This is a genomic window from Butyrivibrio sp. VCB2006, assembly GCF_000420945.1.
Classification (GTDB): domain Bacteria; phylum Bacillota; class Clostridia; order Lachnospirales; family Lachnospiraceae; genus Butyrivibrio.
In genome coordinates this window covers 57,672-115,342 of the sequence record NZ_ATVX01000011.1, presented here as the reverse complement: position 1 = coordinate 115,342, position 57,671 = coordinate 57,672, and the positions used below count along the sequence as shown (strand labels likewise).

The following is a 57,671-nucleotide window of genomic DNA, read 5'->3' as shown; positions in this document are numbered from 1 at the left end:
CATGAGAGATATGATGAACTCTTCTATAGAAGTAACTCTCAAGGATGGTTCCAAGAAGAGCCTCTCTCTTGCAGCTTTCGGAATTTCCACAGGAAGCTACTTCACTACAGACGAAGATGAGAGAGATGTGCTTCACATCGATGGTGACAAGGATGATACAACATCCAGTGGTAATACAGATCTTCTTAGCGGCTTTATTTCTTCAGATCCACAGATGGTACAGGAATTTTTCTCAACACTTGCCAAGAATGTTTACAGCAAGTTGTCAGATCTTATGAAAGGTACTCAGTACAGTAGCTCTTTTACCATCTATGAAGACAAGCTTATGGCTTCTCAGTACAGTGCCTATAACACCAAGATTTCCAAGGCCCAGGAAGCATATGAAGCTGCTCAGGATAAGTATTATAAACAGTTCTCCAAGATGGAGACAGCCCTTTCCAAAGTTAACAGCACAAGCGGATCATTATCCAGCTTCTTTGGAGGAGGCAGCTGATAACGGCAAGCATGCAGTAATTGCATAATCCTATAACGGAATTACAAGAAAAAAGATAACACGAAGGAGCGTAAATTATGCCAGTAATGACTGCACAACAGAATGCTTATGCACAGTACAAGAACAACAAGGTTATGTCAGCTTCAGGTCCGGAGCTCACATTGATGCTCTATGACGGAGCTATTAAATTCCTCAATATTGCTGACTTTGCAATTGAGAAAAAAGATGTTCAGAAAGCTCACGAGAATATAATTAAGGTCGAGAGAATAATTGAATATCTTCGCAATACCCTCGATATGAAGTACGCTGTTGCACAGGATTTCGAAAACATGTATTCTTATATTGCGAGAAGACTTGTTGAGGCCAACATTGGTAAGGATAGAGAAATCATTGCCGAGGTCAACAAGCACATGCACGCAATCAGAGATAACTGGATCGAAGTTATGAAAGCCAATCACGTATACGTTAAGGATGCATGAACAGTGGCTTAGCAGAATGCATTGCATATAGCATTGGAAAGTATGAGGGGAAAAATGTTAACATCCAGCCTGGACATGTTAGAAGACAGTCTGATAAAAAAGATCGATATCATGACTAAGATTGAAGAGGAAAATGAGAAGCAAAGAGAGGTGCTCTCAAGTATGGATGAAGCGAGAGAACCTGAATTTGAGCAAACCGTCGACAGAAAAATGGAGCTCATTGATCAGTTAGAACTCTTGGACGACGGATTTCAATCTCTTTTTGACAGGGTAAAAGAGGAAGTTAATGGAAACCGGGAACTGTATAAAGATAACATAAAAAGAATGCAGGACCTGATAAAAGAAATAACTGGCAAAAGCGCTTCCATAGAAGCAAGCGAACATAGAAACAAACGTCTTGCGGAGGAATTTTTCTCAGCAGCAAGACAGAAGATGAACGAGAGCAAGAGATCTTCGGCGGCGGCCTTTAATTACTACCAGACAATGAACAACTTTAAGGATGTTCCGCCACAGTTTCTTGACAACAAACACTAAGAATAATTACAGAAGACACTTCCAAAAAAGAATTGGAAGTGTCTTTTTTGTGTAAACAATTAGTTCCATATATTTTTCTTCCCCAGGCCAGTAAAATTCGCCTATCGGCTAGTTAGTCCAAAAACTTAATAGCAAAAGGCAAAATTTTTAAAAAAAATTTCAAATTGTAGAAAAAATATAAAAAAAAGTTTCAAAAAGGGTTAAGTTATCAGATTAAGTGCCGATACTATTAGTGAAAAGAAAAACAAAGCAGCCATGGAAGGGACTCCGCATAAGGTCTGCACAATAAAAATAAGATGGAAAGGCAGCAGGGAAGCGGGCCCCGGTCATGGAGGAATTGAATATGGTAGTACAACACAACATTACTGCGATGAACTCTAACAGACAGCTCGGTATCACAACTGATGTCCAGGCTAAATCTTCAGAGAAACTTTCTTCTGGTTATAGAATCAATAGAGCGGCTGATGACGCTGCTGGTCTTGCTATTTCCGAAAAAATGAGAAGACAGGTAAGAGGTCTTACACAGGCTTCTGCAAACGCTCAGGATGGTATCTCAGTAGTACAGACTGCTGAAGGTGCGCTCAACGAAGTTCATGACATGTTACAGCGTATGAACGAGCTTGCTGTTAAGGCTGCCAATGATACACTTACAACACAGGATCGTTCTTATATCCAGCAGGAAATCACACAGCTTTCCGATGAGATCACAAGAACAGCCGGATCAACAGAATTCAACAACCAGCATCTTCTTGACGGAACATTCACAGCAAAAGAGCTTCAGGTAGGTTCAGAAACAGATAGCAGAAACCAGATTGAAATCTGTATCGTAAAACTTTCTGCAACAAGTATCGGCGTTGGTGCAGTATTTAAGAGTAGTGATAATGGTGTCGGTGTTGATGGCGACAAAGACCAGATCAGTGTAATGTCTCACTCACAGGCTAAGCACTCCATCGAGAACATCAAGCAGGCTCTTATCTCTATTTCAAAACAGAGATCTGACCTCGGTGCTATTCAGAACAGACTTGAGCACACAATCAAGAACCTCGACAACGTAGTTGAGAATACTCAGGCAGCTGAATCCCAGATCCGTGATACAGATATGGCAGAGGAGATGGTTAGATATTCTAACAACAACATCCTTGCTCAGGCAGGTCAGTCAATGCTGGCACAGGCCAACCAGACTAACCAGGGTGTTCTTTCACTCCTCCAGTAATATAAACTCAGTAGATAAAGCAGATAAAGCGATAAAAATCCATAAGCACAAGGGCGGTGGCTATAAAGCCGCCGCCTTTTTAACATTTCGTATTTGTTATGGAGACAAATAGTCATGGGTAATGATGAACTAAATAACCTGGATATGGAAATCTTTTTAAACCCTTATAATGTCACGAGGCCGATAAGTGCCATGGTAGACAGGATAATTGGAAGTGCTGACGGACTTGATGACAATGGGAGAAAAGAACTGGCAAAAACTGTAGCTGATCTGGCTGAAAAAGCCAAGGGTGAGCTATGTATTTTTTTATACTCGGTTGCAATTTATCTTGATAAAAATCGGGATTATCTTGTTTCCATGTTAAAAAGCGCCTACACATACAGAGATTATATCGGGGCAGATAATATATTTTTTGTTTTTCAGCAGGCTATAAGCCTTTCCTTCCGCTTTCATCAGATGGATGGGGAAGAGGTGCTGATACTAAAGAATCGTCTATATAAGTGGTGCCTGGAAAAATATGCAGAGCTTTTAAAAGATGATCTTATAAAAATCCCACTTTGTGAGCGAGACAGGAAAATGGTTCTGGTTATTTCCAGTCAGGTGATTGAGCCATTGCATGGGCCTACAAAAGCTACGCTCGATAGATGTAAGATGCTTATGGATGCAGGCTACAAGGTGCTTTTGATTAACACGGCTGACTTACTGGGCAATGCCTCTACAATGCAGTATTGTGAGAGGGTAATGGCCAGCTATGTTGATGAATACTTGGAAAAAGAGTATCTGGAGTGGAAAGGGACTAAGATCCCATTCTTCCAGTGTGAAAACAACATGCCAAATATCGGTACCATAACACAACTTATAAATGCAGTGAAAGGAATGAAACCGTATTTTGTCATATCTATTGCAGAGGGAACCATATTTGAAGGACTTCTTTCCAAAATGATACCTGTTTTCTCTGTTCCAATGACGATATCGGAGCTTGTTGTCAGTGGAGCAGGGTACCAGGCCTGTTCTCCAAATAAAGATGAAGTCTTTTATCGGCAGCTTGAAATACTTGGGCTTGAAGAGCACCAAACAATAGAAACAGTATTTGGATTTTCTTTGATGGAGCAAAAGAGTACAAGAACAAGACAGGAATTTGGAATTCCAAAGGATTGTTTTTTACTGACAACAGTTGGAGCAAGGCTTGATACAGAACTTGATAACTCTTTTTGGGAGATGTTTAGAAAAGTAGTAGCCCAGATACCAAGTGCCAAGATTATGCTGATTGGAGACTATGAGATAAAAGATGAAATTCAGAATCTCAAGGACCACATTCTGCCTATGGGATATATTGAGGACTTACTAAGTATCTATGATTTATGTAATCTGTATGTTAATCCCCACAGAAAGGGAGGCGGAACAAGCGCAGTAGAAGCAATGGCAAAGGGAATTCCGGTAGTTACCGATTCCTTTGGAGATGTGGCTGGAAATGTGGGAAAAGACTTCTGGGCCGCCGATTATGATGATTATGTAACAGTAATTAAAAGATATTATGAAGATAGACCATATTACGAGGAACAAAGAAGGCTTGCCAAAGTTAGAGCAGATGAACTCCTAAGCGCCGGAGATGAATTTATGAAGTCTGTGGAGGAATTTGAAAGAAGGTTTAGAGAAGAAGAATAGGAAAAATATTTTTTTATATTTAATTTATAATTTTAGGGCTAAAGTTTTTAGAATTATAGTCGATAATAAAGGTGTAAAACAAATGAAATGTTTTTTGGCCAGCACTGAAAACATTTCCTAACAAAGCAAACGAGCTGCATGGAAGCAGCCGTATTTATCAAGGAGGATAAAATTATGGTAGTACAACACAACATTACAGCGATGAATTCAAACAGACAGCTTGGTATCACAACTGGTATCCAGGCTAAATCCAGTGAGAAACTGTCATCTGGTTACAAGATCAACAGAGCAGCAGATGATGCAGCAGGTCTTGCAATTTCAGAAAAAATGAGACGTCAGGTTAAGGGTCTTACACAGGCTTCTGCTAACGCTCAGGACGGTATCTCTGTAGTACAGACAGCTGAAGGTGCATTAAACGAAGTACATGATATGCTTCAGAGAATGAACGAGCTGGCTACAAAGGCAGCTAACGACACTCTTACAACATCTGATCGTAGCTACATCGCATCAGAGTTGAACGCTCTTTCAACTGAGATCACACGTACTGCAACTGCTACAGAATTCAACAACCAGCAGCTCCTTAACGGTTCCTTCACAGGAAAAGAGCTTCAGGTTGGATCTGAGACAGATTCTCAGAACCAGATTCAGGTTTGCATTAAGAGCATGAGCGCAACTAAGATCGGTGTTCAGCAGAGCAACATCAAGGTTAGCTCACACGACAAGGCTAAATCTGCAATCACAAATATCAAGGCAGCTCTTGAGTCAGTATCTCAGCAGAGATCTGATCTTGGTGCTATCCAGAACAGACTTGAGCATACAATCAAGAACCTTGATAACGTTGTTGAGAATACTCAGAGTGCTGAATCACTTATCCGTGATACAGATATGGCTACCGAGATGGTTAAGTATTCAAACAACAACATCCTTGCACAGGCAGGTCAGTCTATGCTGGCACAGGCTAATCAGTCTAACCAGGGTGTTCTTTCACTTCTCGGCTAATAATATCTGCAATAAATGTTTAAAACATCTGTTTGAAACATTGCAACTACCTAAAAGGGTCCCGGTTTTCCGGGGCCCTTTTTCTGAGTAAAAATATGTTTTTTAATTGGCAATTATCTTTATGATTTCGATTACGCGGTTAAGAGTAGAATTAGAAGCTTTTACTGTCTGGTAACCTTTAGCTGCTATCTCAAGCCGCTTATCTTCATGGCTAAGATAATAATCTATCTTTTCTATTAACTCATCGTGGGAATTGTATACTTCTATATCTTCACCAATCTTGAAATAGTCAGAAAGCTCATCCTGATAATTCGTAAGGAGAAAACCTCCGTTTCCAAGAACATCCCAAACTCTCTGCGGAATACCGGTCTTTATGGATCTGGTACTGATATTAAGATTAATTTTACTCTGGCTGAAAACCAGAGGCATCTCAGTAATGGTGTTAACCGGGCCGTGGCATGATATGCCTCTGGTGGCTGAAACATCCGAGTTTGTAAAAAGATTTATCTTTTCACCATAGCTTTCCCCAAGCCTGTTCATGATCAGGACTCTCTCAAGATAAGTCATGTGGGGGCTTAAATAATTATTGATGGCTACGAATCTATCCAGATTAAAGACACTCAGATCAGAAGGGTAAAAGTCGTCTGCAGCAAGCTTTATCTGAACCACGTCTTCATCGCCTATTTCTTCTTCCAGGAGATTTTGACCGCAAATAGTGCTTTCCATCTGATTTCGCATAAGCTCTTCATAGCGAATCTTCTCTTCATCAGAAATTTTCAGGTTAATAAAAGGGTCTTTTTCGTTATACAAAGATCCAACAAAAGAAACATCATATTTAAAGTCGACCGCATTCTGAGTGGCAGCATCAAGCCTTTCCACAGCTGCTCCAAGAGCCAGATGAAAGATTCCTTCCGGGTTCTCATCCCTAACGGAAAGGAACTGCTCCTGGTCAAAAAGAAATACTCTGTTACAGGAATTACGAATGGTTTTGTTGTAGATTTCAAGCATGGGACATGTAACACTGACGCTTACATACTTGACCTTAAGATGCTCACAAACAATTGAGATATACGGGAAAAAGTTAATGGTGAATACGAACATGGGAGTGGCAGAACGAATCTGTGAGTCTACGGCCGCAATCTGAGATTCCAGATCAGTGGCACCCAGAGAATCAAGAAATACCTCAACTACATTAATTCCAAGCTTTTTAAATGCTTCAATGTAATCAGGCTCACATATGTTTTTGTATCTGAAAAAAACAATGTTCAAACCAGTGTCCTCCCCACTTCATCATTACAATAATTATACGATAAAACGTTAATTTTTGATATAATATACATAGGGATTCTATGTGGAGATGCCATGAAAATAACAGCGATTATTATAGACAAAAATACACCTGAACATATTGAAAGAACTAAGAAAAGCCTTGAAGCACAGGAAAACTTCTCCGGTGAAGTTGAAATATTGGTCCAAAAGGATGCAAACCAGGCTATATCAGAAAGCACAGGTGACTATATTTTATTCATAAATTCCGGAGATGAGATAAACTCCCATCTTTTTGGAGCAATAGACAATCTATGTCAGCAATTATCAGATACTCCGGACATGTTTTCTTTTAATCTTACAAATGCCCTTAATGATTTTGAACTTTTCATAGATGAACCTTTTGATACCAAGGATGCCAGTATCTATTATTTTGCAGATTCTGACAGTAGAAGGAACTTTTTAGGGAAACTGCTTATCGATGAGAGAATCTTTTGCCATGCCTTCAAAAGAGAATTTCTCATAGATTATGGGCAGGAACTGTCAGAAGAGGCACTTTCTGACGAGTCTGTTTTTGTATATCCTCTTTTACTCATGGCATATTCTGTGTGTTTTATCCCGGAGAATGGCTATTGCAGATTTGAAGATAATATGCCATCTCTAGAAGCTAACAAGAGAATCGCGGATAACATGCAGCTTCAGACAGCTCTTTTTCAGATGTTAAGCGAAGTTCCGGAGATCATGAGTGAGTATGGAGAAATAATCATTGCTCACTTTATAGAAAAATACTACTTAAATACCCTAAGGCTTGCCAAAGCTCTGGATATTAACAATGAATTCTCACTTTCGGTATTTCAGGCGCTTCAGTTTGTATGCCTGAAAATTGCGCCAAAGTGGATTGAGAACCAGTATATTTTTGCCTTTAGTCAGCATGACAGGGAACTTTTAACCTATCTTAACTGTCAGTTTTCATCTGATGCTGAGCTCCACGATACTCTTTATCAGAAGGGACTGGTCACAGTAATAATAGACACCTATAACAGGGCAAAAGACCTGCCAAGGGCAATAAAAAACATCATCGCCGAGACCTATCAGAGATTTGAGATTGTGGTAGTTGATGACGGATCTTCAGATAATACGGAAGAAGCGGTAAAGAGGTTCACAGATGAGAGAGTTAAGTATATTAAGAATCCTCAAAATATGGGCTTAGCCGCCTCAAGAAATGTTGGTGTAAGAAATGCCAAAGGCTATTACATCACTTTCCAGGATGACGATGACCTCTGCAGACTTGAGAAAATAGAAGATCAGGTTAGGTTTCTTCAGGATAGAGATGGGGAAATCGGCATGACCTTTCATGAGACCATAAACCACATCAACAGGATGGAAAACAGAGGAAGCGATGTGATTATAATGCCTTCCAGAAGTATTCCTGATGTCAAAAAAGACGGCTACATTTTCCCGGCTCTTTTACCCTGGAATTTCATTACCGGTCCGTCAATGATGATAAAAAAAGAATGCTTTGACAGGTCGGGACTTTTTGATGAAAGTCTATTTTCTTTTGAGGATTGGGAAATGACTCTTAGAATAGTCAGGGATTTCAAGGTTGGCTTTATGAAAAAACCGCTTTACGACTATTATCAGACATCCCACGGGCTTCTTTTTAACGACAATCCCGAACACAGAAAGAAGGTCGTTGCCGCTCTTGTTGTAATTGATAAAGAGTTTGAGGAAGACAGGAAGAAGTACAATATCGATTCTATTAAGAAATGAGGGCTGATATCTAATGAATGTGGCAGCATCTTTTAACAAAAAATACGTCAACTACGCCATAGTTATGCTTACGTCATTTTGCGAAAGTAACCCTGGGCATAATGATATTTTTATTATGCACAGCGAATTGGAAAAAGAAGATATAGATAAGCTTTCTGCTGCTTTGCAAAAATATGGCGCTGACATTTTTCCGATAGATGTTTCCAAGGAAATTAGTAACCTTAATCTTCCTGTTTCAGAGGATTGGAGTCCGGAGATATACTACAGGCTTCTTCTTCCGGATAAGCTTCCTGGTCATGTGGACAGGATTTTTTATCTTGATGTGGACGTTATTGTTCATGGGTCGCTTCAAGATCTGTATGAAGAAGACTTTGAGGGTGCTGACCTAAGAGCTTGCCACGATTCAAATAATACCAGTACCCTTGATGATTTTAGCGATAAGACCAAAGAGATGCTGCTCCCATTGTATGGAGAGGAGTTTCCTTACTTTAATTCCGGCGTGCTACTTATAAATATTGCTCAGATGCGCGGAAAATACACCTTCCAGACCTATCTTGATGCTATGGAAAAGTGGGATTATAAGATGGATGCTCCGGATCAGGATATTTTGAATTACATTCATCATGACAAAGTTAAATACATGAACTGGGAGGAATATGATCTTTTTGCCAGGATGGCTTATAGCGCAGGTTGGAGATACGAAGAGGTAAAAGAGAAAAACAAGATAATTCATTTTGCCGGGGCAAAGCCCTGGAATTTTGACAATACACATTATGAGATAGAACGCTTTTGGTGGGAATATGCCGCACTTACGCCTGTATACAGAGATCTGATGGAAAACTTTATCGAGTATGCTTTGACAAATACTTATCTTGAAGATGAGGCAATAAGATTATGCAATGAGAATAAGGAATTTGCGAAGGCAATAACTGATTTATATGATGCGTTGTCTAAACTTCAAGCATCCACAAAAGGGAACTGATATGAATATAATTACCGCTCTTAACAGGAAATATATACCCTATACTTTTACAATGCTGCTTTCGTTATGCATTAACGAAAAGGAGCATATAGATGCATATCTGCTAAACAGCGAACTTACCAGTGAGGATGTAGGAGAAATCAGAAAGGCTCTTTCCGAATATGATATAGAAGTTCATTCTTTGACTGTGGATAGGCAGAAATTCAGCGACAGGCTGCCTCACAATTCACAGTGGAGTATTGAGACCTATTACAGGCTAATGATGCTGGAGCTCCTTCCGCAAACTGTTGACAGGGCCCTTTATCTTGATGGAGATATGGTTATAAATAAGTCACTTTCTGAATTGTATCACGTGGAGTTTGAAGGGGCAGAGATTATAGCCTGTGATGATAAAAGCGGTCTGAACATCCCGGATAGCTATGGGCCCAAGCACAATGAGATGTTTAGGGAGGCCTACGCACAGGAATATAGGTATTTCAATGCCGGAGTAATGCTGCTCAATATTGAAGAGATGAGGAAAAAGTACTCCTTCCAGACGTATCTTGATGCATTTGAAGCCTGGAATTATCAAATGGAGGCTCCGGATCAGGATATCCTGAACTGGGTGCATTGGAAGAAGGTGGCATATGTGGATTGCATGGTGTATGACCTTTTTGCCAGAGTCGCCCACAACGCCGAGATAACCTATGAGGAGGTAAAAGAGGGAACTGCCATAGTCCATTTTGCAGGAGCAAAGCCCTGGGAAAATGGAAACTTCCACTTTGATATAGAAAGGCTTTGGTGGGATTATGCCAAATTAACGCCCTATTATGATGAGCTTTTAAAGGGATTTGTCGAAAGTGCCATGACAGATACGACTGTTGCGGATTATTTACGTGGTCTTGTAGATTCATGCAGACAGCAGAAGGCCACAATAGATAAGCTAATGGATGGAATAAAAAAGATAGCAGGTGCTAGGAGCGGCGGATGACACAGGAACAACTTGAATTATCCAGAATGTTTTTAAATCACATGAATCCAAAACGTGATATTTCATGCGTGGTGGATAGAGTTATTAAAAGGGATAAATACGATGTTGCTGTTGTTATTCCATGCTACAACGTTGAGAACTACGTTGAGAAGGCCATTAGATCAGTTCTTGAGCAAGAAACCACAAGAAACATTCAGATAATAGCTGTTGACGATGGCTCCACTGATTCTACAGGGAGTATCCTTGATTGCTATGGTGACAATGAGAATGTAATCATAGTGCATCAGGAGAACAGAGGGTTTTCCGGAGCCAGGAACACAGGACTTATGTACGTGGATGCAAAGTACATTTTTTTCCTTGATTCGGATGATTACATACTTCCTGATTGTTTAGAAAGACTCATTGAAATTGCGGAAGAAAAGCAAGCTGACATTGTAGGTGGAGGAATTCTTAGATTTGATTTAGATGATGATGAGCCGGATTACAGCGGATTTACAGGGAAGATACAGGAGCTGTCTTCAGAAACGGCAGAAGGTTTCATGTGTGGAAAGATATTTAGATCAGAACTATTTGATAATGTTGCTTTCCCTGAAAGCTATTGGTTTGAGGACGGCATATATGCATATTTGATAGCTCCAAGATTTAAGAAGTCCTGCATACTGGACTACCCAGTGTATATGTACAGAAGAAATTACAATGGAATATCTGCAATGTCACAGGGAAAACCTAAAGCAATTGATGCCTACTGGCTTAGGGAAATCTTTTTACAGGACATGGAAAAACTTGGGATTGAATGCGACCAGCATATGTACGAAATGCACCTTTCCGAGATGGCTTTAACCTATGTCAGAACTAATGACCTCGATATTAACGTAAAGACCGCTATATTCTATCTGACAATGGAGTGGATAAAGCCTCTTCATGAAAGATTTACTTCGATCAATAAGTTTCATTCTGTATTAGAGAAGAGCATAGAGCTTGAAAACTTTCAGACCTATTGTGATGGTTGCGCAATAATCTGGAACAATAAGCTAAATGGTGGTGAGTAATATGGATAAATTAAAACTGGTATTTGTTGATACTTATAAAAATGGACCGGATCATCTGGATTATGTTTTTAAGGCAGATGCAGTTGAATTATGTGAGCTGTTTACCCTTGATGGACAGGACGGTGTAGACCTTACATCCATTGGTGATTATAGCGGCTATGATTATGCTGTTGTCACTATTGTTGAGCGTGACTTTGAGAAAATTAGAAATGTTCTGACCCGTTTGGGATTAACATCTGATAAGCTGATTTTTCTGTCACTGGATGAAATCATATGTGATGACTTCGAAAAAGTCAGAGATTATTTCCTGAATGAATATCTTGAAATGATGAAATACCAGAAAGTAAAAATGCAATACGAGTCCAATATAATGGGGGATTATGCACTTGTTACAGTAGAAGGTCTCTCTTATGTAAACACTGCAAGTGATGACACTATCATGGTTAAAATGTACTACAAGAAAGAGAATTTCTCAAAAGATAGCATAGATGCCTTTTATGAGCTTGGAAATAAGTACTTTTCCTTTTCCGATAAGCAGGATTTGTTCTGTGATATAGGTGCCAATATTGGAACAACTTCTATTTATTTTAAAAAGAAACTGGATAATTCCTTGAAGATACTAGCCTTTGAACCTGCGAGAATGAATCATAAGCTATATAGAGTTAATGCCATTTTGAACGACATAAATGACGATGAATTAACTCTTGCTAAATATGCAGTTTCAGATGAGCGGGCTATCTGTAAATTTGAATATAGTGCAAAGAATCCCGGAGCTAGCGGCTTAATCTCCGGATGGGAACCGGATGTATCTATTGAGGAAGTTGAAACTATCCCATTTGATGAATATGTGGAAGAAAACGGAATCGATATAAACAGGATTAAATGGGTATGGATTGATGTGGAAGGCTTTGAACCTGCATTTTTCAAGGGCGCCAGGAAGACTTTAAGCAGTATAAATGTTCCGATTATCTTTGAGTATTCTCCCAAACTTTACAGGGAAACCGGAAGATGGGACGAATTCAAAGAGCTATTATTTGAAATGTATACTTACTTTTTAGTTATGCAGGAAGGTGGTGACAAGATACACCCTATGCAAGACATTACGTATTATGAAAACTTTGATTTCCAGTTGGACATAATGCTTTTTAAAGCTTGAAAAAAGTGAAAGGAATGGATGATGGAAGGTAAAGGGGATATATCGGTTGTACTGACTTTATACAAGAGACCGGAGATGCTTCTTAGGCAATTGGAAGCAGTCGAAAACCAGACAATAAAGCCTAAAGAGATATTTCTTTTCCAGGATCATATTTCCAATGGGATTTATACCATAGAGCTCGAGGAAGAGATAAAAAAGAGATTCACAGCCATTCGCATTTGCAATGAAAACGTGGGTGTATGGGGAAGATTTGTCTACGCCAATGAGGTGGCGACCTGCCCGTATGTTGCCGTTTTCGATGATGATACGATTCCGGGGAAGCGGTGGTTTGAAAACTGCATGTCCCACATGGAGAAAAAGGAAGCCATTTACGCCACCATAGGTGTTGGACTTCAGCAAAATGCGGACTATCCCAATAAGGGATTTTTCAGAGTCGGATGGGGCGAACCCTGTGACGAGGCAGTAGAAGTGGATTTTGGATGTCATGCCTGGTTTGTCAAAAAAGAGTATCTGGAGCCAATGGCAGAAGAGGACTGCGCGTTCAGGAAAAAGTATACCCATGTTGGCGAAGATGCCTATTTGTCTTTTAGCAATTGGAAACGAAACGGAGTCAGCACTATTGTTCCGCCTCATGTCATAGGTCAGGAGGAGTTCTGGGGAAGTGATGTTAAAACAGGACTCATTGTGGGACAAAGTAGTGTTGCTGTCTCTCTTAATCCCAATAATCTCCGGAGTATGACAGAGATGATCAGGGACTATAAGGCAGACGGATGGGAAACACTGGCTTTTAGGAAAAAGGAGTATTTTGATGAGCTTGTGGAAAAGATGAGAAATGTTGGAAACAATTCCCAAATTCTTACGTGATGATGAGGTTTGTGTATAGGAGATAAAAAGTGGCAGAGATATCAATTCCAAAGATTACAGCAGTACTTACGCTTCGGGATAAGCCGGAAAATCTGATTCCTCAGTTGGAGGCTATGGAAAATCAGACCCTTCCTGTTTCAGAGATTATTCTTTATCAGGACAGGCTTGATAATGGCGTATATACCATCAAACTCTCTGATGAGATCAAAGATAGATTCCATCAGATTTTCATTAGTGATAAGGCTTCTGGCGCGGGGCAGGAACTTGAATTCATCAGAGAAAATGCGCAAGGAGACTATGTCTGCATTTTGGATGACAGAGCCATGGTTGGAAACAGATGGATGGAAATGTGTTTTTTCCATATGCTGTTAAAAGAAGGGGTATACAGCACCTATAATGGTGAGACTTCGGAAAGTGGACTGGCACTTATAAATGACTGGCCAACGCTTAACCTTGATGAAAAAGAAAGAGATGAGGTTATTCTAAAAAATACCTGGTTTATGAAAAAGTCCAGTGTCTGATTAGAATACACTTAATATTCTATCTATAATAAAGTCAAAGCGGCTATTCCAAGTGTCATAGGAAATAGCAGTATTATACCCATTTAGGGCAATCTTTTCAGCGGCTTTTGGGTTATCCAGAAGCCATTTTATATCCGCTGCCATTTGCTTTGGGTTGTTAAGATCGAAAAAGATGATATTATACCCGTCGCGGTAGTTAAATCCAAGATAATCACTATAGTCTGTAACACACAAAGAGCCATTTAGCATGGCGTCAAATACCTTCTCGCTGCTACCCTTTTTAAACCAGGGCATAAAACATAGAGTGATTTTTGAATCACTTATTTTGGGCAATAACTCATGAATATCAATTCGGTCATGGACGGATATATTACTTGAGAATGGATAATCATCGCAAATCCATGAACCTCCGAATATTTCCACATGAACTCCGGCTTCATCCAAAGCCTTCATTCCTTCAAGTTTGGTTTTTCTTCTGGCTACAGTTTCAATAAATGCTCCCGTTTCTGCCTTTAAATAGTAGCTCTTTTCGTTATCCGTATTCATTCCGCTGAGACTAATATATTGGTCTATTATCTCGTCTACAGACAGACTGGGATTGGCAAGGATAGACCTGATAGTGTATTGATAGTATTCCTCGCCTCCATCCACCATGAAATCTATTTTGGGAAAAGAAAGAATGGGCTCGTGACAGTTTCCTGTATATAGCACGTCAATAGACCTTTCTGCAAAGGGGGTGTTAGTTCCGCAGCTTGTACCACCATTTGGAGAAAAGTATATTCCGGCAAGCTTTGGATAATATTTTCTCATATAAGAAACATGGTCGTAATCGAGTGCAAAAGCATAAATGTCACAGGGAGGATTTTTGAGGGTGTCCTCAAAACTTCTTGGGTGGTCTACAAGGCAGTCAAATACAGGAATGCCGCGCTCTTTCCATAGATTAACTCCTTCATTGGAACTTAAGCTGGCACCTATGTTGTTAAACATGAATACTGCTACGTTTTCTTTGGATACATATTCCTGAAAAGCTGGTGAATTATAGGTTTCAGGATGCTCTGCATCTGCCAGGTAATAGTCAACACCATGAGTATCAAGGTATTTTATCAATTGTTCTACAAAGAAAGACAATACAGGGTGAAGCCCTGTAAATACTATGATATGTAAGTCCTTTTCCGTAATCATAGTAGCCTCCTGGTTTAGTCTTATTATGATTTGCAGCCCTTTATGTAGGCACCGTATTTGGATTTGTTATAAAACGACACCTGGGGATTTTGGGCGATTATAGCTTCCATTTCGTGTCTGTAGGATTCAAATAGGGCGGTAGTATTTACCATTTGCCCATCTACAGATTTGGTCAAAATATAATTCGAATTGTCGGCGGCTTTATTGTCCATGGTTCCGGATGCATGAGTCTGACCGCCCGGATAAGCCAAATCAAGGCCAACCAGATCGATTTTTTCTGCTCCGAGGAAGGCGGCAACTTCTGCGGCAACGGCTGTAACTGTTCCTCGTATTTCCCGGCACTTAATGTTTCCGGTTTTGTAGGTAAGGGAAGAAAAATAGTTACCGTTTGTAGGAATCATGTATACATTTCCTTTGTGAAATTTCTTGAATTTCCAGTTGGCGCAGTCTGAGATAATCAGTGTAAGGAGGCTGGTATCTACACCTTCCAGATGGGAATAAGTGCGTTCCTGCATATCTATAGCTATGGTGAGGTCCGGGACAATATCCTCTTTCAGTAGTCTTTTTACAGCTGTTGTAGCAGCAATTATGGTAGATGAGCCCTTTTTACTTTTTATGTAGTCAATGTTGTAGTCAAGGGATGGGCCGGCACCAACAACTATCCATTCATGTGGAAGGACAGATTTATCGATAGCATCGATAAGGGGCGGAGTATTTTCATAATTGGAGTAGAAATTTCTTTCAACGTTCTTTAAAAAGTTGGCAGTAGTGGCGTTTTTCTCTCCTATTGCAGCAGCTAATGTAGAATTAGCCGACTCTATCGCGTCAAGCATTTCATGTTCGATATAGAACGTTGTAAAAAGCTCCTGGCCCTCCGAAAGATGTGTATTTATCACGGCGTTAATAAGTTGACTTATGTCGGAACCTGTTATTACGTGGATTTTATCCTTGGGAATCCAATCTAAAACACCATATTCCCTCGCATAGGCAACTCGTTTTGCATCTGTTTCATAGATATAGATATCAGCCATATGATCAGAAACTTCATATATTTGCCATGCCATATATCCAAGACCGCATCCAAATGTGCAGAAAACCTCGGTCATTGGAGTACATAGGGTATTTGCTTTCTCATAGGCTTCATAAGCGGGATCCAGATTGCTGCAAAATTGCAGACCTGAGCGGGTATCCTGCAGACATAGAAATCCACTTTGGGAACTAAATAGCCTGTAGGGATCATCGGTGACATCAATTGGCCCTCTAAGTGACATGGCTTGGTAGAGGTTAGGAATAAGCGCTTCAATCTCATCTGCTGCTTTTGACAGATTTAAATGTTTTATGTAATCAGATGTGCTCAGGATTACTTCCCAGATAGTATTTCCAAGTTCGTTGTCCCATTCTGCGGTTCGCCTGCAAAAGGATGCCATTGTAGGGGTCTGCTTGTCCCATGTGCTCAGAACTGCATCTGTTTTGCCACCCCGGCAATAACTGATCATCTTTTTAAAATTAAAGATCAGATTGGCCTCGTTATATATTTCTTCCAAGAAATCCACTGCCATATAGAGAACTCACCTTTCAATGCACAGTAAGTAACTGGCTCTTCTAGTAATATTATATTACATATTGTGATAAAATATACTTAAAAACGAACACTTCTATTTTGAAAGAGGCGCTTAATGAATGGCATAAGCTTTCGAACTCTAATAGTAATAACTCCAAAGGATGCAGAAAGACTTCTGGGTCTGTACCCAAGACTTGTTGAGAATATCAAGTATGGACCGGTCTGCTTTGTCAGCGGCGAAGGAGTCGGACAGGTTCTTGACCGTGTTCCTGAATTACAAGGAAAAGTTGAATGGATAAATGAAAGTGACATTATTCCATTTGATGATGTTCATGCACTGATTAAAAAACGCATGGAACATATTCTGGCCGGGCGCGAGCTTCCAAGAGGAGTTACAGGCTGGTATTATCAGCAGTTTCTCAAAATGCAGTATGCCTTTATGTGCGAAGATGAGTACTACATGGTTTGGGATGGGGATACGATTCCCTGCAAGGTGGTCAATATGTTTCAGGAAGAGTCAGGGAAACCCTATCTTGATATGAAGCATGAGTACCACGCAGAGTACTTTGAAACTATGGGCAGGATTCTCCCCGGATTTGGCAAAGTTATTGAGAGATCCTTTGTCTCTGAGCATATGCTTTTCCGTACAGACATTATGCGTAGTCTTATTCAGGATATAGAGAAAAATGAAGCAATCCCCGGAACAAAGTTTTGGGAAAAGATTATAAATGCTATTCCGGAAGAAAAGATTCAGGACTCATCCTTTAGCGAATTTGAGACTTACGGAACCTATGTGGCACTTAGATTTCAGAGTGTATATAAGCTCAGGGAATGGCATTCTTTCAGGCAGGGAGGAAATTTCTTTTCCATAGATACCATAAGTGACAGGGATTTTACATGGCTTTCTAAGGATTTTGATGCTATCTCTTTTGAAAAGGGCCATGAAGTCAGAGAGGATAACGCTAATCTTTTTGACAATCCCTATTATCAGGAAAAGCTTACTCCTAAGCAGATGTTACAGGCCGCTCAGATGGAATATAAGGAAGGCTATAAGGAGGTTTGGGCAGATGATCCAAATGCTGCCAAAGCAAATACCACCAGCGGCGGCTTTTCTATGTCTGCTGATGTAGTTCCTGAGGACAGGCTTAAATACCTTGATAAGAACACCTATATGATTTACGAGAAACTTGGGGATGACCTGAAGGATAAGAATATCAATCAGGCTTTCTTGTGTTATGAAAATGCTGAGTATTTATGTGATGATACAGCTGAGAAAGAGCGCATTACCAGGAAAAAGGATGGCTTGAAAGAATCAGGGAATGTTGCGGTAAATAAAGCTGCAATAATTATTCTGTCTTACAATAACACATATTACCTACAACGATGTATAGAGAGTATTTATACAAATTGTAATCCTGAGACCTATATGCTGGTGGTATTTGAGAACGGCTCCAAGGACGGAACGAGAGAATGGCTTGCTCAGTGGGGAAATGACCATGATGAGGCACTTGTTATTCTTAATGAAGAGAATCTTGGCTTTTCAGTTGGAAACAATGTGGCTTGTGATTATCTTCCGGAAGGTTATGATGTCTTTTACCTTAATAACGATACAAGAGTTCCTGCAAATGCACTGTTCTGGATGAGGATGGCGCTATACTCATCGGAGGAAATCGGCGCTGTTGGAGCAGTTCAGAATTATTCAGAAGGTGATCAGCTTCTGAATGTGAGATTTGATGCCCCTGAGCAGTATGTGGAATTTGGCGCTTCCAACAATGTTCCTATGGACAATCCTATGGAGGAGCAGAGCAAATTATGCGGATTTGCCATGCTTGTGAGACGGGAAGCCTATGAAAAGTCCGGCGGTTTTGACCCAAGATTTACTCCGGGATACCTTGAGGATGATGACCTTAGCCTCAAGATAAGAGACGATGGATATAAGCTTGTGGTCTGCCATAACAGCTATATTTATCATGTGGGAAGCCAAAGCTTTATAAAAAGACATGATGTAAGGCAGCTCTTTGAAGAGCACAGAAAGATACTGATCAGTAAATGGGGATTTGATGCCACAAGATATGCGGTACTAAGCGAGAACGAGCTTAAGTATATCAACGAACTTGAGGAAAAAGGATACAAGAAGGATGATCATTTCAGCATAGTTCATATTGGCTGTGGCTGTGGAAATATGCTGGGAAGAATACATTTTATGTATCCCAATGCTGACGTGTATGGAGTAGAAGAAAATGATGATGTCAGGAGATTTGCCATCTCTTGTATAAAAGTAGTTAAGAGCGTAGAGCAGCTGCCTATGGAGTTGGGTAAATTTGACCTGGTGGCTCAAAATCTGGGATGATTTCTCAGAAAGGATGGTTTATGTACAATCCTGAACTTGTTTCGCAAATATCAGAGCTCATTCAGCATATGAATTCAATGGGGTTTGCTAATGAGGATTTGCTGATAAATATTTATAATGCGATTTATTATGCTCTGTTCGATGAGCAGAGTAATAGTGATGTTGACGCATTACAAGAATACATTCGGGAAGAAAACACCGACACAGCGTTGTTTTCATATTTGGCACAGAAGTGCCTTACAAGGTATTGCGGCGATAAGCTGTATGAGTACAAAGAAAGCCCTGTCTCAGAGCAGATAGAAGAGAAGAATAAGCAGATAAGGGCGTTGAACGAGCATCTGAAGTACATTAGTTTTGTCAGAAATGCTTATCAGCGCAAGTATTCAATGCATTCCAATCGTTTTCAGGGGAGAGGAGTAGTTTATTCTGTAATAACAGGAGGCTATGACTTTGTAAATGAGCCTATAGTTAAGGATTCAGACCTTGACTATATCCTTGTTACTGATAAGATGCCTGATGATTACAAGGGATTATGGAATATTAAAGTTGCTGATAATGAGGAAGAACTATCTCCAAGGCTTTTATCCAGATGGCTCAAGATGCACCCACATATTCTTTTTCCGGAGTATGATTATTCAATTTATGTGGATGGAAGCATTCGTATTAAAGATAATATGGAGACATTTTTGGATATATATTCAAAAACAAGCGGGATGCTTTGTTTTCCGCATCATTCATCAGGGACACTGGAGGATGAGGTTCAAATTATCCTTGATAATGGTAAAGCAGATAAGAATGAGATTATGGATCAGCTTGAGAAATACAAAAACGAAGGCTACGTAGGAAAAGGCTATCTTATTGAAGCCGGCTGCATAGTACGGGATCATCATGACCAGAAGTTGCAACGAGTAATGGAAACCTGGTGGGATGAATACAGGAAATATAGCCACGGCCGTGATCAGATGAGCTTTGACTATGCGTGTTGGAAAAATGGTTATGACTATGATATTTGCGATATGTTAGTGTCACTTAATCCCTGGCTTGAGGCAACTGTAGTGCATTGAGCATGGCATTCATGCTTGTTTCGTAGGAATGACTCTTTTTTATTTTAAGCTGACCATTTTGGGCGATTTGTCTTCTAAGGTCGTCATGGTCAAGGTAGTATTGTATCTTTTCTTCTAACTCGTCTATATTGCGGAACACATCCAGATCTTTTCCTATGACAAAAAGATCATCGATTTCAGGCTGATAATTAGTCAGCATAAAACCGCCGGAGCCCATAATATCAAAAACTCGTAGTGGGATTCCGGAGGTGATAGTGTGCAGAGTGATATTGAGATTAATCTTGCTAAGGGCGTAGGCCTTTGGAAGCTCTGAAGCGTAGTCAAGTGCGGGGAGAGGAGTGACATTTTCTATGGAAACATTGCTCTCTCTGGTGTAAAAGTGCAGATCATGTTTGGAAATGCGCCTTAGTATCTCTGTTCGCTCGAAATTTGTAAGGTATCTTGAGATAAAAATGGCATTTATATAGGTATCAGGATTGGCTTTGGCAAGTGGATTAGGGCTGCTGCACAGAAGAGACAATAGTTCTTCTCTGGATGAGTCCGATAATTTGCCGCTGATATGATCATGACCATCCCAAATTCCCATAGAGCCTTCGATAATCCTATCAAGTTCTTTATGAGTGTTACTACAAACTCTATCAAATACATTTCGGTATAAATCATCAGAATATAGGGATCCTATAAAGGAAACCTCACAGAAAAACCTGGCTACATCGTCAGCTTCAGTTTTGAGCATAGCCATCCTTGTGGTGTTGGCTGCAAGAGGCTGATAGAAAACGTTGGGACATCCAAATTCAGAAGTTTCTTTTACCTGGTTTTTGTCAAAAGAAAAGACATAGTTACAGGAGTTTAGAACCTGCTCGTCAAAAAGAGCCTCCTGGGGGGCGTCATATATCCAGGATGCGTACTTGACGCTGCATTTTTCACAGGCAGCAGATATAGCGGGACAGAAATCGAAACTGAAAACAATATCTATGTGGTGATTAGTGATGAAATGATAGATTTTATCTACATCCTCGGGAGTGTTTCTATAGATTGAAATGCCAAGGCTCATGATCTCAACATCATGTCTGGTCTGCAAAAGAGCCCATAGCATGTCATTGGCGGACATCTCTTCCAAAAAAGCAACACCGATTCTTTTTGCTGTTTGGTCTATTCCAAAGATTTGGGCATATTTTTCCAATGCTATTTTTCTATATTTTTCAAAATCATTGTCATAAGCAGGACTAGATGATTTATTTATCCACGGAAGTGACTGGTTTGCTACAACTATTTTTCTGCCATTTCTCAGGGCATTTGCGCATAGGTCAACGTTATAGAAACTATTGCCGTCAAAAAGCTTACTATTGAAGCAATAATTCCCTTTTACTACGAAAAGATCTTCTGATATGCACAGAACTTCCTGATAATCCCCTGATACAGCATAGGTGTTATCTGATTCTTCTCCATACATTATTCCGTGTTGCATTACCATATCCACTGGCATCTTATCAGTTCCGCAAACGCCTATAATATCGATACCGGGGTCTGATCCGTATATGCTAAGAATTCTAAAAAGAATGTCAGGACAGGTAATATCAATGTTTTCATCAAAAAAGATCTTTATAAGCGCATCAGTAGAATCAATTGCCTCGTTATAACCGGAAACAATTGAGGTAGCCTGTCGGACTCCAAGATATTCAATTTCGTATCCTTCCGGCACTTGAAGCTGACTTAAGGTATCAATCACCTTCTGATCATGCTCATCGTCCGATATGCAGGATATAAAGCAAAACTTCTTTTCGTTCATAGGGACCTTTCACGGCACTTTGATAGCATAATGCTCAATATTATTATATTACATATTGTGATAAAATATACTTAAATACGTTAATTGTTTCCACGGCTTTTACCCTTTGGAGAGAAAATATGAAGAAGGTTAGCATAATTGTAGGCGCATACAATGCTCATAACACATTGGCTAAATGCCTCACCAGCCTGGTTCACCAGACTCTTGATGATATTGAGATAATTGTTGTAAATGATGCTTCCAAGGATGACACCTGGGAGATTATGCAAAGGTGCCGTGAACAGTTTCCTGATAAAGTTATTATTCTAAATAATGAGCAGAATCTTGGTTGCGGCGGAGCCAAGAATACAGGCCTTGAGGTTGCACAGGGTGAATATATAGGCTTTTGCGATAGCGATGACTATTGTGCTTCCAATATGTTTGAACTTCTCTATCAGAAGGCTAAAGAAAAAGATGCAGACATCGTAGATTGCGGATTCTATGTGGAAGCAGCCGATGCCACTACTATATCAACTCCCAATGAAGCCGAAGGTATTCTTGATGATGAAAAGAGACGTATATTGATTCTTCAGGGAGGATATCTTTGGAGTAAGTTGATCAGAAGAGAATTGTTTTATGATCCGCCCATCAAAATGCGTAATTATGTAAGGATTTTGTCTGATAATGACGTTTTAAAGTATCTGTATCTCAAGGCGAAAGACATTTGGACCGTAAAAGAGGTCCTCTATTACTATAGTGATGCTCCCGGCTCAGATACTAAGATTATCGATCAGGACAAGTATTTTGAAAGTATTTATGGCGTTATTGAGGGAACTTACAGGCTCTGCCATGACCTTCCCAATTATGAAGCAGCGAAGCAGACAATAGAGTATGCTCAGACAGTATGGTATTCCTATGGTATTAACAGATGCCTCTACGACCAGATTCTAAAACTTGGCGCAGATGAGAAGCATGTTGGTGATTATTTCGATAGAATAAATAACTCTGAGAGGCAGATGATATCAGAACTTGCCAAGTTAAAAGAAAAGGTTATATCGATTCCTTATAGAGATAATCCGGAGGTGACAAGCCGGATATCAGAACTTGATCTAATGATCATGGAAGAGTGCGACAGGAGATTTAGTTAGAATGAATTACGTTGAAGTTATGGGAGGCTTGGGAAACCAGCTTTTTCAATATGCTTTTGCTAAATGTATTGAAGAGGTGACGGGTAACGAATCTGCGCTTTACATCTCCTTTTTTGACAGGCTTGAGGATAATCCTGACATTGTTAAAAGAGAATACTCTTTGCAGAACTTTAACTTTGAATATAAAGAGGTTAAAGGCGCGCTTAATGTGAGGCAAATATGCAGAGAATATGAGCCTTTTACAGTAAAACAGGGAGATGATGAAGTTTTTTACAGTGGATTCTGGCAGGATAAAAAGTTTTGCGAGCCCCTGATTAGCTGGTGCAGAGAGAAGCTAAGATTGCGAGAAGAAAGTACTGATCACGATTTCGAGGAAGTGGCAAAGGAAATTGGAGAAGGCAATTCAATTTCCCTGCATGTAAGGCGTGGAGATTATCTGGATGAAGATAACGTCAGAAAATATGGGGATATAACTCCTGAATATTATAAAAGAGCTATGGAAGCAATTCCGGGAAAAGATGACACCGCAGTTCTTTATGTTTTTAGTGATGATATTCAATACTGCAAGACCTTTGTGGATGTTATCTGGCAGGGTAAGACAGTATTTATGCCTATGAGAAGAGATTATGAGGATTTATATCTTTTGACCAGGGCTAGACACCACATTATAGCTAATTCCACATTTAGCTGGTGGGGAGCGGCTGTTTCTAATCGAGACGGAATAACTGTAGCGCCGGCGAACTGGTTCAGAAGCAGGGATTCGCGAATGCTATATCTTGATAATTGGGTTGTTATCTAACTTACAGGTATTGGAATAGGAGCTTTTGGAGAAAATGGGTATTGAGCAAAATCCTGCTTTTTTAGCAAACTATGATTATTGCTATCTTGAAAGTATGCACTGGCTCTTTAATACAAAAAAAGTGCAGCCGGAAATAGTATTTACAGGGCTGAGCTATGGCCTTGAATCTATCGATTGTTCCTGTATAAGTAAACCTTCACTTAGCTTTTGCATGCATTCTCAGGATATTTTTTACGATACACATCACATAATAAATATTCTTAAAAATGATACGGAACATGTTGTCAAAACTGTAGTATTTGCGCTTGGATATTATAGTTTTCATTATGATTTGTCACAGACAATGTTTAAAGAAAGATGTATTGATATTTATTATCCGTTGTTTGGAACAACCCACAACTATTATGCTACTGATGAACAGAAAGAAAGGTCTGTCAGCAGGCTTTTTGATGAGGAATTTGTGGATGAATATCATTCATTCTTTCTACAGGACAGAGCATATTTTAATGACAGAATAAAAAGAGATGAGAATGCCAATATCGTGGTAACCAGTGGCGGATGGAGCAATATTACTCAGGAGGAGAGGGAGAACTTTGCTAAAAACAGAGCGCTTCTTCAAAATAAGCATATTCAGCATAAAGCTACGCTGGAAGAAAATTTAGGGCTTTTTTATAAGCTATGCCAGATATTATCTCACAGTGGAGTGAAAATTTATGCGATGATAATGCCTTTTTCAGGAGAATATGTTAGATATATAAATCCTGAGTATAAAAAGATTGTTTACGCGATTTTGAATGAACTTCCTTTTGAAGTTAATTTCATTGATTTTAATGATGAACATATAGTGGATATCGAGGATTTTTTGGATCAGGATCATTTGACACCAAATGGAGCCCAAAAGTTTTCTCGAATTCTTAGCGATGTACTAATGTGACAGTTTGATGCACAACATGATTTTAGTTAGGAGAATCCTGTGAACATCCTACTACTTGACCTCTTTGGTTCATTTCTGACCGAAGATATGCAGTATTGCATTAAAAAGCTTGGACATAACTGTAAGAGTGTCCAATTTATATTGGCAGATAAAGAGGGAAACGATGAGTTTTCTTCTTTCATGAAAAAAGAGCTTTCTGAGGGCTCTTTTGACATTGTGCTCACAACCAACTATTATCCTGCGGTTGCAAGAATCTGTTATGTTAACAACATTGTTTACTGCGCTTGGGTTTATGACAGCCCGCCGGAAATACAGTCGCTGGAAACACTGGATTATTCCACAAATCGGATTTTCTTTTTCTGTAGATATGACTACGAGAGCTACAAGAACCAAGGATTTGATAATGTATATTATCTTCCCCTTGGAGCAAATATAGAGAGGTTATCATCTTTTAAGGCAATTGATAAGTATCAGTGTGATGTGTCCTTGGTTGGAGGACTATACCATTCGGATTCGTTTTTGGGTCTTAAATCCATAATGGCTCCGGAGCAACAACAGTTTCTGGAGGCAATGGTTCAGGTGCAGCTTAAACATGCCGGAAGTATGGTGTTGGATTCTGCTCTTACGGAGGATTTTGTGGAACAGGTCTGCAGGCATTATAAGGATCAGTCGGAAATGGCAGTACAGCCAAATAAAGCCCAGCTCTTTTACTCCATCTGTGCCCATATAACTCACATGGAGAGACTGGCGCTACTGCGGCTAAGTGCGGGAAATGGGTATAGTACAAGACTCTATGCCTCCAGTGTGACAGATCAGAACAGGGACCTGTTAACAAGTCAGGGAGTAGAGATACATGGCCCTGTTAACTATGGCAGGGAAATGCCTCAGGTTTTTCTTAGTAGCAAAATCAATCTTAATCCTACACTCAGGGCTAACAGGACAGGTATTCCGCTTAGGGTGGTTGACGTTCTTGGAGTTGGAGGATTTCTTTTAACAACCCATCAGGCGGAGCTTGACGATTTCTTTTTTGAAGATGAAATTGCCACCTACGAATGTGTGGAGGAAGCAATTGAAAAGATAGATTATTACCTTTCTCATGAGTCGGAGAGAGTTCTTTTGGCGGCCAAAGGACATGAGAGGGCCAAAAAGGACTTTTCTTTTGAAGACAGGATCAAGGCAATTATGTACATCGCCACGAAAAGCAGGTGATGGACTGGTGAGTATCGATAGTTGGACAGTATTTCATTGTAGGAAATTTTGGAGGTTGATTTGGGATATAAGCTGCTGTTCATAACCCATAGTCTTAATAATACCGGTGCTCCGCTGGTCCTTTTGGATGCCATGAGGGCCTGCAGGAAAGAGGGGCATTCTGTGGATGTGGTTGCTATGGAAGATGGCCCTCTTCGTGAAGTGATAGAAAGAGAGGGCGTATTTGTAACAGTGGCGGACAATTTCCTGGACGAGCTGTCCATGTGGCAGGGGATTTTTGGAAAGTTTGACGCAGTGGTTGCCAATACCCTGGTTACTATCGAGGCGGTTTATGCCCTGAATACAACTAAAGTTCCCACTATGTGGTGGATTCATGAGCATGAGTACTGGTTTGAATACTATCAGCAGATTTTGCCAAAGTCGTCAGATTTGCATTCAAATATCAAAGTATACGGGGTAAGCCCTCTGACCAATGAGTTTATTAAGAAATATTGCGGGTATGAGACTAAGCTTCTTTCCTTCGGAATAAAGGATGTAAAAGAGAAAATGCCAGCCACCGGGGATGAAGATACCGGGAAAGTTAGGTTTATATGCCCGGCTACCTATTCACATGTTAAGGGCCAGGATCTTCTATGCGAAGCGGTCCGAAGGCTCCCTTCGGACATTAGAGATAAATGTGAGTTTATAATGTGCGGTGCCACCATGGAATCAGAGGATGAGTATTACTCTACACTCCTTAATGCTGAACGGAAGGTAAAAGAACTTAAGGTACTAGGTACACTTCCTCATGATGAAGCTCTTTTGATGATAAGTAAGTGCGACTATGTGGTGGTGCCATCAAGGCTTGAGCCATTTTCCGCCACTGCTGTGGAAGCCATGATGCTAGGGAGAATTCCTGTGGTTTCAAGTGTCTGTGGCGTGACTGAGTGGATAAAACACGGCGAGAATGGATTTGTGTTTGAGTCTGAAAATGTGGATTCACTGGCAGATGCATTGAGGCACTGCGTTTCGATGAGACTTACAAATGGAGAAAATCCGGAAAGCGGAGCTGGTGGTGCGGCGCAGGATTTAAATTACTGGGAAGTAGCTGATAAAGCCAGAAAAACCTATGAAGAGTGCTTTAGCATGGATGCTTTTTCTAGACACTTTATGGATGAACTGATGGAGATTATATGAAAAAAGTAAGCGTAGTAATTCCAGCCTATAATGCCCATGATACACTGGCTCGCTGCCTGGGAAGCCTTGTAAATCAGACTCTTCAGGATATCGAGGTGGTGGTGGTTAATGACGCCTCCAAGGATGACACCATCGATATCTGTAACAGGTGCAAGGCTGCGTTTCCTGATAAGGTGGTTGTGGTTGACAGTAAGGAAAACCTGGGCTGCGGTGGAGCAAGGAGTCTTGGCCTTGATCATGCCACCGGAGAATTCATCGGAATGGCGGATGCGGACGACTATGTGGCTCCTACCATGTATGAAAAGCTATATGCCAAGGCTGCTGAAACCGGGGCAGATATTGTGGACTCGGGATTCTATGCGGAGGCTACAGATACAGCTCTTTTGAAGGTAAGTGATGACCTGGCCGGAGACCTTGATGATGTTAAGCGATCTAAGCTCATTGTCAGCGGCGGTTATCTTGTTACCAAGATATTTAGGAGAGAGATTTTTGAGGAGCCAAGGATCCGTATGCAGCCAAATATGGCGGCCTTAGAGGACCTTGAAATTTTCACTTATTCTTTTTTACGGGCAAGGAGCATTGCTGCGGTAAAAGAGATCTTTTACAACTACTGTGATACTGCCGGATCCAACACCAAGATGATGGACTTGGACAAGTACTACGACGCGGTTTACAGGGCAGTTAAGGGCACCTATGACAAGTGCCATGACAGGCCGGAGTATCCCGGATGCCGGGCGGCTATTGAGTTTATGATGGCCAATGTGTATTCCTATGCAGTCAACAGGTGCTTGTACGACCAGATTGCAAGGCTCGGGGCGGATAAGAAGAATGTGAAGAGATATTTTGATAGGCTTCCGGAAAAAGAGCTGGGAATGCTAAGGAACCTGGTGACACTTAGAAGAGATGTTATTCAGATCCCTTTTGATGAGAATGTATATATTAGGACTAAGATTCAGGACCTGGATCTTGCGATTATAAAAGAGTGTGACATAAGGTTTGGTGGCAGATGAATATACTTCTCTACGATTTCTTAAATTCATATATTCAGCATGATCTGGTGTACTACCTGGAAAAGATGGGACATCACTGTACTAATGTGCTCTACAGGCAAAAGCTGGATAAATACAACGATTCCATATTTACCGAGCGGATGGAGCGGGATTTAAAAAGTGGCCACTACGACCTGGTCCTTACTACAAACTTCTGGCCGGTGGTTTCCAAGGTCTGTAAGGAAAAAGACATTAAGTATATTTCCTGGTTTTTTGATTCTCCACCTAATCTTCCAACGGCTGAGTGCATGGAGTATGAGTGCAACAGGATTTATTTCTTTGCAAGGGCAGATTATGAGAGGTATAAGGCCCTTGGCCTTGAGAATGTGTACTACCTGCCGCTTGCGGTAAATGTAGAGAGACTAAGGCAAATATCCGTGGACGAAAGTAAGTATGGAAGTGAGATTTCTTTTGTCGGGAAGTTATATGAGTCCATGCTGCCGGCGCTGATGTCCCATATGGATGAGTACCAAAAGGGCTATATTGAGGGCGTTGTTAAGACCCAGCTTCAGCTCTACGGTGGATATATCGTGGACGACGTTATTACAGAGGAGTTTACGGAAGGGGTCAGAAAGAGATATCGCCAGCTGTCTGACAAGGCGATTCAGGTAAGCCGCATGGAACTTGCCTGGGCTGTGGCTTCTCACGTAACCCATCTTGAGAGAATGACGCTACTTAGCATATTGAGTAGTCGACATCAGGTTAAGCTTTACACCTTTGAACTTTCGGATGATGAAAAGAATATCCTCAAGAATGTGGAATTTTGCGGGCCTGTGAATTATCTGGATGAAATGCCACAGGTTTTTGCGGCAAGTAAGATAAATCTTTGTCCTGTTCTGAAAGCAAACAGGTCTGGAATTCCGCTTCGTGCCCTTGATGTCATGGGATGTGGAGGATTTCTTTTGTCGGCTTATCAGAGCGAACTATATGAGTATTTCCTGGATGGCCAGGAGTGCGTAATGTATACCTCTCTGGAGGATGCCATTGCTAAGGCGGATTTCTACCTGGCTCATGATGATCTTAGGCAGCAGATCGCAGCGGCTGGAAGGGCAAGGATAGAAGAGGCCTTCAGGTATGAGGACAGGATTCAGGAACTACTTAGTAGATGAAGATTGAGATACAGAGTTTATTAGCTATGGGGAAATTAGCCGAGTCTTGTGTAGAATGCAAATGCGGGTGAATTAATGCGACATGGCATAGATTTTTTTAGAGATGAAATTCGAAACGGCTTCTATGTTCCGACAGCTCTCAAGCAGTCCTGGGCTACGGCTTTGGATGTGCTTGCGGAGATTGACAGGATATGCCGGAAATTCGACATAAAGTACTATGCTGATTGGGGGACAATTCTTGGAGCTGTCCGCCATGGTGGTTTTGTGCCCTGGGACGATGACCTTGATATCTGCATGCTTCGGGATGACTATGAGAAATTTATGCGGGTGGCGGACATGGAACTTCCGGAAAATTTTTGTGTCCATGACTTTGAAAGGCACCAGAATCACTGGCTCTTTTTGTCGAGAGTTGTGAACAACAATCATATTCGTTTTGATGAGGAGCATCTTGATAATAACTACAATTTCCCGTGGCTCACCGGTGTGGATATTTTTGTCAGGGACTATTTGTACAAGGATCCTGAGAGGGAAAAGAAAAGGTGCGATGAGGTGATGCATCTTTTAGCCCAGGCGGAGCCTTATATCAAGACGTCCAATGAAGATAAGGATGCTTCAAAGCGTGAAAACGCAAGGCAGAAGGCAATTTCTCTTTATAAACAGGCAAGAGAGAAAATGTCGGAGGTGCCCAGGTCTGAAGCAGACTATGTGGGACAGATTTTTCCATGGGTGCTTAAGGGCTTGGCCGGAGAACCTTTGGAATTCTATCAGGAGATTACGTATCTTCCTTTTGAGGATACGCTTATTCCTGTGCCCGCTCAGTACAACAAGGCCTTGGAAAGGCGCTACGGCGATTACAATAGGATAGTGAAAGGGGCAGCAGGTCACGATTTTCCATCCTTTGAGGGGCAGAGAAAGGCCTTCGAGGAAGAGACCGGAGCATCGCTACCAAGATTTTCTTTTGATAAGGGGATGCTGGAGAGGCCAGTGACAGGTGCATTGGGTGATGATGCTCAGTTACATAAGTCATCTGACAGGGAGAGTGGTCGCAGAGAAGTTTTGTTCCTGCCCATTGGTCCGGCTGAGTGGAAGAGCTTGGAGAGCGCTTTTATTGCAGAGTGCGCTAATGCCGATACTGATGTGTATGTTGTGCCACTTCCATTGATGCATCGTGATATTTATGGACAGATCAAGGCTACAGATGAGGAGATCATTGCGGCTGAACACTTTGATGATTATGTAGGAATTATAAATGCGTTGTCTGCTAAGGATTCTGAAATTTACAGCGGTAGTAATTGCGGTGAATGCATAGAAGACAGTGGTCAGATAGATAATTGTTGTAAGACTGGTGTTAATACCGACAATGTCTATCTAGTGGGCTTTACTGATTATGATCTGGAGCAGCACTGCCCTGACAGAATCTATATCCAGTCTTCTTATGATGCCCAGAATCCGGTGCTGACCATTCCACCCTATTACTATTCAGATAATCTACGTCAATTTACTCCTGAACTTATCTACATTCCTCTTGGCCCTGTAGGGGAGTTTTCCGAGAAGGACATTCCTGATATGAAGTGCATGGATTTTTATGTGACCATGCCAGGCCCTATCTACGCAGACAAGATCATCGTCCAGTCTGAGAATATCAGAGGGCACTATGTGAATAAGCTGTGTGAGTTCTGCCCTGGAACGACTAGGGAGTATTGGGAAGAGAAGATTGCAGTGGATGAAGAGATATATTCGGGTGGAATCTTGACTGTGGGAGATTCGGACAGTAAAAAGAATGGTGTAAAAAAACGAATTCTTTATGGAATCTCGTCATACGAAAGCGTAGAACACATAGAAAACTACGACGAAAAGATTAAGTCACGGATGGATATCTTTTCCAAGAACTCCGATAAAATCGATGTCGAAGTGTTCCACTACCCGGAAGATGTCGCCAAAACATCAAACCTTGGCGAAATGCGCGCATTAGTCGGTTCTTTTGACGCCTACTACGGTAGTTCCATGCCCATAGTTCAGGAATTCATTGCTCAGAGAAAGCCTGTAATGATTGCGAATTATGATATCTGATTGTGAGATGTACCGAGATTCCAAGTGGGAATCTCGATGCATGTTATTGTTGGGGCTTGTTGACGTTATCAATATATTCCTGCTGCACTTTATAAAATGGATATTCGTGGGTACCACCGGCGCGGACGGGGGTCATGTAGCCTTCTCCATAGCAGATAGAGAGGACTCCCTTGAAATCTGCAGGGATTGGGGCTTTTAACATTTCGAAATCGGTAAGTATGGTTTCGTTGTAGGCAGAGATGGGCCTACGCATATCTGTTGTGCGCATGGCAGTATCCGGGTACCACAGCATAGAATCAGCTTCGGCTCTGGTGGTCATCTGGGCCACACTGTCAGCCAGCTTCCATAAGCTAAAACGAAGGTTTTCGTCTCTTTCAAGGGACACGTTTAAAAGTTCTTCTATCTGAACCAAATATCCTTCAAGTTCCCCACTGGCTTTATAATCTTCAAATCGCATAGCAAGGTCATAGACTGCGATATAAATCTGTCTTATGAGATTCCATTTTTCCTGATTCTTGGGAGCGTAGTCCAGAGGATACAGATCAATTCCGGCTACATAGGGAAGACCGTAGTAAATGTCGGTAATCTCGCTTTCTGTTAATGAATGATCATCATTTTTACTCTTTGCGATATCAATAGTCTCTTTTAATCCAATGTCTAACTTATCCCTATTAGATATAAAGGCCTTGGGCTCGGTATAGCCGGGAGTAGTGTAGAAACTGCGAACTCTACAGTATTCCGGCAGCTCTTTTTCCAATATAAAAAGAAATCTCATGTAATTGGGGCGCTCCATGCAAATGTCGATATCGTCGTCCCAAGGAACATAGCCATTGTGGCGAACAGCACCAAGAAGAGAACCGTAGTCCAGCCACAACTTAATGTGGTGGCGGTCTGCGATTTCCATAACCTGGTCAAGGAGGGTCAGCTGTATGCCCCAGGCTCTTTTCATGGTTTCTGTGATTTCAAAGTCAAGGCGCGTTTCTGATTTAAAGTATTCATCGGGGATTTTTATCATTGTTTCCTCACTTTGGTTACGACAAAATATATGGTAAAATATACTTAATAACGCACAATAATAATCCTATAACTGATTATAACACTATTTGAATGAATAAATTTTATTGCGTGACGTCGGAATATATGTAACATGACGGAAGGAATGAAAACAATGAGTGGTGCGAAAAAAGATTTTTTACTAAGTGCATCCATGATGTGTGCTGATTATGGGCATCTGGCCGATGAGGTAAAGGCACTGGAAGAGGCGGGAATTGATTCCTTCCACATTGATATTATGGATGGCCGATATGTTGATAATTTTGCTATGTCTCTGTACGACATGGCTTATATTGCCAGAGTCAGTAAAAAGCCGCTGGATGTGCATCTTATGATTGAGCACCCGAGGCGGAATATAGATCTTTTCCTGAGCAATTTAAGACCCGGGGACACGGTGTATATCCATCCCGAGGCTGAGTATCATCCATCAACCACTCTTCAGAAGATTGTGGATGCCAAGATGATCCCGGGAATTGCCATAAATCCTGGAACCAGCGTTGAAACGGTAAAAGAGATGCTGCGAATCGTGGACAGAGTTCTGGTAATGGCAGTAAATCCGGGAAATGCCAGCCAGGTTTTCCTTCCCTATGTTGGTGAAAAGATTGAGCAGCTAATTAAGCTTCGCTCTAAGATGAAATTTGATCTTTTCTGGGACGGAGCTTGCGGAGCGGAAAGACTTCTCGAGTACGCACCCCACGGCGTGGACGGCTTCGTGCTGGGAACCACCTTACTTTTTGGGAAGAAGACACCATACAAGGAAATCATTTCCTCGGCAAGAGACTTGAACTTCGATTATTTAAAGAACGAGAAGAAATCGAAGAAGACTGAGTATATGAGTTGATGGCAGGTTTCTGAAATGCCATGGTTGAGCAGTGTTGGGGTAACATGGGAAGTATTGACAACAGATGTGAACTTACAAATTTAACATTTCCCGATTCTTTTTTTGAGGATGAAGTCAGAGAGGGCTTTTTTGTCACGTCCATGATGAAGCGTTATTGGGCGTCGCAGCTGAAGGTCCTTTCTTTGATTGCGCAGATTTGTGATAAGCATGGAATCAGATGGTTTGCTGAGTACGGAACGCTTCTGGGAACTGTCAGGCATGAAGGCTACATTCCCTGGGATGATGATCTTGATATTGTGATGCTCCGTGAGGACTTTGAGAGATTTTTTGAGGTGGCGGAAAAAGAGCTCCCGGAAGGCTTCAAGGCACTGACACTCCGCGGAAATGCTGAATATGAGGAGGTTGTGGGCCGCGTAGTTAATATCGGTATGATTGATTATGGAAATGAGCATCTTTCTCAGTACTACGGATGCCCCTATACCATAGGCGTGGATATTTTTCCGGGAGATGGCCTGTACGATGATGAGGCCAAGGAAAAAGACAGAGTGGAAAGGGCACAGAAAGTACTAAAGAAGCTAAGCGAAGTAGAAAGCGGCCAAAGATCAGGTAATGTCCGAGAACTATTACTTAAGATAGAGCAGATTTACCGTGAGTGTCCGGCTGAAACAGCAACAAGGGTTGCGTTGATGCCTTTTTATACCACCAGGGGCAGTCACGTTTTTTCAAAAGATATATACAAAGATTCTATTGATCTTCCCTTTGAGAATACCTATATAAAAGCATCAGCCAGATTTGAAGAGATGCTGGAGCTTGAATATGGGGATTTTCTGCGGATTGTAAAAAGCGGTGGCGTCCATGAGTATCCTGTCTATGCAGACCAGGAACGAATGCTGAAAGAACATCTTGGACGAAATCCCTTTAGGTATACTCTGGATGCCAAGGAGCTTCTTCGCTCTGTACAGCGGTATGTGCTTAGGATGTCAAAAGAAAAGTTGGGTCAGAGTATCGATAAAGACTCATCATCAAATATTGATTTCGGCTCAAAAAAGAAGGCTGTCTTACTCCCTTGCAAGGCCAAGTGGTGGCATACAATGGAGCCCCTTTGGAAGAAATACAGCCAGGACCCATCTTACGAAGTCCATGTTCTTCCGATCTTTTACTATGACTGCGACTTCGCAGGCAACATCGGTGAAAAACATGATGAAAGGCTTGATTTTCCTCAGTATGTACCCGTAGAGGACTGTGAGAAGTTTGATTTTGAGGGCATTCATCCTGATGTGATTGTGACCCAGGTCCCCTACGATGGTTACAGCACCTTTATGACTGTGCACGAGTTCTTCTACTCTGCGAATCTTCAGAACTTTACTGATGAGCTTATTTATGTGCCGTATTTCGAGGCAGATGCCCCTGAGCGAAAAGGGGACAAAGCTTGGACAGCGCTTTCTGTCATGGTAGAGCAGGAAGCTGTGATAAATGCTGACAGGGTTATTGTGAACTCAGAAAATATGCGTGGCTTCTATGTGGATGTTCTTGTGGAATTATGCGGCGCTGAGACTAAAGATTACTGGGAGCAAAAGATTCAGACGCTGCAAGATGGTTCGAAAAATGATTCGAATGATAATCTGAATAATTGGACTGTTGAACAAAGTAATTCTTGCAAGAAAAAAGATATAGCTAAAGACGATCCCGGATATGTTGGCAATGATTGGAAAGAAGCAAATGAATGGCATAATTTCCTTGGCCATAACTACGGCCGAAAAGTCGTAATCTACCACATCTCCATTGCATTTCTTTTGCGAGATAAAGAAAAATCCATTGCCAAGATCAGAAGAGCTCTTGAGACCTTCATGGAGGCGGAGGATAAGATCTGTGCCATTATCATTCCGCAAGAGCAGATTCTTACGGAACTTCTAAGGATTGATGAAAATCTTTGGCAGCAGTATCAGGAACTGGTAAAAGTAATAGAGGCTTCCAAAAACTGTATTTATGATGAACACGGCTTTTCCTTGAACTTTATGGAATACTGGAATGGCTACTATGGGGATGCTACGCCACTGGTACGGAAATGCGTTCTTAGGAAGATTCCTGTGATGATAGAGAACATGGATATTTGACTTATGGATATCACTCCCAATAGTACAAATAAAAACTGTAACCAAATTGCTTCACGATTGCACCGTTTTCTTCCATGACAGCCATATCATCCTCTGTAGGATTGTAGATTAGATAAACAGGAGATACGCCGCCCACATTATAGAAGTAGTCCCTAAGAGTCGGGTACTCATAGGTATTGAACCAGGCGTATTTTTCATCCTTATAGTTGCCCTCGTAGTCAACCTTATCAGGTGAAGGAAGGGCAGTAGCAGCAAAGAACTGTGGTGGTATATTACTTACTACCACTTTTTCTTTGAGCTGTTCATTTTCCTGAATGTACTGATAACCCTCGGGACACATGGATGTAGTAGTTACTCTCTGCCATGCAATCACTGTGAAATAGGAATACAGGAATATGGCAAAATAGATTCCGTAAACTGCAGCAAGTGTGCACCATGATGGTAGCGCAAAACTCTTAGGAAGATTATCAATAAGATTGTAAATACCAAGTATTGTCATGAACATTACAGGAAAAATCATTCCATTCATTCTGTTGGTGTTAGGCTCTGTCATCAGGCCTGCCACCAGCGTCTGTCCGATTACCCAGAAAATGACAAGAACATTCCCGTCAGCTATACGCTCTTTAATTGAGACTATGGCTTTTTTTACAAGAATATAGAATCCATAGAAAAAGAATGGGATAGACATTGGGTAAAAGGTAAAGAAATTCTTGTTGGTGTTATAACCAAGGCCATCGTAGCATAGAACGCTAAAATATCCCTTGAAAATCCCAGGGAAGAAGTCGTCAAAACTGATTTCACCTGACCTGTACTCCCTAAACTTGGTGATGGTAAAGATTCCAAGCTGGAACTGTTCTTTATCAAAGTAGTTGACATACTGCACGAGGATCAATGGCATGGCGAGTATAGCGAGTGGGACTATAAACAGTACCACATTGATAAGATTCACCTGTTTGGTTCTGATCATGTAGATGATGGATAAAAAAAGCATAACTGGCAGAACTATATAGGCTATAGCGTAGGTATAGAGCGTGATTCCGGCAAATATTCCGGAAAGTAGGTAAAAGAGATTTTTCTTTTCTCTATGTGCTCTAACAAGGAAATAAAGAAATACTGTACTGCAGCTGAACATGAGATTGCTCTCAAGGGCAAATCTGGAGGCCATGAAGGTGTAGGGAGCTACAGCATAGAGAATGGCAAACAGGAGCATGGCTTTATGACTTTTGTTAGTATCCTTGATAAGCTGTCCGGTCAGCAGAGTTCCAAAGATTCCCCCAAGAGCGCTGAATAATAGAGCCGGAAGCCTGATTGCAAACTTAGAGTATCCAAGAAGCTTTATTGTCAGTACGCAAACATAGGTGTACAGCGCATTCTGGCCACCGCCATAGTTAATGAAATACACTGGCCATGAATAGCCATATCTATCTGTTCCATAGTGAAGGAGGCAATAAGCATCGTACCCACTACCCATTTCATCGGACTGAGTCTGATCCATCAGAACCCCAAATTTAATGCATTTTACAGCGATTCCGAGTAGGAGCACCAGGATAATAGCTATTTTATACAGTTTGGCTTTTTCTTCTGCGGTTTTGTTTTTGAAATTCATATTTTGTCTGTTCCTGCCTTGAATTGATTACTATTATTTGTCTTGTTTAACCTTAGCGGTAAGTACTGTAAGTAGCCAAATAAGCTCACAGGCCGCAAGGGGTATGAGCATCATGAAATACGGCATGCAGTACCTTGCCTTTTGTTCCCACATAAGCTGGAAAAGAAATCCACCAATAAAAAAGATTACAAGAAGAATGGCTTTTCGCGGCGCATCCTTTCGTATAAATGCCCTAACTAGCCATAGAAACGCCAGTATGTAGATCATAAGCTGGAAAATATCTGCATATAAGATTATTCCCTGCATTATCTTACCACTAAGTAGGTGCCTGTAGCCATCGGTTAATACGAAGTTTTCGTAGGATGGGAACTGAGTTATCTGAGTTGAATCAAACATGGAGTTGGTCCACTGACATCTTGTCTTTTCATAGAAAAAGAGAAGTGGGCGCTTGCCGGTTAAGTACTCGCCGATGATTTCTATAACCTTGTTTCTGCAGTAGCTTGAAGTGCTAACGGGATCAAGGTTATTGAGTTCATATGCTATTGCATGAGAATTGTTGTAGCTTCCTGCACCATTTACGCCGTTTTCTGCGGACAGTCCCATGTAGATCCAGGAGATGGCGGGCATTCCTTTTCCAAGCTCAAGACCTGTAATGGCATTAAAGAGGAAACTGGCGAATTTACTGGTAAAGAGCATGGAGACAACAAGAAATGCCGCGGTGATGAGAGGCTTTCTTGAACGAAGCTTTTTTTCCATGAACAGGAGGTAAATGATGATGGCAAGTACCGCTATCATTGCTCCCTGATAAATGAACATGGCTAAGGTAAAACATAGAAAAGATAGAACTGAGTAGAGTATACGATCTTCCCTGCACATTTTTAGTGAAAAGAAAAATCCGATAACCAGGAGAAATATGGATGGCACTGTGCCATACACCAGGTTTGTAAACAGCACAAAAGGAACGAAAAGGGCAAGGAGTATCCTTGACAGAATAACTATCTTTTCGTTGCGCCAGATCTCGAAGGCTATGAGAGATATAGTCTGAATGGTTGCCAGGATCATGGCAAGATTTAGAAATCTTAAGATGATGTAGGCATTACTATTAAAAATTTTGTAAAAGAGAGCTTCAATCAGCACAATTCCTCTTTGGTTGGCGTAGGTGTTTATATAGTCTCTGTATGGAGCAGGGTCTGTATTGAAAGCGATAGCTTTAGCCATATCTGCAACTGCCCTGGCATCGCCGGCTACAGGAAATTCATCGACCAAAACCCACCAGATTCCGAAAAGGGCAGGCACAAGGAGAGTAATTATGGTGTTTCTTCGCAACTTGTAAAGCCCTACAGCTATGGAGGATGTTACCAGTGCAAGCATTATTACCAGTACAATCCTAAGGGGCGCATTCCATAGATATAAAACAGGCATGTCCTCATAGGTCATGAGATTTACGTGCAGTGCTGCTCCGGTAGATACATATACTAAAAGGCCAAGCATCAAGAATGCCAAGGTCAGGGATATCTTTTCAATTATCAAACAAAGGATATTTGGAGCTTTTTCATTTGATTTTTTTAAAGGAATCAGGATTATAGCTTGAATTGCCAAATCCATCACGATAAACAGGAGAAGTATGTGGCCTGAGATATGCCACGCCGTCTGAGATGGATTAGAAGTAATCTGGGCATCTTTTACCAAAATGTACTTGGTACCACTGGCATCGTCCAGAAACACGCCATTATCAATAAGCCCAATCTCAAGTGTGGAGGGGCTGTCATTATAAGGGCTGTAAATATCAAAGGAAACCTGGTTGGTCGTAGATGGAAGGAGGACCTCGCCTTTCATTGGGTTAACAGAAATATCTTTATGGCTGCTGTGTACCCTTGCAGAAGTGCCGTAGATGGCATCAGGGTTTAGATTGCACTCGTAGCTTACAGTTACAGTATAGGAACCTTTATTAAGGGGAAAAGAATCAGTGGTGAGAATTCTGGCATCTGTGTCATAGGAGGAGTCGAGGTAAAACATCTCGGTGCCATCTTTTTTTAGATAGAACTTATCAATGCTTATAGTATCTGTCTCTTTTCCTGCATAATGCCAATAGGTGAAAAGACATATGAACAATTGAATTATTACAAAGCTGCAGAAAATTAGAGTATGTTTTTTCATTGCCTTCAAATACCTGATTTCTTCATATTCTTTCGAGAAAATATAACCAATATTGAGTATATCATAATTTGGTACAAGGCAAAGCGTACTATTATCAACCTTATATTGATGTTTGAGAACTTTGACCTTATGCTATATAATTACTCTGAGTGTGTATGCATGGAATGCACGCTCAGAGTAATTGTATTTATTATGGAGAGAATAGTAATGCCCAAGAAATTAAACGGAACCGTAATCGTAACTTACAGATGCAATGCCCGCTGCAATATGTGCAACAGATACAAGGCACCATCTGATCCTAAGGACGAGATTTCAATAGAAACAATCAAGAAGCTCCCTCCTATGTATTTCACCAACATCACAGGCGGTGAGCCATTTATCCGCGAGGATATCAAGGATATCGTTAGAGAGCTTCGCAAGAAGAGCGATAGAATCGTAATTTCTACCAATGGATTTTTTACAGATAAGATCATTGATCTGTGCAAGGAATTCCCTGATGTTGGTATCAGAATTTCCATTGAGGGCCTTGAGCAGACCAATAACGAGATAAGAGGGCTTCCGGATGGCTTTAACAGAGGCTATACAACTCTTAAGAAGCTCCGTGAGATGGGACTTAAGGATGTTGGCTTTGGAATGACTGTTCAGGATAGAAACGCTCCTGACCTGTGCGAGCTTTACAAACTTTCAGACGAGCTTGATATGGAGTTTGCAACAGCTTCACTTCACAACAGCTTTTATTTTGTTGAAGCCAAGAACATTATTCATGACAGACAGATGGTGGCTGAGCACTTTGAGGAGCTTATCAATATGCTTCTTAAGTCCAAGAGCCCCAAGAAGTGGTTCAGAGCATACTTTAACCACGGCCTCATCAATTATATTTATGGTCAAAAGAGACTTCTTCCCTGCGACATGAGTTTTGACACCTTCTTTATTGATCCTTACGGAGATGTTATGCCATGTAACGGAACCAAGGATAAAGAGGTTATGGGTAACCTCAATACTCAGAGCTGGGATGAACTGTGGAACTCCGACCAGGCAGAGAAAGTCAGAAACGTAGTTAGACACTGCGACAGAGACTGTTGGATGATTGGCTCTGTTTCACCTGCTATGCACAAGTACATTTGGGTTCCAGGATGGTGGGTAATCAGCCACAAATTCAAGGCTCTTTTCATGAAGAAGCCTTACTCAATGTATGAGAACAAGATTGTAAGAGACCTTCGCGATGGCAAGGTTACTAAAGAGGAGCTGGATAAGTGCAGTACCTGCGATATGTGTGCTGTAGCTAATGACGGACTTAAAAAGTAATGGTTGGCATGAGACGTTTTTCCAAGAAAAAATTATTTGCATTAGATGAGCTGGCTCTGGTGCTGGCTTTCTTTGCTGCGCTCATTGTAAGGTACACAAAGATGTTTCCTATGTGGCCTCAGTTTTACGATGGGCTATATGTTTCATTGCTGGTTTTTGTGGTGCTGGTTCAGGCTATTATCTTTATGGGTTATGACGCAAGACGAGCATCCATAATGATTCAGGATACGGCGCAGAATGTTTTTACGGTTATCAAGGGACGTTTCCTATTATTTATAGCTATCATTCTGTATCTCTATATAATCCAGCAGGGGACAAACTCATCCAGATTTGTGATTGCAGCTATAGTGGGCTTTGATGGGATTTTCTCTTTTGTTTTCAGAATGCTCTTAAAGCGCCATTACATTCGCAAGTTTGGCACAAATCCCGACATTGCTTTGGAACTTCGGGCACCTTTCCCTGATGAAAACGGGGTAAAAGAGCTGCTTTCAGGCGGGAAATACACAAGAGCTCTTGTTTTTGCAGAGGATGCAGATACTAAGGATACAAACCGCATATGCGAAATCCTTGAAAATGAAGGGATGCATCCATATGTAGCACTTAACAGCCTTGGTTATAGTGTTAAGAGCGGAATTGTAAGTGATATAAACGGACATGCTTCTATCCCTGTTGCAGTCAGAAGTCAGCATTGTGATCTGTTCGGTATTCACTACGCTGTTGCAAGGACAGAGGAAGCTGTGCTTCATGTGATAAGACATATTAAGGAACTTTCCGGTGAGTACATCTGTTTTTCCAATGTCCATACTTCAGTAATGGCAAGAGAAAGCCATGATTACAGAAGAGTGCTTAACGGATCAGCCTATACTTTCCCGGACGGAAATCCTATAGCTCAGTTCCAGCAGAAAATGGGTTATGACCTTGCGGAGAGAGTTGCAGGTCCCGATTTTATGGAGCATATGTTTAAGAATACCGCAGACGGACAGCTTTCTCATTTCTTTTACGGTGCATCCCAGGAGACTCTGGATGCTCTTAAAGAGAGCCTTAATCAGAACTATCCCGGACTTGTTATAAAGGGAATGTATTCACCGCCCTTTAGAGCCCTTACTCCTGAGGAGGACAAGGCGGATGTGGAAATGCTTAATGCTGCAGATGCTGATATCATCTGGATTGGTCTTGGTGCACCCAAGCAGGAAAAATGGATGCAGGCTCATAAGGGACAGGTTAAAGGCGTTATGATGGGAGTTGGCGCAGGCTTTGATTTCCATGCTGGAACAATTAAGAGAGCTCCCAAGTGGATTCAGAATATTGGCTTTGAATGGCTTTATAGACTTTTCCAGGATCCGGGGAGACTGGTTAAGAGATACGTTGTAACTAATGCCAAGTACATGTTCTACATGTTTCTTGAAAAGTTCCGCTAGGACTTAAGAAAAAAGTGTGGGGAAAACTGTATGAATTCTGATGTTATAAGCAAATTTAAAGATAATAGGCAGCAGATTGGAGAAGGCATCTACCTTCTCTATTTTGCTATTATGATAGGTGCAAGGGCAGCAGGGCTTTATGAGGGAATGACAATCTACAATATTTCCCTGGTGCTGGGACTTGGGCTCTTTGCTCTTAAGATGATAGTTACTGAGCACAGTTTAAAAGAGTATGCTATTGCCGCAGGGTTCTTGTTACTGGCTGTCATAGTGTACCTGCGAACCGGAGAAAAGGGTCTTTTGGTGTGCTTTTCAATGATGCTTGGCATGAAGAGCGTAAGTGTCATGAAGGTGGTAAGGACCGGTATTATTGTTGCTGGTTCAATAATTCTAATCAGGATCATCACCGGAGCTTTAGGCCTTGTTAACGGAATCTATTATCCCCAGGAAAGAGAAGGGGTTGGCCTGATGTTCAGAGAATCTCTTGGCTATGCTCATCCCAACACTCTTCATATGAATGTGCTGATGCTGACAATGCTCGTTATGTTCTATATCAGCAAGACTCTTAAGGGAGATAAGATAAGACTTCTTATTTACTCATGCCTGGCATTTTTGTTTAACTTTTATGTGTTCCAGTACTCAGGAAGCAGAACGGGACTTCTTGGAAGCATAGCTTTTCTTGTGGTTAATTACTGGTTTTCAATAATTGACAGACCAAGACTTTTTGAAAAGATAGTATGCTACATCTCATTCCCTTTGGCCTGCTTTATTGCGATTGTCCTTCCTTTCCTTATTCCGGAGAGTATTTTTGATACGGTTGACAAAACACTTTTTACTACCAGGTTTTCAATTGCCAAGTATTTTTGGGAGAACAATTCGTTTTCTCTTTTTGGCATAAGGCTTAATAATCCTAATCATTTATATAAGACCTATGGAATTGATATGGCTCAGTTATATCTTTTTCTACAGCTTGGTATAGTGGCCTTTGTTGTTGTAAGCGCTCTGACCATGTGGTTTATTCATAAGAGTCTTAAGGCAGGGCATATGCAGGAACTGGCAGTTCTCATGGGAATGCTGTTTATAGGCATTTGGGAGCCGCTTTTATATAATCTTGGCTTCAAGAATTTTGCATATATATTCATGGGATCAATGCTTTGGGGCAGTTTTCAGTTAGAGCTGACATCTGATCTGATTAAAAAGATCACAACTCCTGTCCTGGGGAAAGCAATCGCTTTTGGTGCTATAGCCGGGCTCTGTGCTATGATGCTGTTCTACCTGTTTACCGGTGAACCTACAGCTCTTTACGGAAACAGAGAAGCGGATGAAACAGGTAAGAGCCTTGAAATGGAAGCTTTGTATATGACAGAGGCGGAAATTTCAGAGGTAAAGGCTCAGGGAGATATTGTGATCGGATATGTGGATGACAAGACTCCCATGTATCGCTACGACAGTCAGATTGCCGGAATGGAATATGAGAAGAGAGCCTTTAGTGTGGCGGCTCTTGCTATGTGTATAGTAGCTGTTTCTACTGCATTTGTTCTTAATAAAAAAGGAAAAAACAATAATTTATTAACCACTAGATGATTCTAGTTGGCATATAAAAATATTATGTTACAATGTGTAGTTGTAAAATTATAGGAATGAGTAAATATACGTTTTGTTGATTTACGGGAATGAGGAAGTATGAGTAATAAGTACAGAACCCTGCAGACGTATGTACTGTGGGCGATTGATATGGCGTGCATTATTGTTACGTACATATTCTTTTCATGGCTAAGATTCAAGGACAATAACGACTGGGGTGATAAGACACTTCATTATATGGTATGTGTTTTATTCCTTTTGTTTTGTACCGGATACACCTTTTTGGCAGACTGGAACAGGGATTTCATAATAAGAGGCTACATTATTGAATTCCTTCATGTTGTAAGATTTGTAGCAATTATGATGCTGGCATCCATTGCAGTAGTCTATTTCCTTGACTGGGCAAGAATCCTTTCCAGATTTGTTATTTTGAATTTTATTTGGGCTGATATAGTCCTTACTTTGATAGTCAGGGTTATTTTCAAGAATATTTTCAGAAGCTACATCTCCAGTGATGCGAATGTGGAGAGAGTTGTAGTTGTTGCAGAAAGAGATCTGATGGAAGCTACCATCAAGAAACTCATGAAGAACAGCAAGGGCCTTGGCTACAAGGTTGTGAGAGCTTACTGCGTAGATGATGATTATGAGGCTTCTAAGGACAAAGAGCCATGGTACATTGACGGTGTTCATGTACATTATGGAATTCAGAACCTTACAGAGAGGCTTATCACAGATCCTTTTGATGAGGTGTTTATCAATACTCCTAATATTCCTCAGCGCAAGATGGAAGACCTTATTCTTGGCTTTGAGGAGATGGGTATTACAACTCACTATAACTTAGAGCTTCCAAGTGTGGGAAGTGCTGTTACAAATGTAGGAGATTTCCTTGATTATACAGTTATTTCCTATACTATGTTCCGCAGCAGCTATAAGAGACTCTTTATTAAGAGAATCGTTGATATTATCGGAGGACTGGTGGGGCTACTCCTTACAGGTATCATCACTCTTTTCCTTGCACCTGCTATTAAGCTTGATTCTCCGGGACCTGTATTTTTCTCACAGGTACGAATCGGTAAGAACGGTAGACGTTTCAAGATCTACAAATTCAGATCTATGTATATAGATGCTGAAGAGCGTAAAAAAGAGCTCGAGGCTCAGAACGAGATGAACGGTCTCATGTTCAAGATGGAGAACGATCCAAGAGTAACTAAGGTTGGTAAATTCATCAGAAAGACAAGTCTTGATGAGTTCCCTCAGTTCCTTAACGTTCTTAAGGGAGACATGAGCCTTGTTGGAACAAGACCACCGACAGAGAACGAGTTTTCTCAGTACAATGAGCACTACAGAAGACGTCTTTCAATGACTCCAGGTCTTACAGGACTTTGGCAGATCAGCGGAAGAAGCGACATCATGGACTTTGATGAGGTTGTTAAGCTTGATCTTCGCTACATCGACAACTGGAGTCTTACAGAGGACTTCAAGATCATCCTTAAGACCGTTGGCGTTGTTCTTTTTGGAAAGGGTGCCAAGTAATTTTTCTGCATAGTAGAGTATAGGGGGGACTTATGCTGACTAAGAATATTGATCTAAGCAATAAAAGAGTTATCGTCACAGGAGCAGCCGGTTTTATCGGCTCAAACCTGTGCATGGAGCTCATGAAGAGATACAAGGATATTCAGATCCTTGGTATCGATAATGTTAATGATTACTACGATGTAGGAATCAAAAACGACAGACTTTCCAAGATAGTAGGCAATTCCCAGTTCGAATTTGTTAAGGGAAATATCGCCGACAAGTCTGTTATAGAAAAAGCTTTTAACGAGTTTAAGCCTGAGGTTGTAGTTAACCTTGCAGCCCAGGCGGGAGTTCGTTATTCCATAGAAAATCCCGATGCCTACATTGAGGCAAATCTTATTGGTTTTTATAATATTCTTGAAGCCTGCAGACATTCCTATGATGCTGACAAGGCTGAGGGCGGATATAAGGGAGTTGAGCATCTTGTTTATGCATCAAGCTCCAGTGTTTACGGATCCAACAAGAAGATCCCATATAGCACTGAGGACAAGGTAGATAACCCTGTTTCCTTATATGCTGCAACCAAGAAATCTAATGAGCTTCTTGCTCATTCTTACAGTAAGCTCTACGGAATCCCCAGCACAGGTCTTCGTTTCTTTACAGTGTACGGACCGGCAGGAAGACCGGACATGGCTTACTTTGGTTTTACCAACAAGCTTGTTAAGGGTGAGACCATCAAGATCTTTAACTTTGGTAATTGTAAAAGAGATTTCACCTATGTTGACGACATCGTTGAGGGCGTTATCAATGTTATGGAGAAGGCCCCTGATGAGAATGAGAACGGTGTTAAATACAAGGTTTATAACATCGGTAATAACGACCCTGTAAACCTTCTTGACTTTGTGGATATTCTGCAGCAGGAGCTTATCAGTGCCGGCGTATTACCGCAGGACTACGATTTTGAGGCTCACAAGGAGCTTGTTCCTATGCAGCCCGGTGATGTTGAGGTTACCTATGCAGATGTAACTCCTCTTCAGGAGGACTTTGGCTTTAAACCAAACACTCCGCTACGAGAGGGGCTTAAGAGGTTTGCTAAGTGGTACAAGGAATACTATGGTTGAAAAGTTTGATAGAATAATAATTGGAGCAGGTCTCTACGGATTATACTCAGCGCTTTTTTGTGGAAAAAGAGGGCTGAGTGTTCTTGTACTTGAAAAAGAACCGGATTCGTTTTCCAGGGCCACCTATATAAATCAGGCGAGAGTCCATATGGGATATCACTACCCAAGGAGTCTTTCCACCGCAATGAAGTCTGCGGGATATTTTAAGAGATTTGTGGATGATTACAAATTCTGTATTCATGACAAATTTGAGCAGATTTATGCTACTTCTGAAAATTTTAGCTGGACCAATGCCCAGCAGTTTATAGATTTTTGCAAGGCTGCAGACATCAGGTGCGACGAGGTTCCTGCAGGCAGATGGTTCCAAAACAAGATGTGTGACGGAGCTTTTCTTACTGAGGAATATACCTATGATGCCCATGTCCTTAGGGATTTCTTTTTGGACGAAATCAGCAAATACTCTAATGTCAAGTTACAGTTCAATGCTGACATTGAGACAATAGACAGGGATGGAAGTGACTACGTTGTAAGGCTGTCAGGCGGAGAGCAGTATTCATCAGGTTTTGTTCTCAATGCAACCTATGCCTCCGTTAATCAGATTCTCAAAAAGGCATTTCCGGAGGAGAGTTTTGCAATTAAGTATGAGCTTTGCGAGATTATCCTGTGCGATGTTGACGATAATCTTAAAGATATCGGACTTACCGTTATGGATGGACCATTCTTTTCCATAATGCCCTTTGGTCTTACAGGCAAGCACTCACTGACATCGGTTACCTTTACACCTCATGTCACCAGTTATGATGAGCTTCCTACATTTAGCTGTCAGAAGCGCCTTGAGGAAGTTGGCGGATATAAGTGCGTTCCGGAATGCCTTGGAAACTGTAACAGATGTCCTGTTAAACCGGATTCTTCCTGGGATTATATGAGTCATCTGGCCAAGAAGTATATGAAGCCTGAATACGGCTTTTACTACAGAGAGTCACTGTTTTCAATGAAGCCTATTTTGAAGAGCTCGGAAATAGATGATTCAAGACCGACAGCTATCAAGGTTCACAGCAATGAGCCCACATTTATAAGTGTTTTGTCAGGTAAGATCAATACGGTCTATGACCTGGATGAATATCTAATTTGAGATTGAGGATATTAAGATGGAGAACAAATTCGTCTCAATGGTAGTTTACCTTCATAACGAAGAGGGAAATATAGTACCATTCCTGGATACTGCAGTGGATGCCATCAGTAATCTCTTTAAAAAGTACGAGATTATCTGCGTGGATGATGCCTGCAGCGACGGAACTGTAGAAAATATCAAGAAATATGCCTTTGACAAGAAGCTTGAGGGTATTGTTTCTGTGGTACATATGGGCTTTTATCAGGGAATTGAGCCTTCCATGAATGCAGGAAGAGATATTGCCATCGGTGACCTGGTGTATGAGTTTGACCATGTGTTTGTGGACTACGATAAGAGCCTTATCGAGGATGTCTACAACGAGATGGTTAAGGGCTATGACATTGTAGCTGCTTCAAACGCCAAGTTCCACAGATTCACTTCCAAGGTCTTCTATGGACTGTTCAATAAATACAGTAAGTCTTTTGCCAAGATTGGCCCTGAGACCTTTAGAATAGTTAGTAGGCGTGCCATTAACAGGATTAAGACTATCGGAAATCATATCCCCTACAGAAAGGCTGTTTATGCCAACTGTGGACTTAATATGACAACTATAGACTATGCGCCTATTGCAAGTTCCAAAGCTAATGATTCCAAGGCAAGCTTTTCGGAGAGAGGCGGCCTTGCCCTTGATACCTTTATTTATTTCACAAACATAATGGAGAGGGCATCAGCATTTCTGAGCGGTGGATTTCTTTTGGCAACAGTTGTATGTCTTGTGTATTCAATTGTTGACCACTTCATGGGATCAGATATTGCCTCAGGCTGGCCTTCACTTATGAGTTTTATGTCAATTGGATTCTTTGGAGTATTTGCACTTCTTACAATTGTGCTTAAGTATTTGTCTGTGCTTCTTAATCTGGTGTTCAGACAGCAGAGATACCTGGTTGCGGATATCGAGAAAATAGTTGGAAAGTGATGATTTTGTATGGATATTAATATTTTATTTCCTGTTCTTAATGAGCATCTTAGATTGGAAAAAGGAATTGATAAATGCGTAGCTTACATGAGGGAGAATGTTCACATCCCTTATAAGCTTACAATCGTTGATAACGGCTCTGACGACGATACACCTGAGATTGGTATGCGTCTTGCTGACAAATATGAAGAGGTTGAGTTTGTCCGCATCGAGGAAAGAGGTGTAGGTATCGCCTTTAAGACCGGGGTGTTTCGCTGCGAGGCCGACATTGTGGGATATATGGACATAGATCTTTCAACTGATCTTGAGTATCTTAGCAAGACAATTGAGATATTTGAGAAAAAGAAAAATGTTCAGTATGTTAACGGATCGAGATTCAGCAAGGATTCCAAGACCCATGGCCGCAAGTGGTATCGTAAAATTACTTCAGCAGGACTTGTTTTTATTCTTAAGGCAATGTTCCAGATGAAGGCCACAGATGCTCTTTGCGGATTCACATTCCTTAGAACTCCAGTTGCCAAGAAGCTTGTTAAGCAGTGCTCAGATGACAAGGGTTGGTTTTACACAGTTGAGCTCCTTCTCAGAGCAGAGAGAGCCGGTCTTAATATCATAGACATGCCGATTGAGTGGGTTGAGGACTACGACACAACAGTTAACGTGCCCAAGACCATCAAGAATTACATTATCAGAATTTATAAGCTCAAGAAGCTGTTCAGACAGGAAAAGAGATACGCTACAGTTACCAGATGATAGGTAATAACAGATTATGCATTTGTTAGATACGAGAGGTTATGAAAATGCTTAAGAGAATTGATCTTACAAGAGATTACAAGAAACACGAAGAAGAGTATTTGGCTGCCATTAAGGCCTGCTGTGAAGAAACAGCTTTTTCCGGCGGAAAATACGCAGATAAATTTGATAAAGAGTTCGCTGATTTTCTTGGTGTTAAGTACGTTCAGGGACTTAACAACGGAACTTCAGCTCTTCACTGCGCACTGGCAGCATTGGGAGTTGGCGAAGGAGACGAGGTAATCGTTCCTGCCAATACCTATATCGCATCTGCCTGGGGCGTTACCTACACAGGAGCAAAGCCTGTATTTGTTGACTGTACAGCAGATACTTGGGAAATTGATCCTGACAGGATTGAAGAGAAGATAACTGACAAGACCAAGGCTATCGTAGGTGTTCACCTTTATGGACAGCCTTTTGATTTCCCTAGGGTAAAAGAAATTGCTGATAAGCATAATCTCTTTATCGTTGAGGATTGTGCCCAGGCTCATGGCGCCAAGGTAGAAGGCAAGATGGTTGGAACCCTGGGAGATATCGGATGCTTTAGCTTCTATCCCGGCAAGAACCTCTATGCCTTTGGTGAGGGTGGCGCTGTCAGCACCAATAATGCTGAGTATGACCACTACATGAATGTTATGAAGAATCAGGGCTGTGAAGTCAGATATTATCACAAGATGATTGGTTACAACTATCGTCTTGAGGGTATTCAGGGAGCAGTTCTTTCTGTTTCTCTTAAATATCTTCCTGAGTGGACAAAGCGCAGACAGAAAATCGGCAGAAGATACATGGCCGAGATCACTAACCCTAAGTTTACACTTCAGGCACATCCTGATAATACAGAGCCTGTTTTCCACTTATTTGAAGTACAGGTTGAGGGTGACCCTGAGAAGTTCCTTGAGTATATGAAGGATAAGGGCATCGAGTGTAACCGCCATTATCCTGTACCATGCCATCTCCAGGAGGCTTATGCCGATCTTGGTTACAAGAAGGGCGATTGCCCTAATGCTGAGAAATTAGCTGAGCATTGTGCAACACTCCCTCTTTTTCCTGAGATGACAGATGAAGAAGTTAAGATGGTAATTGATGCAGTTAATGCATATTGAGTTACAGTAACGGACATAGATGAGTGGTTGATAGCTAACGTAAGGGGATTACTTGATGTTTAACTACAAAGTTCCTGGTTTTTCCGGAAAAATAAATACGAAAACCCTCAGCATTGTAATGACTGTGCTTTATGTCCTTACAATTATTCCGCTTCTTGTTTTGGGGCATTTTAACTGGCTGTCAGCCGATGATATGTCCATGGCCTACAAGGCGCATGAATACTACATAAATGGTGGTAATATCTTTGGACTTATAGGGTACGTAATAAAGGTTACTGCGGATGAGTACATGAACTGGGTTGGATATTTCTTTTCCGCAACCTTATCGAGCCTTTGCCCCGGTATTTTCGGTGAAAAGCTTTATTTCCTTGTGGTGTATGAAATCATAGGTATGCTTACCCTTGGTGTGTGCTACTTTTTTAATGCATTGTTTGTGCATGGCTTTAGAGGTGACAAGCATCTTGCAAATGTGGTGTCCATGGCCACATTGATGGTGATCATACAGAGTATGCCCTTTGGAATGCCAAGAGTTGAAGCTTTCTACTGGCATAGCGGTGCCATAAACTATATGTTTATGTTTGGACTTGGACTGTTATGGGTAGGGCTTCTCATCAGAGTGGTTTTTGACAAGAAAGAGGGCTCCGGAAAAGGAAAGCTACTTTGGGCCTGCATCCTTGGCTTTTTACTTGGGGGCGCCAATTATATGACAGCTCTGGAACTGGCTATTGTCTCTGTACTTGTTTTAGTAATTCTTGGGCTGAGAAAGAGCGGGTTTATCACTGTAGAAGGACTTTCCGAAGATGGAAATAAGAATCTGAAGCTTCTGTGGATTCCTGCAGTTCTTAACCTTATGGGATTTGTAATGTCCTGCCTTGCTCCCGGCAACAAGGTCAGAGCCTCAGAAGTTGAGGGCTTTGGTGCGGTTAAATCAATCCTAATAGCTTTTTATGATGTATTTGATATTTGTATAAATCAGTACCTTAGGTGGGAAGTAATCCTTGTGATGCTTCTTCTGATTCCGGTTTTCTGGAAGCTTTCTGAGAGTATTGAACATAGATTTGAGCATCCGTTTATATTTGCTCTTTTTGCTCTTGGAATGTCTGCCGCTGGTATTGTTCCTCCGCTTTTTGCTACAGGAAGCGTTGAGGCCGGAAGACTTTTGTCTATTTTCTGGGCAGAGTTTGTGGTTATGCTGGAGCTTTCAATCTTTTATTTGATTGCCTGGGTGAGACAGACTGTTTTGGGTAGACAGATGGGGCAGAATAGCGGCAGTGATATGGAGGCGCTTTCCGGCAATTCTGCATTATATATGTGTGTGCTCTTTCTTATTATCGCCTTTGGCGCAGCGCTTTGCATAAAGGCTGATCCTCATTACTTCTCGGCAACCAGTGCCTGCTACGATATTGCTTCAGGAAATGCGGGGACTTATAGACAAGAGAGCATGGAAAGACTCTCTGTGCTTACTGATGATTCAGTGTCGGATGCAGTTCTTGATGAATATACAGTTAAGCCTTCAATGCTGTTTTTTAGCGATGTTGAGGAAGATACAGATTTTTGGATCAATATAGTTGTGGCTAGATATTACCACAAGAATACGGTTCTTCTTAGGAAAAACTAACTTATGAATGTTAAGAATGTCTTATACAAGATAGTTGTGGCACTACTTGCTATCGCAGCAGGATCGGTATTTGTCACAAGTCTTTTGACAACAATATATTATGACATGCACGAGGATGTGGATTTTCCTCATTACGGAAAAGAAAATATCCCACTGCTTTTGCTACTTATGGCAGTTGTGTTTGTCTTTTTCTATGTCCTTCACAAAAAGGATGTATTTACCCGGAAAAGTAAGGGCCTTTTGATAGGAGCGCTTTTATTCTGCCTTGCCTATTGTCTTACGCTGATTTTTGCTATTAAGCCTATTCCGGTTACTGATTCCATGACTCTGGATAAGATATTTGCAGAGTTCTCAAGCGGAGACTACAGCAGCCTTACCCAGAAAGGAGGATATCTTTTTGTCTGGCCATTTCAGCTTGGATATGTTTTGTTTGGCGAGACAATGGATTCCATTTTCGGACATGCCAATTATATGGCCTGGGATATGCTTCTTTTACTGGTGATTCTTGCGGTGGTGTATCTGCTTTACAAGATTACCTGGGAAATATTTGAAGACAGGGCTGTTTGCGGAATTATGGCTCTTATGAGCTTTGGAATGCTGTTTTTTTACAACTATTCCACCTATGTTTATGGGGATGTGTACAGTCTTATGCCCCAGACAATAGCTCTTTATACTACGATTTTATTTGTAAAAAGAAAAAAGGCAGTATATGCGGTGATTACAGCGATTGGGATAGCCCTTGCAGTTGTTATCAAGACCAATAGTGAGATTACCCTGATTGCCATTGTGATGATATTGATATTAAGTGCCTGGAAAAATAAGGAGGGCGAGGGATATTATGCCTATGAGCTGGCCCACAGGCTGGCGGTGAGAGCTCTTTTGTCAGCCCTTATAATTGGCGCTGTAGTATTCGGAAAGTGGGCGGTAAATGCCTATTATTGCGACAGGATTGGAATCGAAGCTATTCCGAAGGGAAGTCCTTCCGTTTCCCATATAGCCATGGGCATCCAGGAGTTCGAACTGGAAAATGGCTGGTATAGTGGGTATAACTATCAGGTTTTTGAGGATAACGGCTATGATACTGAGCTGACTAAGGCTGCAGCCATGGAAGAAATCAGATCAAGGGTTGATACATTTATTCATCACCCGGGATATGCTTTTAAATTCTTTTTCCGTAAATTCCTGACCCAGTGGGCAGATCCGGTGTGCATTTCAACCCACAATCTGGACTTTGTCAGCAGACATGTTGAGAATCCGACGGATTTGATGTATTATATTGTTTTTGGTGATGGTAATATTATCATCAGTTGGATAATGAATGTCTTTATGAGCGTTTGTTATCTGTGTGTATTTGTTTATCTTGTGATCAGAATTAGTGAAAAGAGACTTTCTGACAAGGAAATGCTTCTTTTGATACTCATATTTGGAGGCATGTGCTTCCATGAATTCTGGGAAGGTTCATCAAGGTACATTATGAGATACTATGTGTACTGGATGCCTTTTGCGGCCTTTGGAATGAAATGTATTCTGGACAGGGCTGTACATTTTAGAGATAAAAAGTAAGATTTATTTGATTTGAGGAGAATTGTAATGCCAATTAGAGTTAATAGTTTCATGGGTAAGTTTGGATGGTTTGCACGTAAGCATTTTCCTATGCTTGCAAGTAACGCATATCTGAAACTTCAGTTTGCTACCAGAAGTAAGTCACAGAAGGCTTATTGTGATTATTTCCTTAATTCCAAGGAAGTTCCAATGCCTAATGTTGTTAATATCGAGACCATCAACAGATGTAATTCAACCTGTGCCTTCTGTACTGCCAATGTTCACGACGAGTGCAGACCTCTTGCCAAGATTGACGATGATCTTTATAAGAGTATCATCGATCAGTTGGCAGATTGGGGCTACAAGGGACATCTTACTCTTTACGGTAACAATGAGCCTCTTCTTGATACCAAGATTGTAGAAAGACACAAATATGCAAGAGAAAAGCTTCCTGATAGCTTTATCTTCATGTCTACCAATGGACTTATTCTTACAATTGATAAGGTTAAAGAGGTTGCTCCTTACATCAATCAGCTTATTATCAATAACTATTCAATGGAGATGAAACTCCATGACAATATTCAGGAGCTCTATGATTACGTTAAAGCTCATCCTGATGAGTTCAAGGATCTTGATATCCAGATCCAGATGAGATACTTACAGGAAGTTCTTACTAACAGAGCAGGAAGTGCTCCTAACAAGAAGGAGACCAAGAAGGTTATTAAAGAGACCTGTCTTCTTCCATTCACAGATATGTGGATCATGCCAAACGGTAAGATGGGACTTTGCTGCTGCGATAACTTTGAGACTACAGACTTTGGTGACCTTACAAAGATGTCTATTAAAGAGGCTTGGGGATGCGAGAAGTTCCAGGCAGTCAGACGTAAGATTGCAGAGGGACGTCAGGAATATCCATTCTGTAAGCACTGCGATTTCATCGATGCAGGTTTCCGTATGCAGCTTGTAAACGCAATTCTTCGCGGAGATCAGGACGCAGCCAACAAGCTTGGCGGTCATGAGCGTATGAAGATTGGTAACAAGAATAATGCCGATGACAATATAAAGTAATAGCAATAACAGTGAGGGTATAAGAGACTTTGGTGTAAATGCCAGAGCCGGAGGGATTACATGGATAAAATAGCAGTACTTATTCCTTGTTACAATGAGGAAAAGACTATTGGCAAGGTTGTAAGAGATGCAAAGGCAGCTCTTCCCGAAGCTACAATTTACGTATACAACAATAACTCTAAGGACAGAACAGCAGAGATCGCTGCTGAGGCCGGAGCTGTTGTAAGAAATGAATATATGCAGGGCAAGGGAAATGTTATCAGACGCATGTTCCGCGAGATTGATGCCCTTGTTTATGTAATGGTTGACGGAGACGATACATATCCAATGGAGTCAGCAAGAGAGATGGTTGACATGGTTCTTAACCGCAATGCTGACATGGTAGTTGGAGACAGATTGTCATCAACCTACTATCAGGAGAATAAGAGACCTTTCCATAACTTTGGTAATAACCTTGTAAGAGGAAGTATCAACAAGCTCTTTGGTTGTAACATCAGAGATATCATGACTGGTTTCAGAGCATTCAGTTATGAGTTTGTTAAGACCTTCCCTGTTCTTTCCAAGGGATTTGAGATTGAGACAGAGATGACTATCCATGCTGTTTACAACAACATGCAGATTGAGAATGTAGTCATTGATTACAGAGATCGTCCGGAAGGCTCAGTAAGTAAGCTTAATACTTACTCAGATGGTTTCAAGGTTCTTAAGACTATCATGAGACTGTACAGAAGCTACAAGCCATTTGGATTCTTCCTTATGATCGCTATTGTTCTTGCTCTTGTTTCAATCGGTTTCTTTATTCCGATTCTTCAGGAGTATTGGGCAACACATCTTGTACCTAAGATTCCTACACTTATTGTGTGCTGCTTTATTATGTTATCTGCTGTTCAGGCATTCTTTGCCGGAGTTATTCTCTCCACTATGGCAATCGGAGACAGACGCCAGTTTGAGATGCAGCTGAACATGCTCCAGAGACACAAGGAGAATGATTATAATGGCTGATTCTACTAATCAGAAGAAAAGCCTGGCACTTAGTGCTTCCAAAGATTTTATATTCAGCGTACTTGCGCTGGTTATTTATAACGGTGTCCTACAGCTTCTTATCTATCCCGGGCTTAATGCCCGGGTTGGTGCAGAGGCCTTTGGCACCGTTTTATATTTGATTTCTGTTGTATCAGTTATGGGCGCAGGCTTTGGTACTGCTGCAAGCTATTCCAGAATGGTGGCTAAAAAGGACAGGACTCAGGAAAACGGTGACTACAACCTGTTTCTTACTATCATCGCAGGGATATCACTGGTGGTCACCTTTGTAGCTCTTTTTGTGTTAAAAGAGCTGACTATTGTAGCCTTCGTTCAGATGGCAGTTTTGATGATCGTGACGGTATTTAGGTACTACGCTGATGTTGAGTACCGCATGAACATCAGATTTGTAAGGTACTTCGCTTTCTTTACTGCTGTATCTGTGGGATATATTGTGGGACTATTACTGTTCCCATACACAGGAAGCTGGGCTCTTACAATCCTTATGGGAGAGCTGTTTGGTATTATCTATACCATAGTAAGAGGCAGCATTTTCAGGGCGCCTTTTGCCAAGCTTTCTACAAGTTATAGGGAAAATTTAAAATCTGCCTGGGTGATTTCAGCCAGTAACCTTATTTCCGCACTTATCCTTAATTCAGACAGAATACTGTTAAGACTCCTTGTTGGAGCAAGAGAGGTTACAGTGTTCTACACAGCAAGCCTTATCGGTAAGATTGTAGCTATGCTTACAACACCTCTTAACGGCGTTATAATCAGCTATTTTACCAACTACAAGATCAAGCTTGATAAGAAGAAGTTTGCTCTTATCAGTCTTCTTATGCTTGTATTGTCAGTGGCTGGAGCGCTGGTTTGCTCCCTGGTTTCTATGGTATTTGTACAGATCATGTACCCTGATGTTATAAAAGAAGCCAGGAAGTATTTCTTCCTGGCTAATTTGGGACAGATATTATATTTTATCTCCGGATCTCTAATGGTAATTGTAATGAGCTTTACCAAGGAGAAATTGCAGCTTATTATCAATATTATCTATATCGCAGCCTTTACTGCCATAGTTGTTCCTGCAACTGTTATGTTTGGCCTTGATGGAATGGCAGTGGGACTTGTGATTGTATCTTTGATAAGACTTCTTGTTACCGCAGGATTTGGAATGTCCAAGCTGTAAATTACTGCGCTTCCTGGTTTTCCTGATTCTCTGAATTCTCTCCAGACGCCTGATTCTCCTGTGATGGCTGAGGCGTGTTCTCGTTAGGCTTAACAAGCTTGTACTCGCCATTTAAGAGAAGCTCGAACTGATCTGGGAAAGCATCCATGAGGACACCGTCATCAAGACGATAGAACTCATCGGGATCAAAAGTTGCAATGTTAACAAAATCAGATTCTCTGTAAGCCTTAGGCTCATTGAATTCAAAGCCGTTAGGCCAGTGAGCAACCATTCTTGCAAGGATACGTCTGCCGGTTTCTGTTAAGTGGACGTTATCCATAAGGTACTGATCTGCTGTGTCAAGGTACAGGTCGAATCTTGAACCGAACATTGCATCTACAAGGAAACAATTCTCTTCATCTGCTGAAACATTACCCATTTTCTTGGCATAATCTGAAAGTGTTCCAAAACCGTTACTTACTACATAGGAATCTCCAAGGTAGTTGCCGCTGTTGTCTTTGTAGATTCCGTATACAGGAGAGATAAGGAAGAATCTCGCATTAGGACTTGCCTCGCGAAGTTCCGAAATACCCAAGCGAAGTGCTCCGTAGTAGGTGTAAATATCTTCGTAGTGTTCCTCAGTATTGAACTTATCAAGAGGAACTTTGGCGAAGAAATCGTTGGCGCCATACTCGATGAAGTAGTAATCTACGTCAGCAGGATTAACAGAATCCATTGCCGTAATAAGGTCAGGCAATGCACTGAGGACATTACCTTTTGCAACTTTGCCTGTGAAAGCGTGAACCATACCTACAAAGCTATTGGAAGTCCAGTTCTCATAATCCTGATAATTGGAAGTTGAAGATTCAAGAGAAGCAGTTGTTCCGCCAATAGCAAAGTTATAAGCTACTGAATTAGGTACTCTTTGCTGAACCAAAGTAGGGATGTCTGTACCATCGTTTCTACCGTTGGCAATCTGGCTGTCTCCGAAGAATACCATTACAACTTTATCTTCTTCCTTGCTCTCTTCAGTCGCTTCCTGGCTTGCTTCTGTAGAAGCAGCTGCGGTAGTATAGTCTTCAAAATCAGGCGTTGCAAGATCATCAGCCACAATGATATTTGAGGAGCTTGCGAGTCCTGCGCTGTCATCGCTTGAATTAAGTGTTTCATCATTGATATATTCTGTAG

Annotated in this window: 47 protein-coding genes (2 of these 47 cut by a window edge); 39 read left to right on the top strand and 8 right to left on the bottom strand. The window is 41.2% G+C overall.

Annotation, left to right across the window (positions count from 1 at the left end):
• The 6 genes from fliD to G613_RS0111790 form a co-directional block, all read left to right on the top strand.
• On the top strand, window positions 1-493 hold the end of the coding sequence (gene fliD / locus G613_RS0111815) for a flagellar filament capping protein FliD (protein WP_029232840.1). The gene continues 1,052 nt to the left of window position 1, outside the view; only the last 493 of its 1,545 coding nucleotides appear in the window; its start codon lies off the left edge, out of view; its stop codon occupies window positions 491-493.
• 77 nt (window positions 494-570) lie between these two features.
• Window positions 571-972 carry a flagellar export chaperone FliS gene (gene fliS, locus G613_RS0111810; protein ID WP_330361459.1) on the top strand — a complete coding sequence of 134 codons (402 nt, stop codon included), beginning with the start codon at window positions 571-573 and terminating at the stop codon, window positions 970-972.
• Between the two features lie 54 nt (window positions 973-1,026).
• Window positions 1,027-1,506 (top strand): hypothetical protein, encoded by a 480-nt coding sequence (locus G613_RS0111805; RefSeq protein ID WP_029232838.1) that lies wholly within the window; start codon window positions 1,027-1,029, stop codon window positions 1,504-1,506.
• 343 nt (window positions 1,507-1,849) lie between these two features.
• Window positions 1,850-2,719: a flagellin N-terminal helical domain-containing protein gene (locus tag G613_RS0111800; RefSeq protein ID WP_029232837.1), complete on the top strand. Its 870-nt coding sequence runs from the start codon at window positions 1,850-1,852 to the stop codon at window positions 2,717-2,719.
• A gap of 114 nt (window positions 2,720-2,833) precedes the next feature.
• Window positions 2,834-4,384, top strand: coding sequence for a glycosyltransferase family 4 protein (locus G613_RS0111795; protein ID WP_029232836.1), 1,551 nt, complete (start codon window positions 2,834-2,836; stop codon window positions 4,382-4,384).
• 174 nt (window positions 4,385-4,558) lie between these two features.
• Window positions 4,559-5,383, top strand: coding sequence for a flagellin N-terminal helical domain-containing protein (locus tag G613_RS0111790; protein WP_029232835.1), 825 nt, complete (start codon window positions 4,559-4,561; stop codon window positions 5,381-5,383).
• Between the two features lie 102 nt (window positions 5,384-5,485).
• On the opposite strand, the gene G613_RS0111785 is transcribed toward G613_RS0111790, so the two are convergent.
• Window positions 5,486-6,652: a glycosyltransferase family protein gene (locus tag G613_RS0111785; protein ID WP_029232834.1), complete on the bottom strand. Its 1,167-nt coding sequence runs from the start codon at window positions 6,650-6,652 to the stop codon at window positions 5,486-5,488.
• A 93-nt stretch (window positions 6,653-6,745) separates the two neighbouring features.
• Between G613_RS0111785 and G613_RS0111780 the strand changes: the two genes are divergently transcribed.
• Genes G613_RS0111780 through G613_RS0111750 form a run of 7 tightly spaced genes read left to right on the top strand, consistent with a single transcriptional unit; the run spans window position 6,746 to window position 13,961 of the window.
• Window positions 6,746-8,419 carry a glycosyltransferase family 2 protein gene (locus G613_RS0111780; RefSeq protein WP_029232833.1) on the top strand — a complete coding sequence of 558 codons (1,674 nt, stop codon included), beginning with the start codon at window positions 6,746-6,748 and terminating at the stop codon, window positions 8,417-8,419.
• Between the two features lie 13 nt (window positions 8,420-8,432).
• Window positions 8,433-9,401, top strand: a complete 969-nt coding sequence (locus G613_RS0111775; protein ID WP_029232832.1) for a glycosyltransferase family 8 protein — start codon at window positions 8,433-8,435, stop codon at window positions 9,399-9,401.
• 1 nt (window position 9,402) lies between these two features.
• Entirely contained in the window at window positions 9,403-10,371 is a 969-nt protein-coding gene (locus G613_RS0111770) for a glycosyltransferase family 8 protein (protein WP_029232831.1), read from the top strand.
• On the top strand, window positions 10,368-11,420 hold the full coding sequence (locus tag G613_RS0111765) for a glycosyltransferase family 2 protein (RefSeq protein ID WP_029232830.1): 1,053 nt from the start codon (window positions 10,368-10,370) through the stop codon (window positions 11,418-11,420). Before G613_RS0111770 ends, G613_RS0111765 begins: the two co-directional genes overlap by 4 nt.
• A 1-nt stretch (window position 11,421) precedes the next feature.
• Complete coding sequence (locus tag G613_RS0111760; protein WP_029232829.1) at window positions 11,422-12,576, top strand: FkbM family methyltransferase; 1,155 nt, start codon at window positions 11,422-11,424, stop codon at window positions 12,574-12,576.
• Window positions 12,577-12,594: 18 nt separating this feature from the next.
• Window positions 12,595-13,440 (top strand): glycosyltransferase family A protein, encoded by an 846-nt coding sequence (locus tag G613_RS0111755; protein WP_081647875.1) that lies wholly within the window; start codon window positions 12,595-12,597, stop codon window positions 13,438-13,440.
• A gap of 29 nt (window positions 13,441-13,469) precedes the next feature.
• Window positions 13,470-13,961, top strand: coding sequence for a glycosyltransferase family 2 protein (locus G613_RS0111750; protein ID WP_029232827.1), 492 nt, complete (start codon window positions 13,470-13,472; stop codon window positions 13,959-13,961).
• Here the strand turns inward: G613_RS0111750 and G613_RS0111745 are convergent, their stop codons facing one another.
• Together G613_RS0111745 and G613_RS0111740 are read right to left on the bottom strand one after the other, a co-directional pair.
• Window positions 13,962-15,143 (bottom strand): glycosyltransferase family protein, encoded by a 1,182-nt coding sequence (locus tag G613_RS0111745; RefSeq protein ID WP_029232826.1) that lies wholly within the window; start codon window positions 15,141-15,143, stop codon window positions 13,962-13,964.
• A gap of 23 nt (window positions 15,144-15,166) precedes the next feature.
• A complete protein-coding gene (locus G613_RS0111740; protein ID WP_029232825.1) occupies window positions 15,167-16,702 on the bottom strand; it encodes a motility associated factor glycosyltransferase family protein in 1,536 nt (511 codons plus the stop codon).
• 117 nt (window positions 16,703-16,819) lie between these two features.
• Here G613_RS0111740 and G613_RS0111735 point away from each other — a divergent pair, with 117 nt between their 5' ends.
• Entirely contained in the window at window positions 16,820-19,054 is a 2,235-nt protein-coding gene (locus G613_RS0111735; protein WP_029232824.1) for a glycosyltransferase family 2 protein, read from the top strand.
• On the top strand, window positions 19,051-20,118 hold the full coding sequence (locus G613_RS0111730; protein ID WP_029232823.1) for a glycosyltransferase domain-containing protein: 1,068 nt from the start codon (window positions 19,051-19,053) through the stop codon (window positions 20,116-20,118). The genes G613_RS0111735 and G613_RS0111730 overlap by 4 nt, the downstream gene beginning before the upstream one ends.
• Here the strand turns inward: G613_RS0111730 and G613_RS0111725 are convergent.
• Complete coding sequence (locus G613_RS0111725; protein WP_029232822.1) at window positions 20,084-21,907, bottom strand: glycosyltransferase; 1,824 nt, start codon at window positions 21,905-21,907, stop codon at window positions 20,084-20,086. The genes G613_RS0111730 and G613_RS0111725 overlap by 35 nt on opposite strands.
• A 119-nt stretch (window positions 21,908-22,026) precedes the next feature.
• On the opposite strand from G613_RS0111725, the gene G613_RS18725 reads away from it, so the two are divergent.
• The 8 genes from G613_RS18725 (at window position 22,027) to G613_RS0111685 (ending at window position 31,380) form a co-directional block, all read left to right on the top strand.
• Window positions 22,027-23,034: a glycosyltransferase family 2 protein gene (locus tag G613_RS18725; protein ID WP_029232821.1), complete on the top strand. Its 1,008-nt coding sequence runs from the start codon at window positions 22,027-22,029 to the stop codon at window positions 23,032-23,034.
• 1 nt (window position 23,035) lies between these two features.
• Window positions 23,036-23,833, top strand: coding sequence for an alpha-1,2-fucosyltransferase (locus G613_RS0111715; protein WP_029232820.1), 798 nt, complete (start codon window positions 23,036-23,038; stop codon window positions 23,831-23,833).
• A 34-nt stretch (window positions 23,834-23,867) separates the two neighbouring features.
• Window positions 23,868-24,767: a hypothetical protein gene (locus tag G613_RS0111710; RefSeq protein ID WP_029232819.1), complete on the top strand. Its 900-nt coding sequence runs from the start codon at window positions 23,868-23,870 to the stop codon at window positions 24,765-24,767.
• A 39-nt stretch (window positions 24,768-24,806) separates the two neighbouring features.
• Complete coding sequence (locus G613_RS0111705) at window positions 24,807-25,976, top strand: CgeB family protein (RefSeq protein WP_029232818.1); 1,170 nt, start codon at window positions 24,807-24,809, stop codon at window positions 25,974-25,976.
• Between the two features lie 60 nt (window positions 25,977-26,036).
• Entirely contained in the window at window positions 26,037-27,152 is a 1,116-nt protein-coding gene (locus G613_RS0111700; RefSeq protein ID WP_029232817.1) for a glycosyltransferase family 4 protein, read from the top strand.
• Entirely contained in the window at window positions 27,149-28,162 is a 1,014-nt protein-coding gene (locus G613_RS18720; protein ID WP_029232816.1) for a glycosyltransferase family 2 protein, read from the top strand. The genes G613_RS0111700 and G613_RS18720 overlap by 4 nt, the downstream gene beginning before the upstream one ends.
• Window positions 28,159-29,310 (top strand): CgeB family protein, encoded by a 1,152-nt coding sequence (locus G613_RS0111690; RefSeq protein WP_029232815.1) that lies wholly within the window; start codon window positions 28,159-28,161, stop codon window positions 29,308-29,310. The genes G613_RS18720 and G613_RS0111690 overlap by 4 nt, the downstream gene beginning before the upstream one ends.
• Window positions 29,311-29,385: 75 nt before the next feature.
• Window positions 29,386-31,380 (top strand): LicD family protein, encoded by a 1,995-nt coding sequence (locus tag G613_RS0111685; RefSeq protein WP_029232814.1) that lies wholly within the window; start codon window positions 29,386-29,388, stop codon window positions 31,378-31,380.
• A 43-nt stretch (window positions 31,381-31,423) separates the two neighbouring features.
• On the opposite strand, the gene G613_RS0111680 is transcribed toward G613_RS0111685, so the two are convergent.
• Window positions 31,424-32,395, bottom strand: a complete 972-nt coding sequence (locus G613_RS0111680) for a LicD family protein (RefSeq protein WP_029232813.1) — start codon at window positions 32,393-32,395, stop codon at window positions 31,424-31,426.
• A 153-nt stretch (window positions 32,396-32,548) separates the two neighbouring features.
• Here G613_RS0111680 and G613_RS0111675 point away from each other — a divergent pair, with 153 nt between their 5' ends.
• Complete coding sequence (locus G613_RS0111675) at window positions 32,549-33,274, top strand: ribulose-phosphate 3-epimerase (protein WP_029232812.1); 726 nt, start codon at window positions 32,549-32,551, stop codon at window positions 33,272-33,274.
• A 44-nt stretch (window positions 33,275-33,318) separates the two neighbouring features.
• Window positions 33,319-35,388: a LicD family protein gene (locus G613_RS0111670; RefSeq protein WP_029232811.1), complete on the top strand. Its 2,070-nt coding sequence runs from the start codon at window positions 33,319-33,321 to the stop codon at window positions 35,386-35,388.
• Between the two features lie 10 nt (window positions 35,389-35,398).
• Here G613_RS0111670 and G613_RS0111665 read toward each other — a convergent pair whose 3' ends face one another.
• Together G613_RS0111665 and G613_RS0111660 are read right to left on the bottom strand one after the other, a co-directional pair.
• The gene (locus G613_RS0111665) at window positions 35,399-36,994 is read right to left on the bottom strand and encodes an ArnT family glycosyltransferase (protein ID WP_029232810.1); all 1,596 of its coding nucleotides are present in this window, start codon (window positions 36,992-36,994) and stop codon (window positions 35,399-35,401) included.
• Window positions 36,995-37,027: 33 nt separating this feature from the next.
• On the bottom strand, window positions 37,028-39,151 hold the full coding sequence (locus tag G613_RS0111660) for a glycosyltransferase family 39 protein (protein ID WP_155828082.1): 2,124 nt from the start codon (window positions 39,149-39,151) through the stop codon (window positions 37,028-37,030).
• 207 nt (window positions 39,152-39,358) lie between these two features.
• Between G613_RS0111660 and G613_RS0111655 the strand changes: the two genes are divergently transcribed.
• The 14 genes from G613_RS0111655 to G613_RS0111590 all read left to right on the top strand — a co-directional run bounded on the left by G613_RS0111655 (window position 39,359) and on the right by G613_RS0111590 (window position 56,504).
• The gene (locus tag G613_RS0111655; RefSeq protein WP_035774683.1) at window positions 39,359-40,456 is read left to right on the top strand and encodes a radical SAM protein; all 1,098 of its coding nucleotides are present in this window, start codon (window positions 39,359-39,361) and stop codon (window positions 40,454-40,456) included.
• Window positions 40,456-41,874 (top strand): WecB/TagA/CpsF family glycosyltransferase, encoded by a 1,419-nt coding sequence (locus tag G613_RS19875; protein ID WP_242826143.1) that lies wholly within the window; start codon window positions 40,456-40,458, stop codon window positions 41,872-41,874. Before G613_RS0111655 ends, G613_RS19875 begins: the two co-directional genes overlap by 1 nt.
• 30 nt (window positions 41,875-41,904) lie before the next feature.
• Window positions 41,905-43,458: an O-antigen ligase family protein gene (locus G613_RS0111645; protein WP_029232808.1), complete on the top strand. Its 1,554-nt coding sequence runs from the start codon at window positions 41,905-41,907 to the stop codon at window positions 43,456-43,458.
• 99 nt (window positions 43,459-43,557) lie between these two features.
• Entirely contained in the window at window positions 43,558-44,991 is a 1,434-nt protein-coding gene (locus G613_RS0111640) for a sugar transferase (protein WP_029232807.1), read from the top strand.
• Between the two features lie 32 nt (window positions 44,992-45,023).
• Entirely contained in the window at window positions 45,024-46,094 is a 1,071-nt protein-coding gene (locus G613_RS0111635; protein ID WP_029232806.1) for an NAD-dependent epimerase/dehydratase family protein, read from the top strand.
• Complete coding sequence (locus tag G613_RS0111630; protein WP_029232805.1) at window positions 46,087-47,226, top strand: FAD-dependent oxidoreductase; 1,140 nt, start codon at window positions 46,087-46,089, stop codon at window positions 47,224-47,226. Before G613_RS0111635 ends, G613_RS0111630 begins: the two co-directional genes overlap by 8 nt.
• Before the next feature lie 16 nt (window positions 47,227-47,242).
• Window positions 47,243-48,181, top strand: coding sequence for a glycosyltransferase (locus tag G613_RS0111625; RefSeq protein ID WP_029232804.1), 939 nt, complete (start codon window positions 47,243-47,245; stop codon window positions 48,179-48,181).
• A 9-nt stretch (window positions 48,182-48,190) separates the two neighbouring features.
• Window positions 48,191-48,931: a glycosyltransferase gene (locus tag G613_RS0111620; protein WP_029232803.1), complete on the top strand. Its 741-nt coding sequence runs from the start codon at window positions 48,191-48,193 to the stop codon at window positions 48,929-48,931.
• Between the two features lie 47 nt (window positions 48,932-48,978).
• Entirely contained in the window at window positions 48,979-50,073 is a 1,095-nt protein-coding gene (locus tag G613_RS0111615; RefSeq protein WP_051151071.1) for a DegT/DnrJ/EryC1/StrS family aminotransferase, read from the top strand.
• Window positions 50,074-50,128: 55 nt separating this feature from the next.
• A complete protein-coding gene (locus G613_RS0111610) occupies window positions 50,129-51,691 on the top strand; it encodes a DUF6056 family protein (RefSeq protein WP_029232801.1) in 1,563 nt (520 codons plus the stop codon).
• 3 nt (window positions 51,692-51,694) lie between these two features.
• The gene (locus G613_RS0111605; protein ID WP_029232800.1) at window positions 51,695-53,254 is read left to right on the top strand and encodes a hypothetical protein; all 1,560 of its coding nucleotides are present in this window, start codon (window positions 51,695-51,697) and stop codon (window positions 53,252-53,254) included.
• Between the two features lie 27 nt (window positions 53,255-53,281).
• The gene (locus G613_RS0111600; RefSeq protein WP_029232799.1) at window positions 53,282-54,301 is read left to right on the top strand and encodes a radical SAM/SPASM domain-containing protein; all 1,020 of its coding nucleotides are present in this window, start codon (window positions 53,282-53,284) and stop codon (window positions 54,299-54,301) included.
• Between the two features lie 60 nt (window positions 54,302-54,361).
• Window positions 54,362-55,303 carry a glycosyltransferase family 2 protein gene (locus G613_RS0111595; protein WP_029232798.1) on the top strand — a complete coding sequence of 314 codons (942 nt, stop codon included), beginning with the start codon at window positions 54,362-54,364 and terminating at the stop codon, window positions 55,301-55,303.
• Window positions 55,296-56,504 carry a lipopolysaccharide biosynthesis protein gene (locus G613_RS0111590; RefSeq protein WP_029232797.1) on the top strand — a complete coding sequence of 403 codons (1,209 nt, stop codon included), beginning with the start codon at window positions 55,296-55,298 and terminating at the stop codon, window positions 56,502-56,504. The genes G613_RS0111595 and G613_RS0111590 overlap by 8 nt, the downstream gene beginning before the upstream one ends.
• Window position 56,505: 1 nt before the next feature.
• Here the strand turns inward: G613_RS0111590 and G613_RS0111585 are convergent, their stop codons facing one another.
• Window positions 56,506-57,671, bottom strand: partial view of an SGNH/GDSL hydrolase family protein gene (locus G613_RS0111585; protein ID WP_029232796.1) — the 3' portion only. Its footprint extends 94 nt past the window's final position; only the last 1,166 of its 1,260 coding nucleotides appear in the window; the start codon falls outside the window, past its right edge; its stop codon occupies window positions 56,506-56,508.

Bases quoted from the DNA above. Each gene is read 5' to 3' on its own strand.
- fliS (WP_330361459.1), top strand. From the start codon at position 571: ATGCCAGTAATGACTGCACAACAGAATGCTTATGCACAGTACAAGAAC.
- G613_RS0111805 (WP_029232838.1), top strand. From the start codon at position 1,027: ATGTTAACATCCAGCCTGGACATGTTAGAAGACAGTCTGATAAAAAAG.
- G613_RS0111800 (WP_029232837.1), top strand. From the start codon at position 1,850: ATGGTAGTACAACACAACATTACTGCGATGAACTCTAACAGACAGCTC.
- G613_RS0111795 (WP_029232836.1), top strand. From the start codon at position 2,834: ATGGGTAATGATGAACTAAATAACCTGGATATGGAAATCTTTTTAAAC.
- G613_RS0111790 (WP_029232835.1), top strand. From the start codon at position 4,559: ATGGTAGTACAACACAACATTACAGCGATGAATTCAAACAGACAGCTT.
- G613_RS0111780 (WP_029232833.1), top strand. From the start codon at position 6,746: ATGAAAATAACAGCGATTATTATAGACAAAAATACACCTGAACATATT.
- G613_RS0111775 (WP_029232832.1), top strand. From the start codon at position 8,433: ATGAATGTGGCAGCATCTTTTAACAAAAAATACGTCAACTACGCCATA.
- G613_RS0111770 (WP_029232831.1), top strand. From the start codon at position 9,403: ATGAATATAATTACCGCTCTTAACAGGAAATATATACCCTATACTTTT.
- G613_RS0111765 (WP_029232830.1), top strand. From the start codon at position 10,368: ATGACACAGGAACAACTTGAATTATCCAGAATGTTTTTAAATCACATG.
- G613_RS0111760 (WP_029232829.1), top strand. From the start codon at position 11,422: ATGGATAAATTAAAACTGGTATTTGTTGATACTTATAAAAATGGACCG.
- G613_RS0111755 (WP_081647875.1), top strand. From the start codon at position 12,595: ATGATGGAAGGTAAAGGGGATATATCGGTTGTACTGACTTTATACAAG.
- G613_RS0111745 (WP_029232826.1), bottom strand. From the start codon at position 15,143: ATGATTACGGAAAAGGACTTACATATCATAGTATTTACAGGGCTTCAC.
- G613_RS0111740 (WP_029232825.1), bottom strand. From the start codon at position 16,702: ATGGCAGTGGATTTCTTGGAAGAAATATATAACGAGGCCAATCTGATC.
- G613_RS0111735 (WP_029232824.1), top strand. From the start codon at position 16,820: ATGAATGGCATAAGCTTTCGAACTCTAATAGTAATAACTCCAAAGGAT.
- G613_RS0111730 (WP_029232823.1), top strand. From the start codon at position 19,051: ATGATTTCTCAGAAAGGATGGTTTATGTACAATCCTGAACTTGTTTCG.
- G613_RS0111725 (WP_029232822.1), bottom strand. From the start codon at position 21,907: ATGAACGAAAAGAAGTTTTGCTTTATATCCTGCATATCGGACGATGAG.
- G613_RS18725 (WP_029232821.1), top strand. From the start codon at position 22,027: ATGAAGAAGGTTAGCATAATTGTAGGCGCATACAATGCTCATAACACA.
- G613_RS0111715 (WP_029232820.1), top strand. From the start codon at position 23,036: ATGAATTACGTTGAAGTTATGGGAGGCTTGGGAAACCAGCTTTTTCAA.
- G613_RS0111710 (WP_029232819.1), top strand. From the start codon at position 23,868: ATGGGTATTGAGCAAAATCCTGCTTTTTTAGCAAACTATGATTATTGC.
- G613_RS18720 (WP_029232816.1), top strand. From the start codon at position 27,149: ATGAAAAAAGTAAGCGTAGTAATTCCAGCCTATAATGCCCATGATACA.
- G613_RS0111690 (WP_029232815.1), top strand. From the start codon at position 28,159: ATGAATATACTTCTCTACGATTTCTTAAATTCATATATTCAGCATGAT.
- G613_RS0111685 (WP_029232814.1), top strand. From the start codon at position 29,386: ATGCGACATGGCATAGATTTTTTTAGAGATGAAATTCGAAACGGCTTC.
- G613_RS0111680 (WP_029232813.1), bottom strand. From the start codon at position 32,395: ATGATAAAAATCCCCGATGAATACTTTAAATCAGAAACGCGCCTTGAC.
- G613_RS0111675 (WP_029232812.1), top strand. From the start codon at position 32,549: ATGAGTGGTGCGAAAAAAGATTTTTTACTAAGTGCATCCATGATGTGT.
- G613_RS0111670 (WP_029232811.1), top strand. From the start codon at position 33,319: ATGGGAAGTATTGACAACAGATGTGAACTTACAAATTTAACATTTCCC.
- G613_RS0111665 (WP_029232810.1), bottom strand. From the start codon at position 36,994: ATGAATTTCAAAAACAAAACCGCAGAAGAAAAAGCCAAACTGTATAAA.
- G613_RS0111660 (WP_155828082.1), bottom strand. From the start codon at position 39,151: ATGAAAAAACATACTCTAATTTTCTGCAGCTTTGTAATAATTCAATTG.
- G613_RS0111655 (WP_035774683.1), top strand. From the start codon at position 39,359: ATGCCCAAGAAATTAAACGGAACCGTAATCGTAACTTACAGATGCAAT.
- G613_RS19875 (WP_242826143.1), top strand. From the start codon at position 40,456: ATGGTTGGCATGAGACGTTTTTCCAAGAAAAAATTATTTGCATTAGAT.
- G613_RS0111645 (WP_029232808.1), top strand. From the start codon at position 41,905: ATGAATTCTGATGTTATAAGCAAATTTAAAGATAATAGGCAGCAGATT.
- G613_RS0111640 (WP_029232807.1), top strand. From the start codon at position 43,558: ATGAGTAATAAGTACAGAACCCTGCAGACGTATGTACTGTGGGCGATT.
- G613_RS0111635 (WP_029232806.1), top strand. From the start codon at position 45,024: ATGCTGACTAAGAATATTGATCTAAGCAATAAAAGAGTTATCGTCACA.
- G613_RS0111630 (WP_029232805.1), top strand. From the start codon at position 46,087: ATGGTTGAAAAGTTTGATAGAATAATAATTGGAGCAGGTCTCTACGGA.
- G613_RS0111625 (WP_029232804.1), top strand. From the start codon at position 47,243: ATGGAGAACAAATTCGTCTCAATGGTAGTTTACCTTCATAACGAAGAG.
- G613_RS0111620 (WP_029232803.1), top strand. From the start codon at position 48,191: ATGGATATTAATATTTTATTTCCTGTTCTTAATGAGCATCTTAGATTG.
- G613_RS0111615 (WP_051151071.1), top strand. From the start codon at position 48,979: ATGCTTAAGAGAATTGATCTTACAAGAGATTACAAGAAACACGAAGAA.
- G613_RS0111610 (WP_029232801.1), top strand. From the start codon at position 50,129: ATGTTTAACTACAAAGTTCCTGGTTTTTCCGGAAAAATAAATACGAAA.
- G613_RS0111605 (WP_029232800.1), top strand. From the start codon at position 51,695: ATGAATGTTAAGAATGTCTTATACAAGATAGTTGTGGCACTACTTGCT.
- G613_RS0111600 (WP_029232799.1), top strand. From the start codon at position 53,282: ATGCCAATTAGAGTTAATAGTTTCATGGGTAAGTTTGGATGGTTTGCA.
- G613_RS0111595 (WP_029232798.1), top strand. From the start codon at position 54,362: ATGGATAAAATAGCAGTACTTATTCCTTGTTACAATGAGGAAAAGACT.
- G613_RS0111590 (WP_029232797.1), top strand. From the start codon at position 55,296: ATGGCTGATTCTACTAATCAGAAGAAAAGCCTGGCACTTAGTGCTTCC.